The organism is Ruegeria sp. SCP10, from assembly GCF_040329495.1.
Classification (GTDB): domain Bacteria; phylum Pseudomonadota; class Alphaproteobacteria; order Rhodobacterales; family Rhodobacteraceae; genus Ruegeria.
Window position 1 is genome coordinate 1128620 of sequence record NZ_JBDZYF010000001.1, and the last position, 56963, is coordinate 1185582.

General features: G+C 57.9%; 55 protein-coding genes and 2 tRNA genes (1 of these 57 cut by a window edge). 18 read left to right on the forward strand and 39 right to left on the reverse strand.

The genetic code is table 11. The features are described 5' to 3' along the window. The first annotated feature begins 95 nt into the window (after positions 1-95). The 3 genes from ABLN87_RS05735 to ABLN87_RS05745 all read left to right on the forward strand — a co-directional run bounded on the left by ABLN87_RS05735 (position 96) and on the right by ABLN87_RS05745 (position 3533). Complete coding sequence (locus ABLN87_RS05735; RefSeq protein WP_353008210.1) at positions 96-1262, forward strand: winged helix-turn-helix domain-containing protein; 1167 nt, start codon at positions 96-98, stop codon at positions 1260-1262. A 74-nt stretch (positions 1263-1336) separates the two neighbouring features. Then, on the forward strand, positions 1337-3127 hold the full coding sequence (locus ABLN87_RS05740; protein ID WP_353008212.1) for an aminopeptidase P family protein: 1791 nt from the start codon (positions 1337-1339) through the stop codon (positions 3125-3127). 64 nt (positions 3128-3191) lie between these two features. Next, positions 3192-3533: a DUF427 domain-containing protein gene (locus tag ABLN87_RS05745; protein WP_353008214.1), complete on the forward strand. Its 342-nt coding sequence runs from the start codon at positions 3192-3194 to the stop codon at positions 3531-3533. Between the two features lie 48 nt (positions 3534-3581). On the opposite strand, the gene ABLN87_RS05750 is transcribed toward ABLN87_RS05745, so the two are convergent. After that, entirely contained in the window at positions 3582-4667 is a 1086-nt protein-coding gene (locus ABLN87_RS05750) for an MFS transporter (RefSeq protein WP_353008215.1), read from the reverse strand. Positions 4668-4923: 256 nt separating this feature from the next. Here ABLN87_RS05750 and ABLN87_RS05755 point away from each other — a divergent pair, with 256 nt between their 5' ends. Beyond that, a complete protein-coding gene (locus ABLN87_RS05755; protein WP_353008216.1) occupies positions 4924-6291 on the forward strand; it encodes a DUF3179 domain-containing protein in 1368 nt (455 codons plus the stop codon). Here ABLN87_RS05755 and ABLN87_RS05760 read toward each other — a convergent pair. The 17 genes from ABLN87_RS05760 to ABLN87_RS05840 form a co-directional block, all read right to left on the reverse strand. After that, positions 6288-7973 (reverse strand): chloride channel protein, encoded by a 1686-nt coding sequence (locus ABLN87_RS05760; protein WP_353008217.1) that lies wholly within the window; start codon positions 7971-7973, stop codon positions 6288-6290. The two genes, ABLN87_RS05755 and ABLN87_RS05760, sit on opposite strands and share 4 nt — an antisense overlap. A gap of 89 nt (positions 7974-8062) precedes the next feature. Further along, the gene (recN, locus tag ABLN87_RS05765; RefSeq protein ID WP_353008218.1) at positions 8063-9712 is read right to left on the reverse strand and encodes a DNA repair protein RecN; all 1650 of its coding nucleotides are present in this window, start codon (positions 9710-9712) and stop codon (positions 8063-8065) included. Between the two features lie 31 nt (positions 9713-9743). Continuing rightward, positions 9744-10586, reverse strand: coding sequence for an outer membrane protein assembly factor BamD (locus ABLN87_RS05770; RefSeq protein WP_353008220.1), 843 nt, complete (start codon positions 10584-10586; stop codon positions 9744-9746). Positions 10587-10712: 126 nt separating this feature from the next. Beyond that, entirely contained in the window at positions 10713-11633 is a 921-nt protein-coding gene (gene lpxC, locus ABLN87_RS05775; RefSeq protein ID WP_353008221.1) for a UDP-3-O-acyl-N-acetylglucosamine deacetylase, read from the reverse strand. A gap of 213 nt (positions 11634-11846) precedes the next feature. After that, positions 11847-13454: a cell division protein FtsZ gene (ftsZ, locus tag ABLN87_RS05780; RefSeq protein ID WP_353008222.1), complete on the reverse strand. Its 1608-nt coding sequence runs from the start codon at positions 13452-13454 to the stop codon at positions 11847-11849. Between the two features lie 349 nt (positions 13455-13803). After that, the gene (locus ABLN87_RS05785; protein WP_353008224.1) at positions 13804-14217 is read right to left on the reverse strand and encodes a hypothetical protein; all 414 of its coding nucleotides are present in this window, start codon (positions 14215-14217) and stop codon (positions 13804-13806) included. Continuing rightward, positions 14204-15538 carry a cell division protein FtsA gene (ftsA, locus tag ABLN87_RS05790; protein WP_170533075.1) on the reverse strand — a complete coding sequence of 445 codons (1335 nt, stop codon included), beginning with the start codon at positions 15536-15538 and terminating at the stop codon, positions 14204-14206. The genes ABLN87_RS05785 and ftsA overlap by 14 nt, the downstream gene beginning before the upstream one ends. An 8-nt stretch (positions 15539-15546) precedes the next feature. Then, positions 15547-16554 carry a cell division protein FtsQ/DivIB gene (locus tag ABLN87_RS05795; protein ID WP_353008225.1) on the reverse strand — a complete coding sequence of 336 codons (1008 nt, stop codon included), beginning with the start codon at positions 16552-16554 and terminating at the stop codon, positions 15547-15549. After that, positions 16542-17456 carry a D-alanine--D-alanine ligase gene (locus ABLN87_RS05800; protein ID WP_353008226.1) on the reverse strand — a complete coding sequence of 305 codons (915 nt, stop codon included), beginning with the start codon at positions 17454-17456 and terminating at the stop codon, positions 16542-16544. Before ABLN87_RS05800 ends, ABLN87_RS05795 begins: the two co-directional genes overlap by 13 nt. A gap of 108 nt (positions 17457-17564) precedes the next feature. After that, complete coding sequence (gene murB, locus ABLN87_RS05805; RefSeq protein WP_353008227.1) at positions 17565-18491, reverse strand: UDP-N-acetylmuramate dehydrogenase; 927 nt, start codon at positions 18489-18491, stop codon at positions 17565-17567. 56 nt (positions 18492-18547) lie between these two features. Continuing rightward, positions 18548-18790: a DUF2484 family protein gene (locus ABLN87_RS05810; RefSeq protein WP_353008228.1), complete on the reverse strand. Its 243-nt coding sequence runs from the start codon at positions 18788-18790 to the stop codon at positions 18548-18550. Then, complete coding sequence (locus ABLN87_RS05815) at positions 18787-19035, reverse strand: DUF2484 family protein (protein WP_353008230.1); 249 nt, start codon at positions 19033-19035, stop codon at positions 18787-18789. Before ABLN87_RS05815 ends, ABLN87_RS05810 begins: the two co-directional genes overlap by 4 nt. 111 nt (positions 19036-19146) lie before the next feature. Next, positions 19147-19383 (reverse strand): hypothetical protein, encoded by a 237-nt coding sequence (locus tag ABLN87_RS05820; RefSeq protein WP_353008231.1) that lies wholly within the window; start codon positions 19381-19383, stop codon positions 19147-19149. Beyond that, positions 19380-20786, reverse strand: a complete 1407-nt coding sequence (murC, locus tag ABLN87_RS05825) for a UDP-N-acetylmuramate--L-alanine ligase (protein ID WP_353008232.1) — start codon at positions 20784-20786, stop codon at positions 19380-19382. Before murC ends, ABLN87_RS05820 begins: the two co-directional genes overlap by 4 nt. Further along, the gene (locus ABLN87_RS05830; RefSeq protein WP_353008234.1) at positions 20783-21880 is read right to left on the reverse strand and encodes a UDP-N-acetylglucosamine--N-acetylmuramyl-(pentapeptide) pyrophosphoryl-undecaprenol N-acetylglucosamine transferase; all 1098 of its coding nucleotides are present in this window, start codon (positions 21878-21880) and stop codon (positions 20783-20785) included. The genes murC and ABLN87_RS05830 overlap by 4 nt, the downstream gene beginning before the upstream one ends. Continuing rightward, positions 21880-23043: a putative lipid II flippase FtsW gene (gene ftsW, locus ABLN87_RS05835; RefSeq protein ID WP_353008235.1), complete on the reverse strand. Its 1164-nt coding sequence runs from the start codon at positions 23041-23043 to the stop codon at positions 21880-21882. The genes ABLN87_RS05830 and ftsW overlap by 1 nt, the downstream gene beginning before the upstream one ends. A 137-nt stretch (positions 23044-23180) precedes the next feature. Then, positions 23181-23516 carry a cupin domain-containing protein gene (locus ABLN87_RS05840; protein WP_353008236.1) on the reverse strand — a complete coding sequence of 112 codons (336 nt, stop codon included), beginning with the start codon at positions 23514-23516 and terminating at the stop codon, positions 23181-23183. A 150-nt stretch (positions 23517-23666) separates the two neighbouring features. Here ABLN87_RS05840 and ABLN87_RS05845 point away from each other — a divergent pair, with 150 nt between their 5' ends. Continuing rightward, on the forward strand, positions 23667-24851 hold the full coding sequence (locus ABLN87_RS05845; RefSeq protein ID WP_353008390.1) for an NAD(P)/FAD-dependent oxidoreductase: 1185 nt from the start codon (positions 23667-23669) through the stop codon (positions 24849-24851). A 10-nt stretch (positions 24852-24861) separates the two neighbouring features. On the opposite strand, the gene ABLN87_RS05850 is transcribed toward ABLN87_RS05845, so the two are convergent. The 10 genes from ABLN87_RS05850 to mraZ all read right to left on the reverse strand — a co-directional run bounded on the left by ABLN87_RS05850 (position 24862) and on the right by mraZ (position 34947). Then, entirely contained in the window at positions 24862-25236 is a 375-nt protein-coding gene (locus ABLN87_RS05850) for a glycine zipper family protein (protein ID WP_170532131.1), read from the reverse strand. Between the two features lie 108 nt (positions 25237-25344). Then, entirely contained in the window at positions 25345-26745 is a 1401-nt protein-coding gene (gene murD / locus ABLN87_RS05855; protein ID WP_353008237.1) for a UDP-N-acetylmuramoyl-L-alanine--D-glutamate ligase, read from the reverse strand. Further along, a complete protein-coding gene (locus ABLN87_RS05860; RefSeq protein ID WP_353008238.1) occupies positions 26742-27287 on the reverse strand; it encodes an AAA family ATPase in 546 nt (181 codons plus the stop codon). The genes murD and ABLN87_RS05860 overlap by 4 nt, the downstream gene beginning before the upstream one ends. Further along, complete coding sequence (gene mraY / locus ABLN87_RS05865) at positions 27284-28366, reverse strand: phospho-N-acetylmuramoyl-pentapeptide-transferase (protein WP_353008239.1); 1083 nt, start codon at positions 28364-28366, stop codon at positions 27284-27286. The genes ABLN87_RS05860 and mraY overlap by 4 nt, the downstream gene beginning before the upstream one ends. 36 nt (positions 28367-28402) lie before the next feature. Further along, entirely contained in the window at positions 28403-29797 is a 1395-nt protein-coding gene (locus ABLN87_RS05870) for a UDP-N-acetylmuramoyl-tripeptide--D-alanyl-D-alanine ligase (protein ID WP_353008240.1), read from the reverse strand. Beyond that, positions 29794-31275 (reverse strand): UDP-N-acetylmuramoyl-L-alanyl-D-glutamate--2,6-diaminopimelate ligase, encoded by a 1482-nt coding sequence (locus ABLN87_RS05875; protein WP_353008241.1) that lies wholly within the window; start codon positions 31273-31275, stop codon positions 29794-29796. The genes ABLN87_RS05870 and ABLN87_RS05875 overlap by 4 nt, the downstream gene beginning before the upstream one ends. 22 nt (positions 31276-31297) lie before the next feature. Continuing rightward, a complete protein-coding gene (locus ABLN87_RS05880; protein ID WP_353008243.1) occupies positions 31298-33085 on the reverse strand; it encodes a peptidoglycan D,D-transpeptidase FtsI family protein in 1788 nt (595 codons plus the stop codon). Then, positions 33082-33450, reverse strand: a complete 369-nt coding sequence (gene ftsL, locus ABLN87_RS05885; RefSeq protein ID WP_353008245.1) for a cell division protein FtsL — start codon at positions 33448-33450, stop codon at positions 33082-33084. The genes ABLN87_RS05880 and ftsL overlap by 4 nt, the downstream gene beginning before the upstream one ends. Continuing rightward, positions 33447-34439: a 16S rRNA (cytosine(1402)-N(4))-methyltransferase RsmH gene (gene rsmH, locus ABLN87_RS05890; protein ID WP_353008246.1), complete on the reverse strand. Its 993-nt coding sequence runs from the start codon at positions 34437-34439 to the stop codon at positions 33447-33449. Before rsmH ends, ftsL begins: the two co-directional genes overlap by 4 nt. Before the next feature lie 4 nt (positions 34440-34443). Then, complete coding sequence (gene mraZ, locus ABLN87_RS05895; protein WP_170532118.1) at positions 34444-34947, reverse strand: division/cell wall cluster transcriptional repressor MraZ; 504 nt, start codon at positions 34945-34947, stop codon at positions 34444-34446. A 677-nt stretch (positions 34948-35624) separates the two neighbouring features. Here mraZ and ABLN87_RS22510 point away from each other — a divergent pair. After that, a complete protein-coding gene (locus ABLN87_RS22510; RefSeq protein WP_417750377.1) occupies positions 35625-36074 on the forward strand; it encodes a DUF1127 domain-containing protein in 450 nt (149 codons plus the stop codon). Positions 36075-36350: 276 nt separating this feature from the next. Here ABLN87_RS22510 and ABLN87_RS05905 read toward each other — a convergent pair whose 3' ends face one another. The 4 genes from ABLN87_RS05905 to ABLN87_RS05920 all read right to left on the reverse strand — a co-directional run bounded on the left by ABLN87_RS05905 (position 36351) and on the right by ABLN87_RS05920 (position 41327). After that, complete coding sequence (locus tag ABLN87_RS05905; protein WP_353008248.1) at positions 36351-36899, reverse strand: OmpA family protein; 549 nt, start codon at positions 36897-36899, stop codon at positions 36351-36353. A gap of 12 nt (positions 36900-36911) precedes the next feature. Beyond that, complete coding sequence (locus tag ABLN87_RS05910) at positions 36912-38093, reverse strand: GlxA family transcriptional regulator (protein ID WP_353008249.1); 1182 nt, start codon at positions 38091-38093, stop codon at positions 36912-36914. 297 nt (positions 38094-38390) lie between these two features. Further along, positions 38391-39848 (reverse strand): sodium:solute symporter family protein, encoded by a 1458-nt coding sequence (locus ABLN87_RS05915; protein ID WP_353008251.1) that lies wholly within the window; start codon positions 39846-39848, stop codon positions 38391-38393. 246 nt (positions 39849-40094) lie between these two features. Beyond that, positions 40095-41327: an aminopeptidase P family protein gene (locus ABLN87_RS05920; RefSeq protein ID WP_353008252.1), complete on the reverse strand. Its 1233-nt coding sequence runs from the start codon at positions 41325-41327 to the stop codon at positions 40095-40097. Between the two features lie 130 nt (positions 41328-41457). Between ABLN87_RS05920 and ABLN87_RS05925 the strand changes: the two genes are divergently transcribed. Then, a complete protein-coding gene (locus ABLN87_RS05925) occupies positions 41458-42345 on the forward strand; it encodes a LysR family transcriptional regulator (protein WP_353008253.1) in 888 nt (295 codons plus the stop codon). Positions 42346-42576: 231 nt separating this feature from the next. Here ABLN87_RS05925 and ABLN87_RS05930 read toward each other — a convergent pair whose 3' ends face one another. From ABLN87_RS05930 to ABLN87_RS05940, 3 genes are all read right to left on the reverse strand, one after another. Further along, complete coding sequence (locus ABLN87_RS05930; RefSeq protein ID WP_353008254.1) at positions 42577-43098, reverse strand: DNA polymerase beta superfamily protein; 522 nt, start codon at positions 43096-43098, stop codon at positions 42577-42579. 169 nt (positions 43099-43267) lie between these two features. Then, complete coding sequence (locus tag ABLN87_RS05935; RefSeq protein ID WP_353008255.1) at positions 43268-43531, reverse strand: hypothetical protein; 264 nt, start codon at positions 43529-43531, stop codon at positions 43268-43270. 270 nt (positions 43532-43801) lie between these two features. After that, positions 43802-46198 carry an ATP-dependent helicase gene (locus ABLN87_RS05940; protein ID WP_353008256.1) on the reverse strand — a complete coding sequence of 799 codons (2397 nt, stop codon included), beginning with the start codon at positions 46196-46198 and terminating at the stop codon, positions 43802-43804. 176 nt (positions 46199-46374) lie between these two features. On the opposite strand from ABLN87_RS05940, the gene ABLN87_RS05945 reads away from it, so the two are divergent. The 3 genes from ABLN87_RS05945 (at position 46375) to ABLN87_RS05955 (ending at position 51560) form a co-directional block, all read left to right on the forward strand. After that, positions 46375-47511: an alpha-hydroxy acid oxidase gene (locus ABLN87_RS05945; protein WP_353008257.1), complete on the forward strand. Its 1137-nt coding sequence runs from the start codon at positions 46375-46377 to the stop codon at positions 47509-47511. Positions 47512-47657: 146 nt separating this feature from the next. Then, the gene (locus ABLN87_RS05950) at positions 47658-51095 is read left to right on the forward strand and encodes a pyruvate carboxylase (RefSeq protein ID WP_353008258.1); all 3438 of its coding nucleotides are present in this window, start codon (positions 47658-47660) and stop codon (positions 51093-51095) included. 81 nt (positions 51096-51176) lie between these two features. Further along, positions 51177-51560, forward strand: a complete 384-nt coding sequence (locus tag ABLN87_RS05955) for an MAPEG family protein (protein WP_353008259.1) — start codon at positions 51177-51179, stop codon at positions 51558-51560. Between the two features lie 15 nt (positions 51561-51575). Here the strand turns inward: ABLN87_RS05955 and ABLN87_RS05960 are convergent, their stop codons facing one another. Further along, positions 51576-51728 (reverse strand): hypothetical protein, encoded by a 153-nt coding sequence (locus tag ABLN87_RS05960; RefSeq protein ID WP_353008260.1) that lies wholly within the window; start codon positions 51726-51728, stop codon positions 51576-51578. A 148-nt stretch (positions 51729-51876) separates the two neighbouring features. Here ABLN87_RS05960 and ABLN87_RS05965 point away from each other — a divergent pair. The 3 genes from ABLN87_RS05965 to ABLN87_RS05975 all read left to right on the forward strand — a co-directional run bounded on the left by ABLN87_RS05965 (position 51877) and on the right by ABLN87_RS05975 (position 53010). Next, positions 51877-51951 (forward strand) — tRNA-Gly (locus ABLN87_RS05965). Between the two features lie 33 nt (positions 51952-51984). After that, a tRNA-Gly gene (locus ABLN87_RS05970) sits at positions 51985-52059 on the forward strand. Positions 52060-52143: 84 nt separating this feature from the next. Next, positions 52144-53010, forward strand: a complete 867-nt coding sequence (locus tag ABLN87_RS05975) for a GNAT family N-acetyltransferase (protein ID WP_353008261.1) — start codon at positions 52144-52146, stop codon at positions 53008-53010. Here ABLN87_RS05975 and ABLN87_RS05980 read toward each other — a convergent pair. Next, positions 53007-53246: an Lrp/AsnC family transcriptional regulator gene (locus ABLN87_RS05980; protein ID WP_170532103.1), complete on the reverse strand. Its 240-nt coding sequence runs from the start codon at positions 53244-53246 to the stop codon at positions 53007-53009. The genes ABLN87_RS05975 and ABLN87_RS05980 overlap by 4 nt on opposite strands. 154 nt (positions 53247-53400) lie before the next feature. Between ABLN87_RS05980 and hisB the strand changes: the two genes are divergently transcribed. Continuing rightward, positions 53401-53988 (forward strand): imidazoleglycerol-phosphate dehydratase HisB, encoded by a 588-nt coding sequence (hisB, locus tag ABLN87_RS05985; protein WP_353008264.1) that lies wholly within the window; start codon positions 53401-53403, stop codon positions 53986-53988. Then, complete coding sequence (gene hisH / locus ABLN87_RS05990) at positions 53989-54627, forward strand: imidazole glycerol phosphate synthase subunit HisH (protein ID WP_353008266.1); 639 nt, start codon at positions 53989-53991, stop codon at positions 54625-54627. It abuts the gene before it with no gap. A gap of 4 nt (positions 54628-54631) precedes the next feature. Here the strand turns inward: hisH and ABLN87_RS05995 are convergent, their stop codons facing one another. Continuing rightward, positions 54632-55033, reverse strand: coding sequence for a DUF2147 domain-containing protein (locus tag ABLN87_RS05995; RefSeq protein WP_353008267.1), 402 nt, complete (start codon positions 55031-55033; stop codon positions 54632-54634). 134 nt (positions 55034-55167) lie between these two features. Here ABLN87_RS05995 and hisA point away from each other — a divergent pair, with 134 nt between their 5' ends. Then, the gene (gene hisA, locus ABLN87_RS06000; RefSeq protein ID WP_353008269.1) at positions 55168-55890 is read left to right on the forward strand and encodes a 1-(5-phosphoribosyl)-5-[(5-phosphoribosylamino)methylideneamino]imidazole-4-carboxamide isomerase; all 723 of its coding nucleotides are present in this window, start codon (positions 55168-55170) and stop codon (positions 55888-55890) included. Positions 55891-55894: 4 nt separating this feature from the next. Continuing rightward, the gene (locus ABLN87_RS06005; protein WP_353008271.1) at positions 55895-56359 is read left to right on the forward strand and encodes a DUF2867 domain-containing protein; all 465 of its coding nucleotides are present in this window, start codon (positions 55895-55897) and stop codon (positions 56357-56359) included. A 3-nt stretch (positions 56360-56362) separates the two neighbouring features. On the opposite strand, the gene ABLN87_RS06010 is transcribed toward ABLN87_RS06005, so the two are convergent. Next, positions 56363-56809: a DUF302 domain-containing protein gene (locus ABLN87_RS06010; RefSeq protein ID WP_353008272.1), complete on the reverse strand. Its 447-nt coding sequence runs from the start codon at positions 56807-56809 to the stop codon at positions 56363-56365. Positions 56810-56929: 120 nt separating this feature from the next. On the opposite strand from ABLN87_RS06010, the gene hisF reads away from it, so the two are divergent. Continuing rightward, on the forward strand, positions 56930-56963 hold the start of the coding sequence (gene hisF / locus ABLN87_RS06015) for an imidazole glycerol phosphate synthase subunit HisF (protein WP_353008273.1). 728 nt of this gene lie beyond the right edge of the window; only the first 34 of its 762 coding nucleotides appear in the window; it begins with the start codon at positions 56930-56932; its stop codon lies off the right edge, out of view.

A 56963-nucleotide genomic window follows, 5' to 3' on the forward strand; every position in this document is an offset into this window, starting at 1 on the left:
TGACCGCTTGAAGGCGGCATTGAGAAATCCCTAAGAAACCTTTGGGATTGCCATTGGTGCTTGTGAGACCGCCCAAAACCGGATGTATTAATCCCATGCGCTATGAATTTGCAGATTGTGTTCTGGACGTGGATCGTCACGTCCTGACCCGCCAGGGCGAGGCGGTGCCTGTTGAGCCGCAGGTCTTCGATCTGCTGAAACTTCTGGCTGAACATCCCGGCAAACTGGTGGCGCGTGATGAGATCATCGAGCGGGTCTGGAACGGGCGCTTCGTATCGGAATCCACCATCAGCGCCCGCGTGGCCGCCGCTCGGCGTGCCGTGGGTGATGACGGCAAGGCGCAACGGATCATCCGCACAATCGTGCGCCGCGGGCTGCAATTGGCCGCAGAGGTTACGTGCGACCAAATCGTTTCCCAAAGTGAGCCGGCGCAGACCCGCACTCTGCGCTATGTCAAGGGTAGCAACGGTCAGGCGATTGCTTTTTCAGTAGCAGGTTCCGGCCCTCCAGTGTTGCGTGTCGGATCGGTTGTCTACGACATCGAAGCAGAATGGCGGCTGCCGTCGGAAAGGGCCTATCTGAAGGCCATGGAGGCCAAGTTCACTCTGTTACGATACAACAAACATCATCAAAGCGGCTGGGACGATCCAGAAGACACAGACTACGATGGTGTCGTCGAGGATATTTTGGCGATCACCAAGGCAGCAGGCTTTGGAAGCTTCGCGATTGTCTCGGAATTTGGCGGTTTGTTTTCGGCATTAAGATTTGCGACCCGATATCCCCAACGTGTCAGCAAACTGGTCATCATCGGAGGCTGGGCCGAAGGGCGCGATCACCGAGAAGGCGTCGTCGGGCCAGATTCAATTCGCAATCTGATTATTGAAGGCTGGGATGAGCGCGGTAGCGGCTATGCGGTGGGCTCGTTGCTCAGCTATTTCCCGGACGGCCCCCTGGAAACCGTGCGCGAGATGGTGGGCGAGTTGCAGTCCCTCTACTCGGTCGAGCAGAAACTACATCAGCGCGATTGCGGCAATACCGCATCGGTACTCCACTTGTTGTCTGAGGTGAAATGCCCGACCTTGATCCTGCATGGCCGGAATTGTGCGGTGCATCCCCTGTCCGAAGCGCGCAAGCTGGCTGCTGGTATTCCCGACGCGTCGCTGGTCGTGCTGGAAACCGCAAACATTATTCCGCTGCCCGGCAATGATGTCTACGACACCTATCTGCGCACCTTGACAGATTTTCTGTCCGACAACGACTAACCCGCAATGACGCTGGACATTTCTCGCGACAGGTCTCAGGTTTCACCGAAATTCGACAGCTGCAAGAGGCCCTCATGTTCCAGAGTTTCAAAGTCACTGCGCGCCCGGAACAGGGACCTCCGAGATTGGCTGCACTTCGGGCAGAGATAAAGCGCGAAAGGCTCGATGGGTTTCTGATTCCCCGCGCGGATGCGCATCAGGGCGAATACGTAGCCCCTCGGGATGAACGTCTGGCCTGGTTGACCGGCTTTACCGGCTCGGCCGGATTTTGCGTCGCGCTCGGGGATGTGGCGGGCGTGTTCATTGATGGGCGATATCGCACACAGGTCAAGGCGCAGGTCGCTGATGTTTATACCCCGGTCCCATGGCCGGATGTTAGCCTGAGCGCCTGGCTGAAAGAGCAACTGCCGCAAGGTGGAAAGATCGGATTTGATCCCTGGCTGCACGCAGCGGGACAAATCTCTACCGCGGAAAAGGAGCTTGAAGGCAGCGGAATCGAACTGGTGCGCTCCGACAATCTGGTCGACCGAGTGTGGGAGAACCAGCCTGCCCCGCCGATGAACCCGGTCAAAGCACACCCGTTAGAGTTTGCGGGAGAAGCCGCGCGTGACAAGATCACGCGATTGGCGAGTGGGGTACAGGACGCAGGGTGTACGGCAGCGCTGATCACGTTGCCGGATTCGATCATGTGGCTGCTGAACATTCGCGGCTCTGATATCGCCTATAATCCGGTTGCTCATGGTTTCGCAATTTTGCACGCCGCAGGCCAGGTGGATTTGTTCATGGCCGCGCAGAAACTTGTCGAGGTGCGCGATCATCTTGGTGATGAGGTTTCGATCCATGACCCTGTTGATTTTCTGGATGCGGTTCAGAAGTTGGACGGGCGTGTTCAGGTCGACGCAGGCACGGTGCCGCAGATCGTGGCAGATGTGCTGGGCGACAAGATGGTAGATGGTGGCGATCCCTGCGCCCTACCTAAGGCCTGCAAAGACCCCGCCGAGATTGCAGGCAGCGCCGAGGCGCATCTGCGCGATGCGGTCGCAGTTGTCGAGACCCTGTGTTGGCTGGATGCGCAACAGCCCGGCAGTGTGACCGAAACGCAGGTCGTGACCCGGCTGGAACATAACCGGCGCAAGGACAATGCCTTGCAGGACATCTCGTTCGACACGATTTCAGGTACCGGCCCGAATGGGGCCATCATGCACTACCGAGTGACCGAGGAGACCGACAGTCAGTTGCAGAATGGCCACCTGCTGGTTCTGGACAGCGGCGGGCAATATCTGGATGGCACCACTGATATCACCCGAACCATCGCCATTGGTGAGGTGGGTGACGACGAAAAAGCCTGTTTCACCCGTGTTCTAAAAGGCATGATCGGCCTGTCGATGATGCGCTGGCCTGTCGGTTTGGCTGGGCGCGACATTGAGTGTATCGCACGGGCACCACTGTGGCTGGCGGGGCAGGATTTCAATCACGGCGTCGGCCATGGTGTGGGCGCATATCTCAGCGTGCACGAAGGCCCACAGCGCCTGTCACGCGTCAGCCATGTGCCGCTGAAACCCGGGATGATCCTGTCCAACGAACCGGGATACTATCGCGAAGGGGCCTTTGGCATACGCATCGAAAATCTGGTCGTCGTAGAAGATGCCCCAGCCCTGCCTGGTGGCGATGATGAACGCGCGATGCTGAATTGGCGCACTCTGACCTATGTGCCTATTGACCGCCGGCTGATCTTGGTGGACATGCTAACCGCCGCCGAACGCAGCTGGCTAAACGCTTATCACCACGACGTTGCGGAAAAAATCCGACCAAGGCTGGGCCCTGACGCTCAACTGTGGTTGGATGCCGCAACTGCGCCGGTCTGACACCGGACTGTTACATAGAACGGGCAGAGGAGAGCCCCACGCGACGCTGAGGGAAAGGCAAGAAATGACAGAGATCACAATCGAGAAAGCTGATGGCAAGTGGAGCGTCCGATCAGGCGGTGCCATTCTGGGCGAAACAAACAATGCTCTGATACTGCTGGAAGGCGATCTGGAACCAGTGATCTATTTCCCTCGGTCCGACATCGCGATGGCTTTTCTGGACCAAACGGACAAGGTCACACATTGCCCGCACAAAGGGGATGCGACCCATTTCTCGATCGTCAACAAGTCATCGGTCACCGAAAATGCCGCGTGGAGCTATGAGAGCCCGATCCCCGGCGTAGCAAAGATCAAAGACTACATCGCGTTCTATCCGGTGGAGTCGGTGAAGGTGGAGCAGATTTAAGGCAATGGATCGAATAACCCGGCTCCTGAGTGGTTGCTGATTTCCAGATCACCCGGCCTTGCTTGGTGCTCGGCTCGCAACCAATATGGCGGCAGCAACAAGCGCGACCCCTGAGGCGGTATGCACGACCGTCCGGAAATCATAGACCTGCGCGATAAGCCCTACGGCTGGCCCGGCCAGAAGACCTGTAATCATGAGGGTGTTCCAGTACATGGCCGTCGCCTGTGCGGGACGGTCGGTCGCGAATGACTGGACATAGCTGATGCCCAGGCTGGCGTAGAGACCGTAGTACAACCCTTCCAGTGCAGCGGCACCCAGCATTTGCGGAAAGGTCTGAACAGCCGCAAGGAGTTGTATGGTGATCACCGCCAGCAAAGTGGTGGCGATCAAAGCCGGACGCATTCCAAATCTGCTTATGATCAACGGTGTGCTGAAGATCGCAAACACTTCGACGAAGGTTTTAATGCTGAATGCCAGGCCCGGTGCGTAGCCAGGCAAACCGACCTCCTGCACATAGAAGACCGGCAGCGAGGTGAATGTCAGCGAATGCGCAAGCGACAGGCAGAACACAAAACCTGCCGCCAGCCATAATTGGCGCGACGCTGAAGCTTGCGAAATGTCGCTACCCGGAACTTCTTTGACTCCGGCGGCGATATCACGGGGCAGCGTCGTCCACCACAATGTCAGCCAGATCAAGGCGACGATGAAAGAGAGCATGAACACCGCACGCAAACCAATCTGATCGGCGATCAGAAAACTCACGGCAGGGCCGATCATCCAGGCAGTGGATGTTGTCGCGCGCATATATGCATTAAATCGGCTCCGCGCGATCTCATGCCGTTCAGCCATGCTGCCGCCAAGGCTGAACATGGTCGACACCGCGCTGGACCCGATGCCAAAGCCCACCGCACCAATGGTCATGACCATCCAGATGGTCGGTAAGGCAGACAGCGAAAGGGTGGCGGCCAGAAATCCTGCGATAGCGATCCCGACCAGCGGAAAAACGGGCGCGCCTCCGTCAATGCGTCGCGCAAACTGTCTGTTCGCGAACAGGGTCAGGCTGAGCGCCAGAACAGAATACACGCTGATCACCCATGGCTCGTACCCCAATCCGTCAACCAGAAAAAAGCCCATGAAAGGCACAATCATCGAACTGCAGATCGTGCCGCAAAACAGTAGCAACAGGAATAGCAGACGCGCAGAGGCTGGATTGGAAGGCATGACAGAAATGGATTGCAAACAGACGTACCATGTTTTTCAGGCCCGGCGAGGCATTGCAACTGCCGAGTTTAGATGCCTCTGACACAGGTTTCTGCAAGCTCACGCATCTGTTGCGTGAATGTGAGCGCGTCAGCGGTCAGAATATGGCCAAGCAGAAGTGGAGGATGCCATGTCAGTTTCACGCCGCAGCTTTGTTGGGGGGCTGAGTTTCAGCGCGCTGGCACCACGCGTGCTTTGGGCGCAGCAGGACCCGGTCCTGCAGGCACTGCGCAGCACGCTTTATTCCGGTCGAACCGAGTTTGAGGCACAGACGGCCTATCTGACGCAGCGCGGAAAGCCGGATGTGGTGCCTGCCCTGCTGACTGCGATGCGATACGGGGATCGGCGGCGGGATGAAATCTCGGAGGTGATGGAAACCCTCAGCGGGCAAAAGCTAGGTACAGACTGGTTTGATTGGATGCTCTGGCAAGAGCGGAATCCGCAGCTGATCCCGCACCCATCGCTTATTCCGTTCAAGCGCGAGGTTCTGCTGGGCCTCGACCAAAACTTTGATCTGTTCCTCCAGCCCGAATACCTGGCACGGGACCGGATGAAAATCAGGCTGGAAGAGATCGCCTGGGGTGGGGTTTACAAAGACGGTATCCCTTCGTTGGACAATCCAACCCTCATCTCGGCGGCTGATGCCAGCTACCTCAAGGGTGACGATCTGGTCTTTGGCGTCTCGATCAACGGGGATGTACGCGCCTATCCGCTGCGGATCATGGGATGGCATGAAATGTTCAACGAAGTGATCGGAGGAGTTCCGGTCGCACTTGCATACTGCACACTGTGCGGGTCGGGCATTTTGTTTGAAACGCAGGTTGCGGGTCGGCGCAAACCGTTTGTCTTTGGCTCCTCTGGCTTCCTCTACCGGTCAAACAAACTAATGTTTGACCGCGAGACACACTCGCTGTGGAACCAATACACCGGCAAACCCGTGGTCGGCCCATTGGTTGATAGCGGGATTGAGTTGAAGCAGCGACCGGTGGTGATCACGACCTGGGACAACTGGAAGACCTCGCATCCTGGTACCCGCGTACTATCGTTGGATACTGGGCATCGCCGAAATTACGGGTCTGGCGTGGTCTACCGCGAGTATTTCGCCTCGCCCGAGTTGATGTTCCCCGCGCAGGTCGATCAATCCCAGCACCGACAAAAGGACTACATCTTCACGATCCGTCAGTTCGGTGCTGCGCGGGCATGGCCTTTGGACGCGTTCAGCCGCACCCGTGTGATCAATGATGCAATTGCGAACCGCCCTCTGGTTCTGATCGGAAACCCGGATCGCCGGACCGTGCGGGCTTATGAGCGGGCGGGGCACAGATTCAAAGCCTCTGACGGTGGACTGGTGGATGAGACAGGACGCAAATGGACACTGTCCGAAGAGATGTTAACCGGACCAGATGGCGCGCAACTGCCGCGCGTCGCCGGGCATATCTCTTATTGGTTTGCCTGGGATAACTATCTGGGTGACGCTGCCAGCGTCTATGATGGCTAGGAATGTTCCTCGGCCGCTGTGGCCGCCAACGCCCTGTTGTAGGCCTTGAGCGCATCGACATGATAGAGCGCGCCGATCGGGGTTTCTGACCCGTCCTCTTCCAACAAGATCACCGGAATACAAGGAATGTCTTCCCGGTCGAAATAAGGCATCGCGGCTTCCAGTGTGGCGCTGGCTTTGACACAGAGGCCCCGCGCGATCAATTCCTGCGCCTCATCCGCCGTAATCGAGCGCGCGTCACCGATTGGCCGCATCACTGCCCCGGCGCGCAGCATGGCAAGCAGATAAGCTTGCGGGCCAGCGGCCAGATGCACATTTCGGCGCTCCAGCTGTGTCAGGAAGAAAGACCGGTCCACCAAACGAGATGCCAGCGCCGTCGACATCGAGACCGAAACCATCACCGCCAAACCGATCTGCCAGTCTCCGGTCAGTTCAAACACGATCAACGTGGTCGAAATCGGTGCGCCCAGCACCGCGGCTGCAACCGCTCCCATCCCCGCAAACGCATAGAGCGTGTGAGTCCCCGACACATCCGGCAGCAACCCCGTTGCAATCAAGCCGAAGGCCAAACCGGTCAACGCCCCGATCATCAGAGAGGGCGAAAACACCCCGCCGCCCATGCGACCACCCATGGTGATGGCCACTGCGATGGTTTTGATCACGGCCAGCAGGATAGCGGTCGTCAGAACCAGATCACCAGTCAATGCACGGATCGTGGTTTCATAGCCGACACCGATAATATGCGGAAACCAGATGGCCAAAACGCCCAGCATCGCCCCCGACACTGCCGGACGTAGCCATCCCGGCAAAGACAGGCGGTTCTGGACGTGGGTGCCGATGTCTTCAGCAAAAAAGATTGAGCGCATCAATACCAAAGCAACGAGACCGCAGATCAGGCCAAGGATCAGAAACGCAGGCAGTTCCACATAGAACTTCAGGGACCCCGGCGTATCCAGCGCGAATTGGGTCACATCCCCATAGGCCAGCCGGTTGATCACCGTTCCTGCGACCGACGCAATGACGATGGGCGCAAAGGCGTGAACCGCGAAGTGGCGCAGCACGACCTCGAGTGCGAACAAAGCCCCAGCAATGGGCGCGTTGAAACTTGCCGAAACAGCAGCAGCAACGGCGCATCCCAACAGGTCCCTGCCTGTGATCCCATCCGCATGAATACGGTTGCTGACCCATGTCGAAATAACCCCTGCCATATGCACAACCGGCCCTTCTCGACCGGTCGAACCGCCAGAGCTGAGCGTGATCAGTGAGGCAAAGAAGGACGCGATACCCGCCTTCGTCTCGACCCGGCCATCCGTGATTGCAGCACCTTCGATCACATCCGCAACCGACCGTACACGACCATCATCGGTGAACCGGTTCAGGATCACACCAACTAGCAAACCGCCCAGGATCGGGATGATCAGAACCATGTACCACGGCAGTTTCTCGGCATGACTGTGCAGCAGCAGGATATTATCTGTGTCGTACAAATAGGCCTGTAAAAACTGGATCGCCTTACGGAACCCCAAGGCCATGAACCCGGCGGCAATCCCGATCACCAAAGCGATAAACCAGAACTGAATCTGACTAGGCCCGCGTCGGCGCATCACCCAAAATGCATCTTTGATTGCGGCGATGGCCTGATTCAGCTGGTTGCGCAGTACGGTATAGGTTGATTGAGTCATCTGCCTTCGGGGCTCGTCACTTAACCCTTAGTAAGCCAAGGGGCGGTCATATAAAAGCATGGCAGGACAAAGAAGGCGGCGCCGATACATCACGCCTTCAACAGCGCACGTGCTGCGGCCCGCGCTTCGTCGGTGATCGTATCGCCCGAAACCATCCGGGCAATTTCGTCCACACGGTCACCTTCGGCCAGCGGTACAACGGTAGACAGCGTCTGCCCGTCGCTGACCTGTTTCTGCACCCGCCAGTGGTGTGCTGCCCGTGCGGCCACCTGAGGTGAGTGAGTCACGACCAGAACCTGCCCTCCTTGCGCCAACGCCGCCAACCGGCGGCCAACCGCATCGGCGGTGGCGCCCCCAACGCCCCGGTCAATCTCATCAAAGATCATGGTGCGCGCACTGTCATCGCCAGACAGACAGACCTTGAGCGCCAGCAAAAAGCGGCTGAGCTCGCCGCCAGAAGCGATCTTGTTCAATGGACCCGATGGCGCGCCGGGGTTCGTGGCCACGGTAAAGGCAACCGCGTCGATACCTTCGGGACCCGGGTCCGCTGTGGTGATTTCGGTCTGGAACACGGCGCGTTCCATTTTGAGGGGTGCAAGCTCGGCCATGACCGCTGCATCCAATTGACCGGCCGCCTTTTGACGGGCCGTACTGAGGGTCGCAGCCTCGGCGTTGTAAGCAGCCTGCGCGGCCTCGACTGATGCGCGTCGATCGGCCAGATCGGCATCGCCTGCATCCAACCGTCCCAGACGATCCCGCAAGGTATCGGCGAAGGTGCCAAGATCGTCCGGCGCGACATCATGCTTTCTGGCAAGCGCGCGGATCGCAAAGAGGCGTTCCTCGGCCGCTTCCAGCTCTGCCGGGTTGAAATCCAGCGCCTGAAGGCAGGCGTTCACGCCATCCTGCGCTTCGCCTAACTCGATCAGCGCGCGGCCTAATGCACCGATCGGGCCTTCCAACTGCCCGCCTGCATTGTCCGAAACACCCTCCAGCCAACGCATCGCATCCGACATCGCCCCTTCGGCCCCGTCGCCACCCAGCAGGTCAAAAGCCCGGGCGACATCATCGCGGATGCGTTCAGCCCCCTGCATCATGCGGCGGCGGGCGTCCAATTCAGCATCTTCACCAGGTTGCGGGTCCAGCTTGTCCAGTTCGGCAACGGAATGGCGTAGGAAATCTTCTTCGGCCCGCATCTCAGCCAGCGCCGCCTCGGTCTCGGCCAGCGCTTTACGGCTGCGCGACATTTCGGACCATGCGCGGCGCACTGCGGCTAGTTGCTCCGAGACCTGAGCGTAGTTGTCCAACAGCAGGCGATGCCCACGCGGGTTCAGCAATCCGCGATCATCGTGCTGGCCGTGAAGCTCGACCAGAGTCTCGGACAGGGCGCGCAGAACCTCGCCCGAACAACGCCTGTCATTGACCCAGGCGGTCTTACGGCCTTCGGCAGTGTTGACACGGCGCAGGATCAACTCTTCCCCACCCGGCAGTCCAGCCTCGGCCAAAACCTCGTGCGCGGGATGGCCTTCGGGCAGTTCGAATTCGGCCACGACCTCGCCTTGCGTAGCCCCCTGCCGTACCAGTTCGGCCCGACCGCGCCAGCCCAGAACAAATCCCAGCGAATCCAGAAGGATCGATTTGCCCGCCCCGGTCTCACCGGTCAGTGCGTTCAAACCCGGCTGGAAGGTCAATTCCAGCCGGTCGATGATCAACATGTCACGGATATCTAAGGCACGCAGCATCGGGTGTTAGCATCCCCAGACCGTCACCAGCTTACAACCACTGGCCCTTGATCGTCTGGCGATAAATCTGGCTGAGCCAGTTGTTGCCACGGCTCTTCAGATCCAGCCCGCGCGAGGTCAACAGCTTGTAGGCATCGTCATACCATTCCGAGGACTGGTAGTTGTACCCAAGGATCGCACCCGCGGTCTGCGCCTCATCAAACAGACCCAGAGACAAATAGGCCTCGACCAGACGATACAGGGCTTCGGCTGTATGAGAAGTTGTCTGGAAATCCTCAACCACAACGCGGAATCGGTTGATGGCCGCGACATAGTGATCCTGACGCAGGTAGTAGCGCCCGATCTCCATTTCCTTGCCCGCCAGATGGTCGAAGGCCAGATCGAATTTCAACACCGCCGAGGTCGCGTATTCGCTGTCAGGATAGACTTCGATCACGGTCCGAAGCGCTTGCAGCGCCTGAAAGGTCAGACCCTGATCGCGGCCCACTTCGTCGATCTGATCATAGTAGCTGAGTGCCAGTAGATACTGCGCATAGGCGGCATCTTCATCCGTGGGATAGAAATCGATGTAGCGCTGCGCAGCGGCACGGCTTTCTTCATAATTCTTGTCGGAATGGTACGAAAATGCCTGCATGATCAGCGCGCGTTTTGCCCAGTCAGAATAGGGGTAAAGACGCTCAACTTCCGAGAAATACCAAGCCGCATCATCCGAGCGATTCTGCGACAGTTCATACTCTCCACGGGTATAGATCTGCTCGGGCGTGAAGCCTTCGAGGTTTTGATCGCGGTCTGCGCCCCTGTTGCCGCATGCCGTCAAAACTGCTGCCAGAAGAATCGCACCTGCGAACCTGACTGCCGCTTTGCTGCCAACCATACCGCCCATCCTTGTCATCTTACTTACCGGGGTTCGCCCCGAATTGAGCCATGGTCTAGCATAGATATTTCCGGTGCAAAACGCCTTATGCACCCTCTGTCGCAAATGTCGTCAAAGGTGAGCGGCTCAGGCCACCGCCGGAATCTCTTCCTGAACCAGACCTTGCCCAGGCAGCCGTGCTGCCTGTTCAGGGGTGCACAAGATCGGACGCACAGCGCCCGGCGTTTCAAACAGCTTCCGCAACAGCGTGTTGGTCATAGAATGACCGGACTTGTCGCCGGTGAAATGGCCCAGAATCGGCCCGCCGGCCAGATACAGATCACCCAGAGCGTCCAGCATCTTGTGGCGCACGGCCTCATCCGCGTGGCGGAAACCGCCCGGTGTCAGCACCTCTTCGCCCTGCACCACCACTGCATTTTCCAGTGTGCCGCCCAAGGCCAATCCATTTTCGCGCATTGTCTCGACATCAATACGGCGACAGAAAGTGCGGCAATCGCTCAGCTCACGTACAAACGAGCCATTGCGCATGTCCAGTGTCTTGGTCTGATTTCCGATTGCGTCATCTTCAAAGTCGATGTGAAAATCGATGATCAGACCATCCGCAGGCGCAATCGTTGCACTTGCACCTTCGCGGGACGCAGTAACGGGTTTGAGCACTTCGTAAGCCAGAACCGGGCTGGCCTGACGGCGCACGCCCTTGGCCATGATGCCGCGCACGAAATCAATCGACGAGCCATCCATGATCGGAACCTCGGGGCCGTCAATCTCGATCAGCGCGTTGTGAACACCACAGCCCGCAAGTGCAGCCATGATATGTTCAACGGTAGAAACCGATACACCCGCATCGTTCACCAGACGGGTGCACAGCGGTGTCCGCTCGACCACGTCATAGATCGCGGGGATCAATGCATTGCCCAGCTCAATATCCGTCCGCTTGAACCAGATTCCATGACCTGCCGCAGCGGGTTTCAGAACCATAACGACAGGCTGCCCGCCATGCAGTCCGACGCCGTTAAAGGTAACCGGAGATTTGAGCGTATGTTGCAAATTGGGCCTCAGCGAGTGGTGTCCAGCCTGTTACAGCTGTGTTGGCCACTCAGTTAAGGAAGCACGGGTCTATGCTCAACTCACTCTTTGTAACTGAATGAAACATGGATGTGACAGATCGGCAAAACCCTGCTTATTCTCCTATATCCATCTGTTAACAAAGAAAAAAGGATCGCCGGAAGGCGATCCTTTGCATTCAATTTGTTACCGCGATCAGTTGGCCTGACGGCGCAGGAAAGCAGGAATTTCGATCCGATCCTGATCGGGGTCGGCCTCTTCATGCGCGGGTGCCGTGGCGTCAACCTGGCGCATCGCGGGCTGCTGACGGGCTGGCTGAGACGGTGTGTCTGCCGCATGTCCGGTCATCCGATCGATCAATCGGTTGAAGCCAAAGCGCGAGCGTTCCTCGGTTTCCGCGTGCGCCTGAGGCGCCGCTTCCTGTGGCCGGGTTGCCGTCAGACGCTGCGCCGAAGAAGGTACGTTCTGGACAGCGGCTTGCAACCGCTGCAGCGCTTCTGGCGAAGGTGTTCCTGCGGGTTCCGGCTGCGGCGCAACATAGCTTTCGGGGGTCTGTTCGAAATGCTCCGGCTGCGGTTCAAACTCAGCGACCCGAGGCTGATAGGCTGGCGGAGGCAGGCCGTCATCCTCCTGCTGATCCTGCGCCTGGAACCGGGTTGCCGGGTCTTCGGTAGTTTCGAACAATGTCGGCTCACGGTTCTCGACCATCTCAGGTGCAGGTTCAGCAACCTCAGCAGCAACAGGCGCTGCCTCCGGTGCTGGTTCTTCTGCAGATACGGTGCGGGTCAGCGGCTCTGACATCGAGCGGCGCGCCACCGGAACGTCCGAGGTTTTTTCGGTGGCGTCGATACCGGTCGCCACGACAGAAACGCGCATTCCGCCTTCCATCGCGGTATCCAGGGTTGAGCCGACGATAATGTTGGCCTCTGGGTCCACTTCCTCGCGAATGCGGTTGGCAGCCTCGTCCAGTTCGAACAGGGTCAGGTCGTGCGAACCAGTGATGTTGATCAGCACGCCCTTGGCACCCTTGAGGCTGATTTCGTCAAGCAGCGGGTTGGCAATGGCTTTCTCGGCCGCCTGAATGGCGCGGTCTTCGCCAGTTGCTTCTCCCGTACCCATCATCGCCTTGCCCATCTCGTCCATCACAGCGCGCACGTCCGCGAAGTCTAGGTTGATCAGGCCGGGGCGCACCATCAGGTCGGTCACACCTTTGACGCCCTGATACAGAACGTCATCAGCCATCGAGAAGGCTTCGGTGAAGGTGGTTTTTTCGTTGGCCAACCGGAACAGGTTCTGGTTCGGAATGATGATCAGTGTGTCGACGACTTGTTGCAGAGATTCTACACCATCTTCGGCCTGACGCATCCGCTTGGCGCCTTCGAACTGGAAGGGCTTGGTAACTACACCAACGGTCAGCACGCCCAGTTCCCGAGCAGCTTGCGCTATGATCGGCGCAGCACCCGTACCGGTGCCGCCGCCCATACCGGCAGTGATAAAGCACATATGCGCGCCGGCCAAATGATCGACGATCTGCTCAATGCTTTCTTCTGCGGCGGCTGCGCCTACGGCTGGGCGGGCCCCTGCCCCCAGACCTTCGGTGACTTTCACACCCAGCTGCACGCGTGCAGAGGAATGGCTTTGCTGCAGCGCCTGCGCGTCGGTGTTGGCAACTACGAAATCAACGCCGTCCAACTGCTTTTCAATCATGTTGTTGACTGCGTTGCCACCCGCACCGCCAACACCAAATACTGTAATCCGAGGCTTCAGTTCGTCGTGCCCGGGCATCGAAAGGTTCAATGTCATGCTCTGTCCGCCTGTATTTTTGTCCCGCCAAAGCGGTGTTTTTCTTACCTATCCTTGTTCGATTCTATCGTTGTGATGCGCAAAGGTCACGCTAAAAATCGCGAATTCCCACAAAATATGGAGGAAATAAGGCGCTATCCGGCGGTATTTCGCGCCACCTGCGAAATCTAGCGGATTGATTTAACGATGCTACAAGACAGCATAAATGTGCGTGACACCTTTCAGCTCACGTGCGGGTTGCATTCCCGGATTTCACAGGGCGGAAAACTGCTCATGGTCCTGCCGCCGGGCCTCTGACGGGCCTTGTGGATATCTTTATGGATAAATGCCTGCGCTGCAACCGGTTTCTTTAGCTGGTGGGCGCATTCGGACAGTTCAAACCTTTGTCAGAGATGTTTCGCGTTTCCTGTATTTCCCCATCCGACAATGAGGCCAGTCGCACCATCAGCCGGTCCTGATACAAAAACGGCCACCAACAGACCGGCACCCCGTCCGCGTCATTGTCATACAGAAAGCAAATCTGACCGTTCGGCGTGGTGATCTGACCATAGACGCAGCCACGGCCTTCTTCCCGCCAGACCGAGGTTCGGTGATTCAGAAACTCCTCGGTCCCGACCAGGTCCCCGCTGCGAATCTCGTAGAACATGACGGTTTTACCGACAACTGCGTCCAGAAAGGCTTCGGGCGTGATCCGGGTTTGCGCCAAGGCAGCGCCCGACCACAGCGTCAGAGTGGTAAGGCCGAGAACTCTACCAATTGTCACGGAACCACCGGACGGCGCGTTTGAACGGGCGCGCGGCATAGGTGTCTACCGGAATTTCGAAATCCCACCATTCGTCCTGCGGATGGGCCGCAAACAAGCTGAGCCCCACGGCAGACGAGAAGCCCGGCCCTGTTGCCGATTGCGGAAGACCATGTACGCGCAGCGGGCGGCCCAGGCGCACGCGCTGACCAAGGATGCGTGTGGCCAGCCCATCCAGCCCCATGATCTGACTGCCGCCACCAGTCAGAACGATCTGCTGGCTCGGCATATGCTCAAAGCCTGCTGCATCCAGACGCACCCGCACCTCTTCCAGGATTTCTTCGACACGGGGGCGCATAATGCCAATCAATTCGGCCCGGCTGACCGTGCGGCGATCATGCTCCCAATCGCCAGTATCTCCCCCGATATCGATCAGATCGCGGTCATCGGCACCGGTTGCGTGGACACCACCATTGAAGGTTTTGATCCGCTCAGCCACGGCCGCCGGTACGCCCAACCCCATTGAGATATCAGCGGTCACGTGATCCCCACCCATGCGCACGCAATCGGCATAGATCATGTGTTTCTTCATGAAGATCGACACGCTGGTCGTACCACCGCCCATATCGATACAGGCGGCACCCAGCTCCTGCTCGTCCTCGACCAGCGCCGAAACGCCCGACACATAGGCCGAGTTCGCAATACCGGCCAATTCCAGATCACAACGCTTGATACAGCGCACGATGTTCTGGATCGCAACCGCATCAACAGTCAGCATGTGCATGTCAACGGCTAGGCTTTGACCCAGTTGCCCACGCGGATCGATCAGGCCTGATCGGTTATCCAACGCAAAGTTCACAGGCTGTGCATGCAGCACCTCGCGCCCTGCCCCGTAATCCGGAACGTCACAAGCGTTAAGTACGCGGCCCACTTCGGCCTCGGTCACCAGCTGGCCTTCCAGATCAACCTGAGCGTCCAGCCCGTAAGAGCGCGGGTTTGCACCCGAGAAACAGGCAATCACATGATCGACGCGGATATCGGCCATTTTCTGCGCCGCTTGCAGGGCGGTCCGAATGGCGCGTTCGGTTTCCTGCATCGCGGTAACTTCGCCGAACTGCACACCCCGCGAACGCGTTGTGGCCGCACCGATGACGCGGAACCCGGTCTGACCAGCCATGGATCCGATCGTGTTATCCTCGTTCAGGCGACCGGTTCCGTCAAAGCGCAGCACCAAACAGGCAATCTTGGAACTGCCCACATCCAGAATGGCAATGACACCCCGCTGCATCGCTTGTCTGCGCATCTGCCGCATGGCGCGTTGGGACTGATAAAGATCGGTCATCATGGTCGTTACTGCCCGCTACTCACGTCTGTTTTTGTATTCCACCAGTCTTCGCTGGCGGCTTTGGTCATTCTGACCGTGGGACGCTGCCCGAGGCGCATGTCGACGATAGCGACATCGCGTTCCAAAAGATCTTGCACTTCATTGACGGCCAATACCCGTTCCAGCGCGCGCACCGGACGCTCGGTCGGCAACATGATGCGCTGCCCGCGATCCAGAACCAGATCCCAGCGCCGTTCGCCCATGCGCACTAGCCCACGCACCCGCGTGCCCAGGCTGCGCGCGGTCTGAAAAATCTCCAACGCTTCGGCAACGTGCAAATCCGCGCCCTCGCCCGCGATCAGTGGCAGATCAACGTGATCTTTGCGCGAGGCGATCTGGTCGACATGAACTCCGGTTTCATCCAGCAGTTCAATGCCGCTCCGGGTGCGCCAGACAATGACGGGCTGGCGTTCGATCACATCGACCTGCAATATACCGCCGGGCCGGATGCGCACGGTAGCCGTTTTCACCGGGTCCAACCCGATGATCGTGTCGCGCATCTGCTCGACATCCAGATCCCAGGAACTGATCGGGAAATCCAGCGGCACGACCTCGCGGATATCCTCAGCAAGGCTTGATCCCGCACCATCGATGGCCATTAGGTTGACCATAAATTCCGGACGTTCCTGAATCGAGGTGCGGATGTCGGCAATGTAGGTGCTGACCGCCTCACGCCGTTCGGCAGAAGCAAAGTAGAGCCCAACACCCGCAACGACCGCACAAATCGGCAAGCCTAGTTTGACACCCAATCGAATGCCAGGCGTCAGCATCCACCGCTGAAATCGGTAGCTCAACCGCGAAGGCGCCGGGTCCGAGCCGCGCGACGTACGCCCAAACAGCCGCGCCCCGCGCAGACGCAAGACGGGGTCCACCTCATGCGTATCTGTATCTGCAGATTCGAAATCCGCATCCGGCCCTGCAACGGGCTTGGTCCGGTGGATCACCGGCGCGCGGGTGGCACTTAGCGGTCGCATGAGGCGTCCTCCACCATCCAGGCGCACAGCTGGCCGAATGTCATGCCGCAATACTCACCCTGTTCGGGGACCAGCGAGGTACGAGTCATCCCCGGCTGAGTATTGGTTTCCAACAGCGCCAGACCATCAGCGCCTTTGGTATCATCCCAACGGAAATCGGTCCGACTGACGCCTTTGCAGCCCAGTATGTTATGGGCGCGCAGCGCGTAGTCCATGCACAGGTCAAAAATTTCTGCGGGAATCTCGGCTGGTAGAACGTGCCACGAACCGCCAGGCTTATACTTGGCGTCATAGTCGTACCAACCATCGGTCATGATCTCGGTCACGGTCAGGGCACGATCGCCCATCACAGTCACGGTCAGCTCTCGACCGGCCACATATTGCTCGACCATCACCTCATCCGGCATGTCGTCGGATAGCTGAGGCGGGCCGTTTGTATCCTCATGCACCAGATAAATACCGACGCTGGAGCCTTCATTGTTCGGCTTGACCACATAAGGTGGCGCCATCACGTGATCGGCCATCACGTCCTGCTTGGGCGCGATAATGCTGTCTGCGATGGGCAGGCCGTTTATGCGAAACGCCTCTTTGCTGCGCTGCTTGTCCATTGCCAGGGCCGAGGCCAAAACGCCGGAATGCGTGTATGGGATTTGCATCCACTCCAGCAGCCCCTGCACACAGCCATCTTCGCCCCAGCGGCCATGCAGGGCGTTGAAAACCACATCCGGCTTGATTTCCATCAGGCGCGCGTAGAGGTCGGGACCTGCGTCCAGCTCGACCACGTCAATGCCTTCTCCCACAAGGGCGGCTGCGCATTCGCGCCCAGAGCTGAGTGACACCTCACGTTCCGCCGAGGGGCCGCCCATCAGTACCGCCACTTTGGCGTTTGTCCTGCTCGACATACCCAATGTGCGCCTCAATGTCCCCGGACCTTATGTAATGGTCCGTACTGTGTTTATGCCTTTGATCCGTCGCCTGAATTTGCCTGTTTTGGTCTGACGGTTGGGGCTTTATTCTGTCAGCGGATCACCGACCCGCATGATTTCCCACTCTAGCGTGATGCCGCTTGTTTCGTAAACCTTTTTTCGCACCTCTTCACCCAGACCTTCCAGATCGGCTGCAGTGGCAGTGCCCGTGTTGATCAGGAAATTCGAATGCTTTGGGCTCATCTGCGCGCCACCTTTGGTCGCGCCGCGCATTCCGGCATCGTCGATCACCTTCCACGCCTTGAGGTCATGCACGTCATCCGCCCGCCCGGTCGAAGAGAACCCTGCCGGATTGCGAAAGGTCGATCCCGCGCTGCGGTCTTTGGTGGGTTGCGTTTCGTCCCGCTTTTTCCGCTGCGCCTCCATACGGGCGTGCAGCTCTGCCGGGTCGCCCGTGGGCCCTTCCAACGCGGCGGACACCAGAACGGCCCCTTCGGGTAGGTCGGATTGGCGATAGCGGAAATTCAAGTCGGCGGCAGAAAGATTAATCAATTCACCCTGCCGCGTGATGATCGTGGCTTCGCATAAGACGTCTGCCGTATAGCTGCCGTAGCACCCCGCATTCATCCGAACTGCCCCGCCGATCGATCCGGGGATCGTGCGAAGGAATGTCAGATCAACACCCGCATCTGCCGCCTTACGCGCCACATGAGCGTCCAGCGCAGCGGCACCAGCCGTGACGGTCGTGCCCTCGACCGAAATTCCGTTGAAGCCACGCCCCAACCGGATCACCGCCGCACGCAAGCCACCGTCGCGCACGATCAGGTTGGACCCAACACCCATGGGAAAGATCGGCACATCTTCGGGTAGCTCGCGCAGGAAGGCCTGCAAATCCTCAAGATCGGCAGGCTGGAACAGAAAGTCTGCAGGGCCACCAACACGGAGCCATGTCAGGTCGTTAAGGTTACGATTTTTAGACAGTTTGCCACGCGGCGCAGGAAGTGTTCTCATAAACGCTAGATCGCGGATTCAAAGGGATATGGCAACCTGTATCCGAAACTCAGCTATCAAATGCGTCGACGGATCCAGCGACCCAAATAGATCACCGGCCAGCGCAGCATGGACATGCCCGCAGCCAAAACCAACAACCCGATCCATGGGCCGTTCTCATAGGTAACATAGCCCAAAATCGGAATGCCCACGGCGATCAATACATAGGCGCGCGTCCAGTGGTTGTCCTTGCTGGGGATCATGGCCAATAGGTTGGCGGCCAGGCCCCAGAGGGCGGCCATAGCAAGCGACCAGCTCATTCCATTACCTCCCCGCGCACCCATTTGCGCCAGTAGTAGCGGATCGGGTTGCGGAACATTGAGACGAAACCTCCGAAGGCCAGAACCGACCAGAACCAGCCGTGATCATAGCCCAGCCAGACAATCAGAACTGGCGCGCAAATCAACAAGGTGAAACCCGGAGGGAATTGCAGCCGCATGGGCAACAACGCCACAATGGTGGCGCAGATCACCCAGATCGCGGCAAAGATCATCGAATAGTCCATGCGCCCCCTCCGAGGACTCGCGGTACCTGAGGTTATTGTATCACACTTTCAGGTTGTGCTGCAAATGAGGATTGGCACCAAACTGTTTGTTTTCTTTGCAACTCCTGACCATCACTTCGCCTTTGCAAGATACATCCGGCGCGCGAACCGACCTACACACCAACCAATCGCCGCAAACGGCCAAAGTGTCTTTATGACGAACACCATTGCTTCCGTACTGCCTGACGCTCCAAAAACGATGTAGCCGAAGGTAAAGCCAATCATCCCCAATGCAGCGCCACGAAAATGCTCGCTCGGAATGAGACCGAGAATGAGCCAATACACAAACGCCACGCTGTAGTAGGTCAAGCGAGTGTTCTCTGAAGTCTTTCCGGCAACCCGTTGGCCCAAGCGCTGATTGTACCCGCCCCCAGGCAGACGACCATATCCCCCGGACGCGCCTGTTCGCGCACGAGGCGTTCAAGATCGCCCTCGTCCAGCAACGCACGAGCATGCCGATGCCCATGGCGGATCAGCCCCTGCACCAGATCATCGCGCGAGGCCCCTTCGATCGGGTCTTCACCGGCCGCGAAGATATCGGCAATCGCAACCACATCCGCGTCGTTGAAACAGGTGCAGAAATCATCGAATAGATTGGACAGACGGGAATAGCGGTGCGGCTGGTGTACGGCAATCACGCGTCCCTCAGTCGCCTGACGCGCAGCTTTCAGCACCGCAGCGATTTCCACCGGATGATGGCCGTAGTCGTCGATGATGGTGACACCATCAATCTCTCCGACCTTGGTGAAACGCCGGTTCACGCCGCCGAAATTGGCCAGCGCCTCGCGGATTTCAGTGGTTTTCATGCCCAGATGGCGGGCGACAGCCACGGCAGACAACGCGTTTGAGACGTTGTGATCACCCGGCATCGGCAGCGTGCAGCCCTCAATCACCTTGTCTTCGTATTGCAGATGGATGTCGAAATGGGCGACGCCGCCTTTGTAGGTCAGGTTTTCGGCGCGCACATCGGCTTGCGCGTTGAACCCGTAAGTGCGCACGCGGCGGTCAGTGATACGCCCGACCAGAGCCTGCACTTCGGCATGATCCGTGCAGCAAACGGCTAGGCCGTAGAACGGCAGGTTCGAAACGAACTCATAAAACCCGTCGCGCAGCCTATCGAAATCGCCCCAATGCTCCATATGCTCGGGGTCGATATTGGTGACGATGGCGATGGTTGCGGGCAGACGGTTGAACGAGCCATCGGATTCGTCGGCCTCGACCACCATCCATTCGCCCTGCCCCATCCGCGCGTTCGAGCCATAGGCGTGGATGATCCCGCCATTGATGACCGTAGGGTCGAAATCACCCGCGACCATCAGTTCGGCCATCATCGTGGTCGTGGTGGTTTTGCCATGCGTTCCGGCAATGGCGATGTTCGACCGCAGGCGCATCAGCTCGGCCAGCATATCCGCACGACGGACAACAGGAAGACCTTGCGCGCGCGCCTCATCCAGTTCCGGGTTGCCCGGTTTGATCGCCGTCGATGTGACGACGACAGCAGCGTTTTGCAGGTTTTCGGCCTTTTGACCCACGAATATCTCGGCCCCCAGAGACGCCAACCGATCCGTGATCTTCGAAGCCTTCAGATCCGACCCCTGGACCCGGTAGCCGAGGTTTAACAGCACCTCGGCGATCCCCGACATCCCGATCCCACCGATCCCGACGAAATGGATCGGTCCTACGTCCTGCGGCAGTTTGGTTGCTGGGGTCATGTGGTCTCCTTCTGCGCCAGTTGCTCGACAAGGGCGACCAGACGCTCAGTAGCGTCGGGGGCACCTGTCGAGAGGGCGGCATGGGCCATTTTCTGTGCGGCTTCGGGGTTGGTCAAAACCGTGGTCATTTGCTCGGTCAGTGAGGGAACGTCAAGCGCCTTTTCAGGGATCATGATCGCCCCACCCGCCTGCACCAGTCCTCGGGCGTTGGCGGTTTGGTGATCCCCTGCAGCGGCGGCGAAAGGAATCAGGATCGACGGGCGACCGATGACCGAGATATCGGCCACGCTCGACGCGCCCGAACGGCTGATGACAAGTTGCGCATCCGACATCCGGCGCGGAACGTCATCAAAAAACGGCTGGACTTCGGCGCGAATGCCGTGATCGGCGTAGAAGGCCGTTACGCGGGCGCCATCCTCGTCCCGGGCCTGGTGCGAAACGCGGATGAACCCGCGCAGGAATTCAGGTAGAGCGGCAATTGCCTCGGGCACCACATCACTGAGAATACGGGCGCCCTGAGAGCCGCCCATCACCAGAACCGACATCGGATATTCGCCGGGTGGGATATAGGGCGCACCCGCCCGTTCCAACACTGCGGCCCGGACGGGGTTGCCGGTATGGATGCCCTGCGCGCCTTCGGGCAGGTCCGTCGGCCAGACACCGCAGGCCACTTGTGAAACGCGCGTGGCAAATAGCTGGTTCACCCGGCCCAGCACCCCGTTTTGCTCATGGATCATGCGCGGGAGTTTCAGCATCACCGCCGCACCCAGAGCTGGTATCGAGGGATATCCGCCGAAGCCCACGACCACATCCGGTTTGTCCCGCATCATCTGAAACGCCATGCTGGCGACGCCACCAGCGATCTTAGGACCGACCAGTGCCTTAGCCGCTAAACCGCCTCGCGCGAAAGTGGCCGAGGAGGCTTCGACAATCTCGGTCGTGTGCGGGAAGCCACCGGTATAGCGGGCCCCACGGGCATCGGTAGACAGACGCACGCGCCAACCTTTGTGCAACATCGCCTCAGCCAGGGCTTGCGCCGGGAACATGTGGCCCCCAGTGCCGCCCGCCGCAATCAGAAGGTAGGGTTTGCTCATCAGCTTCGTCCGCGCAGAATATCGCCAAGCTCGCCTTGCGGGCGGGTTCGGGTGAAGGCCAGCAACATACCGATGGCGATGCCGCCTGCGATCAGGGACGAGCCGCCGTAGCTGACAAAAGGCAGCGTCATACCCTTGGCAGGCAGCAGTCGCACCGCAACACCCATATTGATCATCGCCTGGACACCAAACATGCAGGCCAGGCCAGTTCCCGCCAAGCGGATGAACATATCCCGTTCACGCATCAACCTCAGCAGCGAGCGCACCACGATGATCGAATAGAGCGCGATGATGATCAGCACCAGGATAAGGCCATATTCCTCGGCCGCCACGGCGATGATGAAATCTGTATGCGCATCCGGCAGAGACCATTTGACCTGCCCCTCCCCCACGCCCACACCGAACAAGCCGCCCTCGCGGATAGCATTGGTGGCATAGCCAAGCTGAGTGGTCGGGTCGACCTCTTGATTCAAAAATCCGTCAATACGGCGTGCGAAATGGTCCGAGCTGGAATAGGCGAACATCCCCGCCAGAATGACTACACCCGCCATGCCAACCAACAGCAGCATGGGGGCGCCTGCCACGAAATACATCACGCCCCAACCAAACAGGATAAGGCAGGCCTGCCCGAAATCAGGCTGCATCACCAACATCCCAACAATCGCCATACACAGGGCAAAAGACCACAACCGCCCCGGAGGGCCGTTGATTTCCTGCGATGCCGCCAGTAGCCACGCCGCAACAACCACAAATCCGGGCTTGAGAAACTCGGACGGTTGCAGTGAGGCAAAGCCGAGCGAGTACCAACGTACTGCCCCTTTGCCGAAATCCGTGCCAAAAATCGGCAGAAAGGCAAGCGCAACAAACGCCCCCAGAAAGCCCAGCACCGCCAGACGGCGCACCAAAGTCGGCGACATCATCGAGGTCAGCAACATCGCAATCAGCGCCAGCCCACCGAACAGCACCTGACGTTCAACATAGTGAAACGGATCGAAGCCGTTGCGCCCAGCCAGTGGCGGCGAGGACGCCAACCCCAACAACAACCCGATGACAAACAGGATCAGAACGCAGGACATCGTCCAGCGATCAATCGTGCGCCACCACTTTGGTAGAATCGGTTCGCCGCGCTGGTCTTGGACCGCGCCATACACCATCTCAGTCATGAGATACCGCCACTTACTGCCTCGTTAACGCCCCGTTTTCGGGGTCTGTGTCGAAGTGTACAGGGATTTTGGGGATTGGGCTAGGGAAATGAGGGGCATAAGCGGAATTCGATCAGCCCCAGAGATATGAAAGTGCGTTACGCTTTGATCGGATACCGGTCCGGTTCCTCAAAGACATCAATCACGCGCGTACCTGCCTTGATCCGGCCTCCGTGTTCGACCCCGGCTGGGATCGAGTAGTTTTCACCAGGACGGTAGGTTTTCGTCTGATCTCCGATTGTCAGTTCAATCTCACCTTCAACAACTGTACCCCATTGCGCGCCATGAGAATGAAGCGGAAGCTCCATTTCCTTAAGAAAGGTAAAAAACGCCACCAGCCCCGCATCCGAGCGAATTACCGCCGTCTGCACCACATCTTCGGGGAAAGGAACGTCGAGTTTTGGAAAGGCCACCATAAAATCAGGGAATCGCATGAACTGTTCCTTCTATGCAGGTAAGTTATCACCGCAGGATGACAGTGCGTCCGGCAACTGGCAATGCGGATTTCCCGCGCGGGATTGCACCCTGAACGAGACGATGGCGCGCTCTTGCGTTCTGGCTCAATCCAAGCCATCCCCCCACCCATGACCTACGACACGATCATCCTTGGGGCCGGAGCGGCCGGCATGATGTGCGCCGCCCATTGCGGCGGACGCGTATTGGTGATCGATCACGCGAAAGCGCCGGGTGAGAAAATCCGCATTTCTGGCGGCGGGCGCTGCAATTTCACCAACATGTATGCGGGACCGGGAAACTTCCTGTCGCAGAACCCACATTTCTGTAAATCCGCTCTGGCGCGGTATACGCAATGGGATTTCGTCGATCTGGTCGTGCGCCACAAAATCGCATGGCATGAGAAAACACTGGGGCAACTGTTCTGCGATGGGTCCTCCAAACAGATCATCCAGATGCTGCTGGATGAGATGACGCGTACCGGAGCAGAGCTGTGGGTGCGGACCGAGCTGAAGGACCTGCGCAAGACTGAAAGGGGCTTCACACTGGAGGTCGAACGCGAAGGACAGCGCCAAAGCCTGACCTGCTCCAATCTGGTTCTGGCCACCGGCGGCAAGTCAATCCCCAAAATGGGCGCGACAGGGCTGGCCTATGATATCGCCCTGCAATTCGGGTTGCGAATGACTGAAACCCGCGCCGCGCTGGTCCCGTTCACGTTCTCAGATGGGAAGTTCAAAGACCTCTCAGGCGTGTCGCTGCCAACACGATTGTCAAACGAGCGTACCAGTTTTGACGAAGCGCTTCTGTTCACTCATCGCGGCCTTAGCGGGCCGTCGGTTCTGCAACTCTCATCCTACTGGCGCGAGGGTGAGGCGATCCGCGTGAACCTGATCCCCGATCTGCCTTTGTTCGACCTGCTGCGGGATCAACGCCAAAGCGCTGGGCGCAAGGATTTGACCACGGAACTGGCGCGCCACTTGCCCGCGCGGCTGGTCGATTACCTCAGCCAGCAGATGCCAATGCATGGCAATCTGGCCGACCAGTCTGATGCGGCGCTCAGCGATCTGAGCTCTGCCCTATCCAACTGGCAACTGACCCCATCGGGCACCGAAGGCTACCGCACGGCCGAGGTCACGCTGGGCGGGATCGACACAGATGGGCTGTCCTCAAAAACGATGGAGGCCAGGGAGATCCCCGGCCTCTATGCGATTGGTGAAGCGGTGGATGTCACCGGCTGGCTGGGCGGTTATAACTTTCAATGGGCGTGGTCCTCGGGCCACGCCGCCGGAACCGCCATTGCAAGCCGCTCGTTTTGACGATCAAACCTTAGCCGACGACGTTGTAGCCACGCCCGCGCATGCAGTTGCGCACGATAACCTCTTGATTTTGGGTGTTCTGTAGCGCGCTTGCACCCGCACCGATCAGAGCACCCGCAACAGCGGTACGGCCCAGATCGCTGGCACTGTCATCGATGATCGCTTTTGTACCAGCGGCACCTGCAGCACCAATCGCCGCTGCACCCGCAGTTCTGCCATCAACGGTTGGCTGTGTTCGGGCCAGAGCCTGACACTGCGCCAGGTCTGCGTTGTAATTGGGACCGATGTTGCCATCGATGATCGGCGTGTAGTTCGCGCCAGAGCTGGCACAGGCTCCGACCAGCAGCACCGCTGGCAACACCATAAATTTCTTTCGGTTGGACATATCCGTAACCTCGTTTTCTAAAGTCCTGCCAAGGCAAGACCAAATCCGCTAGGGCGTCAAGACGATAGCCCATTTGCCCTTGTGAACAAGTGGCAAACTGTAATCGCTCTATTCAGCCAGTCTTTGCAGAACACTGTCAGCAAAATCCTCGCCACGTCGTTCAAAACTATCATACTGGTCAAAACTTGCAGCAGCAGGCGCAAGCAAAATGGTATCACCTGCTTCGGCATCTGCCATCGCCTGTTCGACCGCCGCAGCCATTGTTGTGCAAACCTGTGTTTCGACGTTCAATTGCATTGCAAAATTCGCAGCCTCACGCCCAATGACGTAAGCCTTCAGCACGTCGGTGGTTGCCTCGTTAAGAGCAGCCAGCCCACCCTCTTTCTCCAACCCGCCACAGATCCAGCGTATCCGCTTGAACGCCCCCAGCGCCTTGACCGCACTGTCGACATTTGTGGCTTTAGAGTCGTTCACATAAGTCACGCCCTGCGCTTCGGCGATAATCTGGCTGCGATGCGGCAGGCCCGGATAGCTGTGCAACGCGTCTTCGATCACCCGAGGGGCCAAGCCCAGCGAACGGCAAGCGGCATAGGCGGCACAGGCGTTTTGGTGGTTATGGGTCCCCGGCAAGCCCTTGATGGCGCGCAGGTCAATCGAGCCCGCCTGCCGCCCCTTGCGGTATTCTGAAAGGAACCCTTTACGGGCAAAGACCTGCCAGCCCGGACCGGTCAGCTTACGATCGATCGAAACACGGATAACTCGGTCATCCGCTGGCCCCTCGGCCATCTGCCCGGCCAGAAACGCGCCCTCGGCCTCATCCACTCCAATGACAGCACGATCGGGCCCACCTTCGGCAAACAGGCGTCTTTTTGCAGCGAAGTAACCACCCATGCCGCCATGGCGGTCCAGATGATCTGGCGAAAGATTGGTGAACACCGCCACATCCGGTGTCAGCGACCGGGCCAGTTCAGTTTGATAGCTGCTGAGTTCCAGCACCACGACCGAACCATCGGTGCCGGGATCAATATCCAGCACGCCCCGCCCGATGTTTCCTGCCAATTCGGCTGATCGTCCGGCCTCAGTCAGAATGTGGTGGATCAACGCTGCGGTGGTTGACTTCCCATTCGACCCGGTGACAGCAATCACACGCGGCAGAGTATCAAAGTTGTTCCATTCCGGCCCTGCGAAGGAGCGGAAGAACAGGCCGATATCATTGTCTACCGGAACGCCCGCCTCCAAGGCCGCCGCAACGATGGGGTTCGGAGTGGGATAGAGATGCGGGATGCCCGGCGACACGATCAGTGATGCGATACCCTCCAACGCCCCGGTTCGGCGCAGATCGGTACAGTCGAACCCTTCGGCCTGCACCTTCTCCCGCGCGTCCGGATTGTCATCCCAACACACCGGCTGTGCCCCGCCTGCACGCAACGCTCGTGCGGTGGTCAGCCCAGATCGCCCCAGCCCCAGAACCGCAACTTTCTGTCCTGAAAACCCTTTGACCGGGATCATGTCGTTTGCCCTTTGTTTAGCTGCGCCTCAAACCAATCTGCCCGGTCTGCAACTGGCTTTTTCGGAACAAGCACAGTTTGAAACCCGAGCGTTGGTAAGCGGTCGCACAAAGCCTCATACTCTTCAAGTGCGTCGGACAAGTCATGCCTTCGCTGTTCGTCTTTTACATAGATTTCGGGCCACGGAGGGAACAGATAAACGCAGTGATCGTATCCTAGGCTTAGTATCTTATCCCGAATTGAACTTTCCAGATTGGCACCGGTTCGATCAAACCAAATCAAGGCGTCCAGCGCGGAACGGTCGAATAAGACCAAACCATCTGGAGCCTTGGTCACATCATTGAAAGATGTTTGGATCACCTTACGGCAAAACGACTCGGGATTGATCCAGGGCAAGCCATCTCCGCTGTGCTCTTGCTCGGCTGCGATCACCCGACGACCCGGTTCCGCGACCGTGGCATAGCCGCGTCGCGCCATTTCCTCTAGTAGGGTGGACTTGCCACCGCCCGAACATCCGGACAGTACAACCCGACGGTTCTTCAACGCACCTTCAGCGTCGCCAACCCAATCATCGCCAGGATCAGCGAGATGATCCAGAAGCGGATCACAATGGTCGGCTCGGCCCAGCCCTTTTTCTCATAATGATGATGGATCGGGGCCATCAGGAAGACGCGCTTGCCGGTGCGTTTGAAATAGAGGACCTGAATGATCACGCTCAGCGCTTCGACCACGAACAACCCGCCGACGACGGCCAGCACCAGCTCGTGTTTGGTGGCGACGGCAATGGCCCCCAGCGCGCCGCCCAGTGCCAGTGATCCGGTATCGCCCATGAACACAGCAGCGGGCGGGGCGTTGTACCACAGGAACCCAAGCCCCGCGCCAAAGAGGGCCGAGGTGAAGATGAAGATTTCACCTGTCCCGGGCACATAATGCACGTCCAAGTACTCGGTAAAGTCGACCCGCCCGACGGCATAGGCGATGATTCCAAGCGTCGAGGCAGCAATCATCGCAGGCATGATCGCCAAGCCGTCCAAACCATCGGTCAGGTTCACCGCATTCGCCGCCCCCACGATGACGACAATAGCGAACGGGATGTAGAAGATGCCCAGATTAACGAGCGTATCTTTGAAAACAGGCACAGCAAGTTGGTTTTGCAGCGCCTCAGGATGATGCAGAACTGCCCATAGCGACGCCAGTACAGCGATGATGACACCCAAAGCCATCCGCATCTTGCCGGAAACGCCCTTCGTGTTTTGCTTTGATACCTTTGCGTAGTCATCCGCAAAACCAATGGCCGCATAGGCCAAAGTCACGAACAGAACCATCCAGACATAAGGGTTGTCCCACCGCGCCCAAACGAGGGTCGAAGTGACCAGAGCGCCGACGATCAGTAATCCCCCCATAGTTGGGGTACCAGCTTTGGAAAAATGCCCCTCTGGCCCGTCGTCACGAATCGGCTGGCCTTTGCCCTGCTTCCTGCGCAGCACATTGATAAGCGGTTTTCCAAAGATGAAGCCAAAGATCAGCGCCGTTAGAAAGGCCCCGCCCGCGCGGAATGTAATGTAGCGGAAGAGGTTCCAGAAATCCCCTCCGTCCGACAAGGCGGTCAACCAATAAAGCATTACAAAACCTTTCTTACACGAGGCCTATGGGTAAGTTCACCCGTCAAGCGCGCCCCCTTGCCCCATTTTGCGCAGACCGTCAACAATCCGCGCCAGAGCCATGCTCAAGGAGCCCTTGGCCAGCACGGTATCGCCGGTTTTGATCAGATCAGGCATGTGCTCAGCCATCTCGACGCTGGTTTTAAACCACAGCCCGCGCTTGTCATCTGGCAGAGCCTGATGCAGCGCCTGCATTAGCGGGCCGATACAATGCACCTGATCCACACGGGCCATCGCATTGACCTGCGCCATCGCCGCGTGCATGGCCTGTTCCTGCGGCCCCAGCTCTTTCATGTCCCCCAGAAAGGCGATCCGGCGCGCACCTTGGGATGCCGCCAGCACGTCCAAAGCAGCCTCCATCGAAGTCGGGTTGGCATTGTAGCTGTCGTCCAGCAGTTCGATTTGTCCGCCATTTGCCAATGGCAAAGTCTCGCGCACCCCGCGACCTTTGACCGGAGACCAGTGCTGTAACCCTTCGATGGCCTGTTCCAGATCGACGCCCAGTTCGACACAGGCCGCCAAAGCGCCCAACGCATTCATTGCAAAATGCGTACCGGCGGATTGGACGTCGAAGGTGAACTGCGTATCACCAACCGAGGCTTGGGCCTGAACCGAATCCGGTCCGGCGGTCACATCCGTCAGTTTGTAGTCTGCGGCCTGTCGGCCAAATTCGACTATACCTGCGCCGTGGTCTTGCGCCGTCTGGCGCAGAATTTCGGCATGCTCGATATCGGCATTGACGATGGCTGCGCCGCCGGGTTCCAGCCCCTCGAAAATTGCCGCCTTTTCATGGGCGATTCCTGCAACCGACTCAAACGCCTCAAGATGCACCGCGGCTACCGTTGTCACCAAAGCCACATGCGGGCGGGCCTGACACGCGAGCGGAGCAATCTCGCCGGGGTGGTTCATCCCGATCTCGATCACTGCAAATTCAGTGTCTTGCGGCATCCGCGCCAAAGTCAGGGGCACGCCCCAATGGTTGTTATAGCTGGCAACGCTGGCATGGGTCCTACCCTGTCTTTCGAGGATGGTCGCCAGCATTTCCTTGGTCGAGGTTTTGCCGACACTGCCGGTCACACCGACGATACGTGCCTTAGTGCGCGCACGCGCGGCTTGGCCCAGTGCTTCCAAACCGGCCTGAACATCCTCGACGATCAACAGCGGTGCGTCTTCGGGCACGCCCTCGGGGACATGCGAGACCAAGGCAGCCCCCGCGCCTTTCTCAAGCGCCTGAGCCACAAAGTCGTGCCCGTCTCGCGCAGCTTTCAAAGCAACAAATAGGTCGCCAGGCTGCAAGGTGCGCGTGTCAATTGACACGCCATTCGCCGTCCAATCAGTAGTCGCGCGACCACCGGTCCCTTCGGCAGCCTCGGCCGCTGTCCAGAGCGTCATGCGACCCTCCCATCCAGAGCGGCCACGGAGATGCTGGCTTGTTCGACATCATCAAAGGGCAAAACCTGATCACCAACGATCTGGCCGGTTTCATGGCCCTTACCAGCGATCAGCAGCGCGTCACCCGGTTGCAAAGCGTCGATGCCGCGCAGGATCGCTTCGGCGCGGTCACCTACCTCCGTCGCGCCCGGCGCGCCTTCAATCACAGCGGCGCGGATGGCGGCGGGGTCTTCGCTGCGCGGGTTGTCATCGGTGACAAAAACGATATCGGCGTGATTGGTTGCGGCCGCGCCCATCAGCGGGCGTTTGGTGGCATCGCGATCTCCGCCCGCGCCGACGATAGCGATCAGACGGCCCATGACATGCGGGCGCAGCGCTTTCAAAGCTGTCGCAACAGCGTCGGGCGTGTGAGCATAGTCCACAAACACCGCCGCGCCATTGTCGCGGGTGGCAGCCAGTTGCATGCGGCCTCGGACCGTTGTCAGGTGTGGCAGGGTCTCGAACACTCTCTCAGGGTCGTCGCCTGCTGCGATGGCCAGCCCACAGGCTAGCAGGATGTTTTCAGCCTGAAACCCACCGATCAGGTTCAGGCGCGTCTGGAAGGTCTTGCCCTGCCACGAGAACCGCAAATCCTGCCCGGTCGTGTCAAACCTTTGGTTCATCAGGCACAGATCGGCCTCACCCAGCCCGACGGTCAGCACCGACTGCCCCCGCGCTTCGGCGATCTTGCGGACTTGCGCGCCCTTGGGGTCGCTGAGGTTGACGACCGCTGATGCGTCCTGTGGCAGAACCCGGTCGAAAAGCCCCATCTTGGCGGCGAAATACGCCTCGAAGGTTTCGTGATAGTCCAGATGATCCTGCGTGAAGTTCGAGAACCCGGCAGCGGTCAGATGCACGCCATCCAACCGGCGTTGCTCCAAACCGTGAGAGGAAGCCTCCATCGCCGCATGGGTCACGCCATTCTCCGCCGCCTCGGACAGGCAGCGATGCAGGGTGATCGGTTCGGGCGTTGTGTGAGCCAGCGATGCGGTCCAAGCGCCTTCGACCCCGGTGGTGCCAAGATTGACGGCGGCATGGCCAAGCTCGGTCCAGATCTGGCGCACGAAACTGGCAACCGAGGTTTTACCATTGGTCCCGGTAACGGCAACGATGGTTTGTGGCTGCTGGCCAAACCACAGCGCCGCCGATCCGGCCAGCGCCTGACGCGGGTCTTCGACGACGATTAATGCTGCGTCCGAGGCGGCCAGTTCCGTTGCAGCGATCTGCGCGCCCTCAGCGTCGGTCAAAACGGCAGCGACCCCCATGCGCAAGGCGTATTGAATGAATTCACCGCCGTGGACGCGCGTGCCGGGAAGGGCCGCAAACAGGAAACCCTCTTTGACCTCTCGGCTGTCAACCGCCAGCCCGGTAATATCCGGGTTCGCGCCGCCGCGCGCGGTCAGGGCCAGTTGGCTGAGTTTCTTTATCCTTGCGCCCATGACCTACCTGTTCTCTGGCACTCTAATTCGAGGTCAGGGTTATAGCAGCGCCCGCCTCAGGCTCAAGCCGGGGACGCAGGCCCAGCAAAGGGGCAACCCGCCCGATCAATTCAGCCGCCACGGGCACCGCCGTCCATCCTGCGGTGCGACGCTTTTCGCCGTAGGCGACGATCGACGGTTCATCCAGCGTAACAATCAGCACATATTTTGGATCGTAGGCTGGGAAAATAGTGGCAAAGGTCGCGATCACCTTATCATCGTAGTACCCGCCGCGCGGCTTTGGCTTGTCTGCCGTTCCGGTCTTACCTGCCACATCATAGCCTTTGACATCACCAAAGCTTGCTGTGCCGTCGGTCACCACCTTGCGCAGCATCTTCTGCGCCTGCGACGCAGCACTGTCCGTCAGAACACGCGGGCCGTATTGCGGGCCGTTTTTCTTCAGGATCGTCGGGCTGACATAATGCCCACCATTGGCAATCGCCGCATACCCTGCCGCCAGATGCATCGGGCTGGTCGACAGGCCGTGGCCATAGGAAATGGTCACCGTGCTCAGTTCACCCCATTTTTTGGGTTTGAGTGGCGCACCCCCGGAGGCCTCGACAATCTCGAACGGTGTTGGTTCGAACATGCCCAGCGTTTCCAGGAACTCCTGCTGTCGTTTGGCCCCGATCTGCAAGGCCAGTCGGCCGGTTCCTCGATTCGAACTGTGGACGATCACATCAGCGACGCTGATCTTGCCATAGTTCTTGCCGTTGAACTCACCAATCGGAAAACGACCGATCTTCATCGGGCCGGAGGTATCGATGATAGTCTCAGAATTCACCAATCCAAGCTGCACCGCCTGTGCTGCGGTGAAAATCTTGAAAACCGAACCCAGCTCGTACACGCCCTGCACATAGCGGTTGAACAACGGGCTGTCGGAGGGATCAAAGCCCGAGGTCGGAGGGCGCGGGCGATCATTGGGATCGAACGAAGGCAGAGACGCAGCCGAGACAACCTCACCCGTATGGGCATTCATCAAAACCGCCGAGGCCCCTTTGGCATTCATAATCTTCATGCCGCCATACAAGACCTGCTCAACTGCGGCCTGAATGGTCAGATCCAGTGATAGTTGCAGTGGCTTGTTGCCATTGGCCGGGTCGCGCAGGTAGTCGTCGAATTTCTTTTCGACCCCGGCAACGCCGATCACTTCGGCCGCACTTACGCCCTCGCGCCCAAAACCTGAGCCACCCAGAATATGCGCGGCCAGTTTGCCATTGGGGTACAGGCGCATTTCGCGCGGGCCAAACAGAATGCCCGGATCGCCGATATCGTGAACGGCCTGTTTCTGCTCGGGTGAGATACGTTTCTTGATCCACAGGAACTTGCGGTTGCCGGTGAAGTCTTTGACCAAACGCTCTTTTTCCAGATCGGGGAAGATCGCCACCAGCTGATCCGCCGCCGCAATCGGGTCGATCATCAGAGGCGGCTGGGCGTAGACCGAATAGGTATCCAGATTGGTCGCAAGAATACGGCCTTCACGATCCACAATATTGGCACGTTGCATAGCAATCGAAGCCCCAGGCGCGCTCGCTAGCGGCTCCTGCGCCTCAGAGGTCGCCAGCATGCCCATGCGGACCCCAACAACCGAAAACGCGCAGAAGAAGAACAGGCCCAGCACCAGCAAACGCCCCTCAGCACGGGCACGTGCGCGATCTTTCATCTGTTCGTGGCGTTGACGAATATTCTCGCGCTCGATGACCTTGGGGTTTTCCCCTTTCGCGCGCGCCTCAAGAACACGGGCCAGAGGACGAAGTGGGGTACGTGTCATGGCAGCTGAACCTCGCCCAGGGCCTGCAGATCCGTAATGGCCTGCAATTCAATCGGATCAACAATTGGCAGATCAGGATCCTCGGCATACGCGATCTGATCCGCGCGCCCGAACTGTTCAGACCGCAAGGGCAGCAGGCCCAGACGTTCGAAGTTCAGGTCCGCAAGTTCACGCAACCGATCCGGTCGGTTGAGATAAGCCCATTCGGCGTTTAGAACCGCCAGCCTCACCTGCGCCGTGCCAATCTGACGCTGCAACGACTGGGTTTCTTTCAATACCTGCTGAGTGCGGTAGTTCTCTTGATACGCCCAAAGCGCCAAACCAAACACGGACATGGCAGTTAACACATACAGAATACTCTTCATCTTGCACTCTCCCCCAGCTGCGGCATGCCAATGGCGCGCGCTTCGATTTCCCCTGCCGGAGCCTCTGTCCGAACCGCAACGCGCAGCTTGGCAGAACGCGCGCGTGGATTTTCCTGCAATTCCTGCTCATCCGGCCCGACGGCCTTGCGGGTTTTAAGAGTAAATTGCGGCAGTTCCTGTTCGATTTCGGGCGCATAGCGATTGGCCCGACCGGTCTTGCCCGCGCGCGATTGGAAGAACCGCTTAACCATTCGATCCTCGATGGAATGAAAGGTCACAACGGCCAGTTGCCCACCGGGCTTCAAAGCCCGTTCAGCGGCCATAAGGCCCTGAAACAGCTCCTCATATTCAGCATTCACAGCAATCCGCAGCCCCTGAAAGCTGCGCGTCGCGGGATGCGATTGGCCCGGTTTCGGGCGCGGCAGACAGGATTCAATGATCTCGACCAATCGCAACGTCGTTGTGATCGGTGCCTCAGTCCGTGCTTTGATGATCGCTTTGGCGATACGCCGACTGGCCCGTTCTTCGCCAAAGTGGAACAAAATATCCGCCAATTGAGCTTCGGTTGCGCCGTTCACCAGATCAGCGGCGCTTTCACCCTCTTGGCTCATGCGCATATCAAGCGGCCCGTCTTTCATGAACGAAAACCCGCGCTCGGCCTGATCCAATTGCATCGACGACACGCCAAGGTCCAGAACCACTCCGTCCAAATCCTGCGCATATTCATCCAACCGCGAAAACACACCCGGCTGCATCACCAGCCGGTCACCATAGTCACCCGCCCAATCTGCTGCCATCTCAAACGCAAGCGGATCGCGATCCACGCCGATCACCTTGTCGGCGCCGGCCTGCAGCAGACCCCGCGTATAGCCGCCTGCGCCGAAGGTTCCGTCCAACCATACTCCCGATACCGGAGACACCGCCGCCAGCAAAGGGCGCAGCAAGACAGGGATATGTGAGTTCGAAGATGAGGAGACAGCGCCGGGCATGCCGTTACGCGTCCCCAACGCCATCGAGATAGACCATCGGGTCGAAATCATCTGGCAGATCGTCCATCCACTCTTCGGTCTTGGCCAGTTCTTCGACCTCATAGGTTTCGGGCTTCCAGATCTGGAAGGTGTCACCAGCAGCAATAAAGAATGCCTCATTTCCAAGGTCGATCTTGTTGCGCAGCTTGGCAGGCAGGACCAAACGTCCGGTCTCATCTACGGTCGTAGGGAAGGACTGACCGTGGAACATACGTTGCAGCATCCGCCGCTCCATCGAGCCGCGCGGCAAGGCATCGATCTTGTCATCGACCTCATCAATTGCCTGCATCGTATAGCATTCAAGGTATTTGCGACGGTGGTCGCCATAGACAATCACAAGCTCAGGAGTATCACCGGGCTGCCAGTTGGGATCAGACGCTTCAAGCACACGGCGAAACGAGGCCGGGATCGACACCCTGCCCTTCGTGTCCACCTTATGGTGGCTTTCACCTCTAAACCTGCGCGCCAAGACGACTGTCCCTTTCGCTTGCGCCCCACCTCAAATTTCACGCCCCCGGATGAAAAACGGCGGGTTGATCTGCTGCCACTGATCAACCCGCCGCATTGACCCGCTGTGCGGGATGTCCAGCTGCGCGCGCCACCTGGGGGGATGTCTGCTCGCTCGCGCGCCGGATCTTCAGAGTGATGAAAGCGAAGTGCCTGTATGAAACCTGTTTGTTATTTGGTTTGGGGTCGTTTTGTGCCCCTGCTGCCTCGTCCTCATCGGATGCATATAGGGATGCCATGGGAATTCATGGAAATCAACAGGAAATTTAGGCCCGATAAGAGTTCGGCGACCAAATAGCAGCCCTCAAATCTTTCTGCAGAACGCCTCAGATACCCCCTGTAGTGGCCTCTATCAAGCGAGGCACTATATATACGCAAATCTCGCCGCTCTATTCGACCCCATGATTTCCCATACATTCTCAGATTTTTTCAGAGAACCGGGTGTTTTCGTCGATTTTCTTGCTCGTGAAGTCGAATCACCTCTCGAAAAAACTCAGAGATATCGCTCGAGTTCACCGCATCCCACGAATTCCCAGCAAGGTCACAGGATGCCTCCAAAGGACCCCAACACCGTTCGATACCCGGTCTGTGAACGCCTAAATTTTGTGATTTGTCGCTCAAACATCGCGCACTCAGATCGTGCATCAATTTTTTTTCAATGTAACGATTTTGCGAATGATCTGCCCAGAACTCATGTTTTTAGGGGCGATCAAGGTGCAGAGCATCAAGTTTTTGATATCTATGCATTTGCTGCATAGCAGCATTGTTATCGCAGCCTATTGTGCAATTGCAGCATTGGCTTATCTTCAGTCTCAAGCAAACGCTGGAAATGACCAGCACAGAGAGATGAAAGCGAGTGAGCAAATGGCGGTCGCAACCAACACTTCCGCGCTGAAAGGCGCACACAGCAACGGGCTGAACGCATGGATCGAAGCCGCAAAAACCCGCTTCGCCAGCTACCGTATGTACCGTCAGACAGTCAATGAGCTGTCCAACCTCTCGGATCGGGAACTGGCCGATCTCGGCCTGCACCGGTCGATGATCCGACGTCTGGCCAAGCAAGCCGCCGATGAGCACACAGCGCGTTAAGCGCCCAGAACAACCGAGATCAGGCCCTTCCTCCTCCCTTTAGGGTCTGTAATCAGCGGCAGCATCTACCTCCTCCCTGATGCTGCCGCACCTTATACCGGCCCAAATAGCCGGAAACTGATACATCGGGGCTCTCCTCCTCCCTGCTCTGATGTTGAAAGCGCGCGGTGACGTCTACCTCCTCCCTGACGTCGCCGCGTCTTCCCCATACCGGAATCAAATGTCAGGCGAAAAATAGTTTTGCCATTTTCCTAAAACTAGGCCTTTGATCTTTAATCATTCCATTACTCGCGGACGCACAGATATTGCCATTTGCGACTCAAAGACCTTCCATCGACATCGACCGCTATTTTTCGCCAATTGGGCGGAATCAGTGTTGGAGGGAACCATTGCCGGTATGAGGCAATGCTCAACCTCGACCCGTCTGGCAGATTCGAATTTCTGTGACTCCACCGGATCCATAGCCTCGCCTTGCTCATAGGTCAGGACGGTAATCTTGGCGTCTTCTAGTCGGCCATGCCCTTCGGCGCTGGCTTTAGACGATGAGAGGTCGAACGTGTGCTCGATCAACATCTGTTTAACTCGATCTGCACGCCTATCAGCAAGTTTCCTGTTTTCTTCAGGCAGGCCAGATGTACTGGCCCGCCCTTTCAATAGTACAATCAACCGACTGCCACTATCGCGACGTTTCTTCATCTTATTCGCAAAATCCTTAACCAGATGAGCCAGGCCCTCCTTTAGCTCAAGCCGCCAACTGGCCCAAAACCTCTGACGACGGACAGCTGTACGCTTTGCGCGCCTGATGCGCCCGAATGCAAAGCTCACTGAGAAGTCAGATCACCTTGGGCACATTGATGCCGTCGGGGGCGGCGGCCACATCATCAAAGCCGCTATCACGTCAAGCCCAGCTACCATGCTGGTTTCACAGGGTGAAACCTTCACGCGACTTTTTTTTGCAACGAAGCTCCTATCGGGGTTAGGCTCACTATCTCTAACCTGATCTGATTTTGTACCTAACGTCCAGGTTTTGCGGTAGCTGTGAGGGGAAATGGCGAACATGCGTTTGAATTGCCTAGCGAAATGTTGCGCATTACCAAAACCCGACGCGATCGCGATTTCGCGCACACTCATGTCGGTTTCGTTGAGCAACGAGTAAGCCCGCTCTAACCGAAGCTGGAAATAAAATTGCCATGGAGAACGTCCTACGTGCTTCTGATACAGTCGCTCCAACTGCCGTCGTGACGCTGCTACCCGTCGGGCGATCTCTTCCATTTCCAATGGCTCCTCCAGATTTTCCTGCATAATGCGGATGGCGGAGGTTAGCTTCTTGTTTCGACTGCCTAGCACCGCCGAGACCGCGGATACCTGGCGAGTCATCCCCACTGTAGCCCGCTTGTGCAGGCACATGTCAGCGACGCTAGTCGCCAAGAGCGAACCATACGTCTCCTCGATGATCTCTAACATCATATCCGTGGCCGCATGGCCACCGCCGCAAGTGCGCAGGCCTCGATCGGTTTCATAGAGGTTCCGGGTTGGCTCCAGTTCTGGAAAGAGTTCGCGGAAAGATGGGACATTTTCCCAATGCACTGTAAAGCGGCGGCCGTCCAAGGCACCGGCTTCCGCGAGCGCGAAGGCACCAGTGCAAATCCCCCCGACGCTAATACCATGTAATCTCTGTCGTCGAATCCAACCTAGCACCCTGTTATCGCAGGCCAAAGCAGGCTCTGTTCCGGAACAGACGAAGGCGGTACTGCCGCGCTCCAGCACCTGCAAACCGCTGTCCGCGCCTATACTGATGCCGTTGGAGCAAACTACAGGATCCCCGTCTGTACTCATTACGTACCATTCAAACAACCGTTTGCGAGTTAGTTGATTGGCCATGCGTAACGGTTCTATTGCAGCGCTGAAGGCCAGCAAGGTTGTATTTGGAAGTAGTAAGAAAGAGAACTTTTTTGGTGGTCCGTCATAATCCAGACTAAAGGATGCTGCTCCTTTTGGAAGGAAACGTTGATATTGCATTTCGCGCTCCTGTTCAGGGAAACCGTGATCATTTCGAATGCAACGCCGAGCCTGGATTGGGCCACATCTCTGCGGCCGGCTTTGCCAAGTTGATCGCATATGCGACGATCTCGCGAGGAAAACGGGACCGCTTCAGGCGCGGCAGTGAGGATGGCATTTTCAGGCCGGTCGCTTAACCCGATCGCACACCCAAACAGCTTGGCAATCCCGCTGCGAGAGAAGCCCGTATTAGGCCACCAAATTCCCACAGAGGAAGGCAGGCCCGATGGCCTGCCTTCTTCATTTCATCCGTCCAGCTCAGGCCGTGTCAACCCGTCTGTCAAGGCCGAAGGTCAAAGCGCTGACACCTATGTAAAGGGCTGTCGAAACTACGCAGCCGACCAACGGTCCAACGACCCAGCCTGCGTCGCTCCAGATCAAAAGGTAGCCCGAGGTGCAGAATCCACCGACCATCGCGGCCAATGCGCCATAAGCGTTGCCCCGCCAGAACGCTGACACAAAAATCGGCCCTACCAGGGCGGCCAGCAATGTGCCCGTGCCGAGGATGCCCAGCCAAGACAGAAAAAACGGCGGTGCGTAGATCATCATGGCCAGCCCGACCAGACCGAAGACCACGACTGCTGCGCGGTTGATGAACAGCACGGTCGTGGGATTCTCGTGGCCCGGAAACAGCGCGCGGCGTAGGTCATGCGATGCCGCAGATGCCACGGTGTGCAGCAGCGAGTTGGCGGTGGATTGCATGGCAAACAGGATGCACAGCGTGATGAAGCCGCCCAGGATCGGGTGCAGGAAGGTCTCAAGGTAAACGGGCATGGCCTGATCTGCCTCTGCCAGATCGGGCATCTTTATACGCATGTAGAGACCGACAATCGGGATCAGCGACAGGATGCAGGCGAAAGGCGCGACGAAAATAGCGACGGTCGAAAACTTCACGTCTTCGCGGAACGCTAGAAACCGCACCGCCATGTAGGGCAGAACCGCCGAGAACATGAACGCGTAGGGCAGGACCAGATAAACCGCGCCCTTGGCTTGGCCGTAGGGATCCGACGTCGTCGGGTTGACCAACTCCGGGTTGATTTCGTTCAGCTGCGCGATCATTTGCCCCAAGGGAATGTCGCTGAACATCTGTATGCAGACGATCACCGCCGCAACCAGCATCCCCATCAGCATCAGCGTGTCGGTCCAGGCAACCGCTGTTAGCCCGCCAAGGACGGTGTATAGGATGATGATAGAGATCATCACCGTAGCACCCCAGACCTGTGGAAGCTCGAGCCAGCCCGCTGCGAGGATGCCAACGGCTTTGATCTGGCTGGTCAGGAAGACCAGCAGAAGCACGATCGTGACAACCGCCGCCACACCCTGGACCAAACGCGCCAAATCGCCGGATCCATGCAGGTTTGCAGCATATTCAGGGATCGTGTTGCTGCCCATGGACGCCGCGCGACCCGACAGGAACTTGGCAAAGAACAATACGGCAATCACCATTGCCGGGGCAAACATGAAGTTGCCGAGGATCTCAATGGCTCCGAATTCGTAGGCGACACCCGGAGAGCCCATAAAGCCCCAACCGGAATACCCAGTGGCAACGATTGTAGACGCCCCGATAAACGGGCCGAGCGAGCGTCCGGCCACCAGAAAGCCGCTTTCGTCATCATTGTTGGAATGTACGATTTTGCTAGATTTCCAGCCCAGCCATATCAAGACAACAAATGATGCGGTCATGATGAACCAGTTGATCCACGGAATGCTCTCCATGATCTACTCCTCCCTATAAGTTCGATGGAATGTGCCGGTTTCTCACGCGGCACAGGTGTTTCAGGTCAATCGTCTTGACGGGTGCGATCCAGCAGCCATGCCACAACAGCGACAGAAATGGTGGCGATACTCAGGATGATGAACCAATCAAGAACCCAGGAATTTAGAAACATATGTTTCTCCCTTGTTTCAGTTTCTGGATGCAGAACACCCCGACTCAGGTAGGGCCGGGGCGTTCCAATTAGATCAGGCTGCCTTGACGTTTGATTTGATGATCAAATGCTCGGGGCCGTAGGGGAAGCCGGTGATGTTCTTGTTACCCGCCTCCTCGATCACGAGGATGTCGTGCTCGCGGTAGCCGCCTGCACCGGGCATACCTTCGGGGATCGTGATCATCGGCTCCATCGAGACGATCATGCCTTTTTCAAGAACTGTCTCGCAGTCTTCGCGCAGCTCAAGGCCCGCTTCGCGGCCATAGTAATGGCTGAGCACGCCGAAGGAGTGACCATAGCCAAAGCTGCGGTATTGCAGCAGATCGGCCTCGGCGTAGATTTCGTTCAGCTCCTTGGCGATGTCGGAACATTTGTTGCCCGGAACCAGCAGCTCCTTACCGCGGTCATGGACTTTGCAGTTCAGCTCCCACATCTTGATGTGATCGTCGCTTGCGTGCTCGGCAAACATGGTGCGCTCCAGCGCAACGTAATAGCCCGCTACCATCGGGAAACAGTTGAGCGACAGGATATCGCCCGCTTCGATCTTGCGGCTGGTGACTGGATTGTGCGCACCATCCGTGTTCACACCGGACTGGAACCAGGTCCAGGTGTCGAGCAACTCACCATTGGGCCAGACTTTCGCGATTTCGCGGATCATCGTCGCGGTGGAATGCAGGGCAACTTCATGCTCGGGAACACCCACGGCGGTCGCTTCGACACAGGCCGCGCCGCCGATATCCGCAATGCGGGTCATTTTTTCGGTGTGCGCGATTTCCTCGGCGGACTTGATCATCCGCAGGCGCATAGAGGCCGCCGCGATGTCGACAAACTCGATCTGCGGGAACTCGGCCTTGAGCAGGGCCAGCGTATCGATGGTGATGTGATCGAATTCAATGCCGATGCGCTTTGCGCCACCAGGCAGCAGCGTGCGGATGGCATGAAAATAATTGTCTTTCTGCCAATCGGTATAGGTCACGTTCTTCCCACCGAAAGTTCGGCGCCAGGGCTGGCCGCCGTCGATGCCAGCGCTGATCGAGGTGGCGATGTCGTGATCGATGAGGAAGCCGTAGCGGCGACCGAACTGGCAATAGATGAAGTCGGAATAATAGTTCACACAATGATAGCTGGTGAACAGCGCGGCACTGATGCTTTCCTTGGTCATATGTGCGCGGATCGCGTCAACTCGGCGCTGCATTTCGGCCTCGGAAAAGGTGCCGGTGGCCTTGTCGCCGTTGCCGACGTAGTTCTGTAGACGTTCGCGTTCCATTTTTGTCCTCTAGTTGACTTGGTCTGACCCAACTCGGGTTCTCCTGCCTACAGACAGCGCCTATTGCACGATTTCGTCAAACGATGTTATCTCAAGGGAGTATTAGATTTCCTCATGCTATAGGAATATCATGGCTTTACCTCCTCTCAATGCACTGCGGGCCTTCGAAGCCGTAGTACGGTTTGGGTCGTTCAAAGCTGCGGCCGAGGCAATTTTCGTCACGCAATCGGCAATCAGCCATCAGGTGAAGAATTTAGAATCTTGGCTCGGGGCACCGTTGTTTCTTCGGGAAGGCAACCGTGCGACCCTGTTACCTCACGCTCAAGACCTGGCGAATTCCTTGTCCCTGTCGCTGGCCGAGATTGATGCAGCATGTCACCGTGCCAAATCGGGCAATCATGGAAATGAACTGGTCGTTGCCGCAATCCCGTCTGTTTCAATGTGCTGGCTTATCCCCCGGCTTACCAAATTCAAGCAAATCCATCCGGAGATCGAGACCCGCATCGTCTATGCGATCCACGGATATGAAATCGACTTTTCTGATGTGCATGTCGCATTTACATTTCAGCCGGAACCACCGCATAGCCCTGATATCGCGTCTGAATTCTTCCTGAGTGGCGACAGCCTGCCCGTGTGCAGCCCGGCTCTGCTCACCCAGCACAACACCACGTCGGACGAACCGGTAGACTTGCGTCAGCTTGGCCTGTTGCATGATGGCGATACCACTGGATGGCGGCGCTGGTTTGATCAAGACAACAACACGGACCCCGGACCTTTGCACGGACCGACATATGAGGACTTCAACCTGTTAAGGGCCGCGGCTTTATCTGCCCAAGGTGTTGCACTTTGCCCGTTTGCCATGGTGCAGCCGGACCTTGAGATTGGAGCGCTGGTTCAACTGTCTGACCGCCGTATGAGCTACGGATCGGACTATTTCTTGGTCAAATCGAAACGCGTTGCTTCGGAGGTTCAGGCGCAGATCAACATGTTCACCGAATGGGCACTCTCCGAACGCTGAGGCTCGGGGCTGACCCCCTGACCGTGACGCAGGTGGGGATGGGCTCCGGAAACTCGCTGGTCGTCCTGAATGATGATAACTTTGATCTTGCCAAGAGCAGTGAAATTTTTATTTCTGAACGGATGTTATGCGCTGTGGTCTCTCGTTGAATGCTTAATCTGCCGTCATGACTACGAGCCATGTACCTTCGACAATGGTATCTAGCACCGGCATTTTCTTTCACGATGTGCCTCAGCAATTATTATCCTCGGCCATGAGGTCGTGGCCATCTTCGTTCTTTTTCACCACAGTTGCCCACGCCATTTGATCGTGTATGAAATCGTCAATTATCGCTATGCGCTGCCCACGGCCCATTTCCTTGGTTTTGCTTTTTGACACCAAAAGCCTGTCAATATGCCCCACTAGGTTGGGTGACAGGTCCTGATCTTTGACAAGATCATACAGGTTCATCGGCGGTGGGGTGTCGGGTATCTGCCTGATCCACGAGATCGCCAAGGCGGGTCGCAGTATGTAGAAATACGTTTTGAAGCTCACCTCTTGGCTCTCACCAACATGCTTGTCCCACTGTTTCTGCGCCAAGTTTCGATAGTGGTGCAGACAGGGTTCGCCGTAGGTCGTCTTGACGGCGGATGATCTGGTCGCGCTCAGAGAAGCGTTTGACAACCGGGTGATTTCCACCGAACAGCGCCTTGGGACATTGGAAGAACGTGCTGGTGCGTCCAGGCGGGCAATAACGGCCTCGACGCGATCCATTGCGTTTATCCAAGGGGCCTACGGATTGCGACAAACCGAAAGCGGCAAATTGCTGCGGCATGTGCTTGGCCCGGACGGGGAGAAATTGAAAACTCCATTCGGAAAACCATGGATTGAGCCAGATGCGGCAGGCGCGCCGGCAGAATTTCAGTTCACAGGAACCGGGTTTCTATTGCAGGACACCTCTCTTTTGGTGACCAAACCGACGACGTTCATTTGCCAGTTCGCGCAGCCGCTTGGGCAAGGCATCACCGCCCCGATCCTGCTTCTGATACTGAATGACTGACCTGTGCAGCTCGGCCAATTCACACGCCCGACGCTCGGACAAGCCGGGCCGATCCGTCACATCGCGCACGGCAGGTCGCTTCACATCATCCGCGTTCGCCACGTGGCAGATCAGCAGGAACAGGCGCCTTCGGCGTCTGATCCGCAAATCAGCCCTGATTTTCCCAAAAGGGAAGTCAGGATCATTGAAATCGGTCTAGGTGCTGGATGAAGGAAGTGAGGCGAAAATGGCAAAGTTCTGTCACTGGTGGCAGAACTATGTGTCGCCCTACATCAAACCCGGGTGCTGATACATTAGGGCTCTCCTCCTCCCTGGGAACCGCCGCATTTCCTTTGCAAACAGCAAAAAGGGGCGCGAACGCCCCAACTTCTTCTGTTTAAAAATACCTCGGAGCGCGAGGCAGAGCCTCGCAAAAGATCAAAACGGCACGTCGTCCTTGGCAGACAGGAACCGAGAGACAACTTTCTTCGTCCCGGCCTTGTCAAACTCGACCTCGACCTTGTCGCCTTCAATGCCGACCACACCGCCATAGCCGAATTTCTGGTGAAACACCCGCTCACCCAATGTGAAACTGGCCACTGCCGTTGCATCGATCACCGTATTCCGGCTTTCCTTGGGTTGCGACATCCCGTACTGCCCCTGCCGCGCCTGCATCCGTTTCCAGCCCGGCGAGTTATAGACATTCGCCTCGGCTGCGCGAGTTTCAATACCAGCCGACACCTGCCCGCCGCCATACAACCCCGGAGGGGTCAGCACCTCCACATGATCCTCGGGCAATTCGTCAATGAATCGCGAGGGCATGGAGTTCTGCCACTGCCCGAACACCCGCCGATTGGCCGCAAAAGATATCGTGCAGACCTCTTCCGCACGGGTGATGCCCACGTAAGCCAAGCGCCGTTCTTCTTCGAGCCCCTTGAGGCCCGATTCGTCCATCGACCGTTGCGAAGGGAACAGACCATCCTCCCACCCCGGCAGGAACACCGCGGGAAACTCTAGCCCCTTGGCCGCGTGCAGGGTCATGATCGAGACCTTGGCGCCATCCGAATCCTGCTCATTGTCCATGACCAGACTGACATGCTCCAAAAACCCTTGCAGGTTCTCGAAATTGTCCAGTTGGTTTACCAGTTCTTTAAGGTTTTCCAACCGCCCGGGCGCTTCAGGGGTTTTGTCGTTTTGCCAGTGACCGGTATAGCCAGACTCGTCCAAAACGATCTGCGCCAGCTCGATATGCGTATGCTCGGGCGCACCATAGCGTATGGGCGAAACACCATCATCAATGACCGAGTCGTCATCGACTTCGATCCGAGGCCCTCGCGTCATCGAATTCCAGCGCGCCAGACCGTCGATCAATTCGCGCAGCGCCTTACCGCCCTTGCCTTTGATCAGGCCATTTTCGACCGCAAGCCGCGCGCCTTCGACCAGAGACACCCCATTTTCACGGGCCACTACCTGAATCGTCTGCTGCGCCTTATCGCCCAAACCGCGTTTGGGTGTGTTTACGATCCGCTCGAATGCCAGATCATCCTCAGGGCTGACCACCAGCCGGAAATAGGCCATGGCATCACGGATCTCCATCCGCTCATAGAACCGGGGGCCGCCGATCACCTTGTAAGGCAGACCGATGGTCAGGAACCGATCCTCGAACGCCCGCATCTGGTGCGAGGCGCGGACCAGAATGGCGATCTCATCGAGGTTCATCGGCCGCACACCCCGCGTACCACCCTGCATCGCGTCAATTTCCTCGCCGATCCAACGCGCCTCTTCTTCGCCATCCCAATGTCCAATCAGGCGAACCTTTTCTCCGTCTTCGCGATCAGTCCACAGTTCCTTGCCCAACCGGTCTTCATTGCCGCGAATGACATTCGAGGCAGCCGCCAGAATATGTGGGGTCGAGCGGTAGTTCTGTTCCAGCCGCACCACAAACGCGCCGGGGAAGTCCTTTTCGAACCGCAGGATGTTGCCCACCTCGGCGCCACGCCAGCCATAGATCGACTGGTCATCGTCCCCCACACAACAAATGTTCTTGTGCCCCCCAGCCAGTAGACGCAACCAGAGGTATTGGGCCACGTTGGTATCCTGATACTCATCCACGAGGATGTAGCGGAACCAGCGTTGGTATTGCTCCAACACGTCCGAATGAGTCTGAAAAATCGTGACCATGTGCAAAAGCAGGTCGCCGAAATCCACTGCGTTCAGCTCACGCAATCGGGTCTGGTATTGGGCGTAAAGTTCAACACCTTTGTTGTTATACGCGCCAGCATCCGCAGCGGGCACCTTGTCAGGTGTCAGTGCACGGTTTTTCCAATCGTCGATAATGCCAGCCAGCATTCGGGCAGGCCAGCGTTTGTCGTCTATGTTGGCCGCCTGCACCAATTGTTTGAGCAAACGTAGCTGATCATCGCTATCCAGAATGGTGAAGTTCGACTTTAGATCGACAAGCTCGGCGTGACGCCGCAGCAATTTCACGCAAATCGCGTGGAAGGTTCCCATCCATTGCAACCCGCGACTGACGTTAACCGGGTACTTTTGCACCCTATCTTTCATCTCTTTCGCAGCTTTGTTGGTGAACGTGACTGCAAGAATCTCATCCGATCTTGCACGCTTTTCATCCAAGATTTCTGCGATGCGAGAAATCAAACATCTCGTCTTGCCAGTTCCAGCTCCCGCCAAAACCAGCAGAGGTCCGTCCAGCCTGGTTGCCGCTTCAAGTTGTGGCGAGTTAAGCCACTCCAAATGATCTTTCGACCGCGTTGGCATCGCCCGCGCCGAAAGCGATGCACCCTCGAAGGCGTCCATTTCGTCGTAACTGCTCATCCCCCTAAACTACGCGGGTTGCGTGCCGAGGGGAAGAGTTTGTTCACGGCTTGTTCACTCATTTTTTGGGGCCGAATACCCACAAATCACGCACGAACCCTACCCCGACGTAGGCGCAGACCCGTAAAACAACCTCAGATGCTTGCCGAATCGCAGCACAGGGCGGATCAATCCGCATGGATTTGCACAGCACTTACCCTGGTATTTCGGACCTGAAGCACCGCGCGCGACGGCGGTTGCCACGCTTTGTCTGGGATTATGTGGAAAGTGGCACGGGCATGGAAACTGCCCTGCAGCGCAACCGGGATGCCCTGGACCGTGTACAGCTTTATCCCGCAATCCTGCGAGGTGAGAGTGATTTTGACACCCGCACGCAGTTTTTGGGCCAGAACTACCCGATGCCTTTTGGTATTGCCCCGATCGGTATGTCCGGACTGGTCTGGCCGGATGCCGAAGGTCTGCTGGCCCGGACCGCCGCCAAGGCCCGGCTGCCTTACACACTCTCTACTGTCGCGGCACAAAACCCCGAAGATTTGGCACCCAGTATTGGCGAGAATGCATGGTTCCAACTCTATCCGCCCAAAGACCCTGAAATACGCGCCGATTTGCTGTCTCGCGCACGCAACGCGGGTTTTAGGACTCTGGTGCTGACGGTTGATGTTCCTGTGGCCTCTCGGCGCGAGCGTCAGACGCGCTCTGGCCTCACGCAACCCCCAAGGCTGACGCCACGATTGTTGGCGCAGATCGCGATGCGACCAGCCTGGGCGTTGGGGATGTTGCGGCAAGGGTCGCCCAGAATGCGCACACTGGACAAGTACATAGACAGCGGACAAAACCTGCCGCCAACTGCCCATGTGGGGTATCTGCTGCGCACTTCGCCAGACATGGACTACGTTAATTGGCTGCGCGATCACTGGAACGGGCCATTGATCATCAAAGGTGTAATGCGCGCCGAAGACGCCGAGCCGTTGGAGCGCGCGGGCGTTGATGCGCTGTGGGTGTCAAACCACGGGGGGCGGCAGTTCGATGCAGCCCCGGCCAGTATCGAGGTTTTGCCAGAGCTGCGTTCAGCAACCAAGCTGCCCCTGATCTTTGACAGTGGCATCGAAGGTGGTCTGGACATCCTGCGGGCGCTGGCTTGCGGTGCGAATTTTGTGATGTTGGGGCGGGCGTTTTTGTACGGGATGGCAGCCTTGGGTCCGCGAGGTCCGGCGCATGTGATCGATATTCTCAAGCAGGATTTGCTGTCCAATATGGGACAGATGGGCACCTTTTCCTTGGATCAACTGACCCGAAGTAAATTAAAGAATTGATGCTGCAACGCAGCGACGTTAAGAAAAGCGCACAAATAAAAGGCGTTTGCGAGCGTTAACATGCCGGTTCTACCCAGAAAGACTGATGTATCTGCGCGTAGTGTCCGGCTAAGAACACGCCCAAACCATCAACACCGGGACCTGCCATGACTGACTTCAAAAAGATCCTTATCGCCAATCGCGGCGAGATTGCCATTCGCGTGATGCGCGCAGCCAATGAGATGGGCAAACGCACGGTCGCAGTCTATGCAGAAGAGGACAAGCTGGGTCTGCATCGCTTTAAGGCGGATGAAGCCTATCGCATTGGCGAAGGGATGGGCCCGGTTGCCGCTTATCTGTCGATTGATGAGATCATTCGCGTCGCCAAGGAATGCGGCGCCGATGCGATCCACCCCGGATATGGCTTGTTGTCGGAAAACCCCAGCTTTGTGGATGCGTGTGTGAAGAACGGGATCACGTTCATCGGGCCCAAAGCGGAAACCATGCGCGCCTTGGGGGACAAGGCCAGCGCGCGGCGAGTCGCCATCGAAGCAGGTGTGCCCGTGATCCCGGCAACCGAGGTTCTGGGCGACGACATGGATGCGATCCGGGCCGAAGCCAAGGAAATCGGCTATCCCCTGATGCTCAAGGCCTCCTGGGGTGGTGGCGGGCGCGGCATGCGCCCGATCGAATCCGAGGACGAGTTGGAAGAGAAGGTACTGGAGGGTCGCCGTGAAGCCGAAGCCGCCTTTGGCAATGGCGAGGGCTATCTGGAAAAGATGATCACCCGCGCCCGCCACGTCGAAGTGCAGATACTGGGCGACAAGCATGGTGAGATTTATCACCTGTACGAACGCGACTGCTCGGTCCAGCGGCGGAACCAGAAGGTCGTCGAACGCGCCCCTGCCCCGTATTTGTCGGAAGACCAGCGTGCAGAGATTTGTGAACTTGGCCGCAAGATCTGCGCCCATGTGAACTATGAGTGTGCAGGTACAGTCGAGTTCCTGATGGATATGGAAACCGGCAAGTTCTACTTCATCGAAGTGAACCCGCGTGTTCAGGTCGAACACACCGTTACTGAAGAGGTCACCGGTATCGACATCGTTCAGGCCCAGATCCTGATCGCCGAAGGTAAAACGCTGGCCGAAGCGACCGGTGCAGCCAGCCAGTCCGACGTGCATCTGACGGGCCACGCACTGCAGACCCGGATCACCACCGAAGACCCACAGAACAACTTCATCCCCGATTATGGCCGCATCACCGCCTATCGCTCGGCCACGGGCATGGGCATTCGTCTGGATGGCGGCACGGCTTATGCAGGCGGGGTGATCACGCGGTATTATGACTCACTGCTGACCAAAGTGACCGCGAAGGCACCGACTCCTGAGGCTGCGATTGCGCGCATGGATCGTGCACTGCGTGAATTCCGAATTCGCGGTGTCAGCACCAATATCGACTTTGTCATCAACCTGCTGAAACACCCAACCTTCCTGTCAAACGAATACACCACCAAGTTCATCGACACGACGCCAGACCTGTTTACCTTTAAACGTCGCCGCGACCGGGGCACCAAAGTGCTGACCTATATCGCGGACATCACCGTGAACGGGCACCCCGAAACCAAGGACCGTCCCGAGCCACGCGCTGACCTGAAAGAGGCCAAACCTCCGGCACTGCGAGGCGAGCCGCAGATGGGCACCCGTAACCTGCTGGAACAAAAAGGACCGCAGGCGGTTGCCGACTGGATGAAAGCCCAGCGTCAGCTGCTGATCACCGACACCACCATGCGCGACGGGCATCAGTCGCTGCTGGCCACACGGATGCGGTCGATCGATATGATCAAGGTCGCACCCAGCTATGCGGCCAACCTGCCGCAACTGTTCTCGGTCGAATGCTGGGGCGGTGCGACATTCGATGTGGCTTACCGCTTTTTGCAAGAATGCCCGTGGCAGCGTCTGCGTGATCTGCGCGAGGCAATGCCGAACCTGATGACCCAGATGCTGCTGCGTGGTGCGAACGGTGTTGGCTATACCAACTACCCCGACAACGTGGTGCAGGAATTCGTCCGCCAGGCCTCGCAGAATATCGACGTGTTCCGTGTGTTCGACTCGCTCAACTGGGTCGAAAACATGCGCGTCGCCATGGATGCGGTGGTCGAGAATGGCAAGATCTGCGAGGGCACCGTCTGTTACACCGGCGATATCCTCGACCCGGACCGCGCCAAATATGACCTGAAATACTACGTCGGCATGGCGAAAGAGCTGCGCGATGCTGGCGCTCATATTCTAGGTCTGAAAGATATGGCCGGCCTGCTAAAACCCGCCTCGGCCAAGATCCTGATCCGTGCTTTGAAGGAAGAGGTTGGATTGCCAATCCACTTCCACACGCACGACACCGCCGGTATCGCCAGCGCCACCATTCTGGCTGCCTCCGAGGCGGGCGTGGATGCTGTCGATTGCGCGATGGACAGCTTCTCTGGCAACACCAGTCAGGCAACGCTGGGCACCGTGGTCGAGGCCCTGCGCCACACTGACCGCGACACTAGTCTGGACATCAAGGCCATCCGCGAGATCAGCGACTATTTTGAAGCGGTGCGCGGCCAGTATGCGGCGTTTGAATCCAGCCTTCAGGCGCCCGCATCCGAAGTCTATCTGCATGAGATGCCTGGCGGTCAGTTCACCAACCTCAAGGCACAAGCCAGGTCCTTGGGATTGGAAGAGCGTTGGCATGAAGTTGCGCAGATGTATGCGGACGTGAACCAGATGTTCGGCGATATCGTCAAGGTGACACCGTCATCGAAAGTGGTAGGCGACATGGCGCTGATGATGGTCAGCCAGGGCCTGACACGGGATGAGGTGGAAAGCCCGGACACAGATGTGGCCTTCCCCGACTCGGTCATCGACATGATGCGCGGCAATCTGGGTCAGCCTCCGGGTGGATTCCCGAACACCATCATCCAGAAAGTGTTGAAAGATGAAACGCCGAACACGCAACGCCCCGGAAAGGACGTGCCTCCGGTCGATCTGGAAGCCACCCGCGCCGAACTGTCGAAGCAATTGGAAGGTAAGGAGGTTGATGACGAAGACCTCAATGGTTACCTGATGTATCCCAAGGTTTTCCTGGATTATATGGGCCGTCACCGCACCTATGGCCCCGTCCGCACCTTGCCAACCCGCACCTTCTTTTATGGCATGGAGCCCGGAGACGAGATCACAGCCGAGATCGACCCGGGCAAGACGCTGGAAATCCGCTGTCAGGCCATCGGAGAGACCGATGAAAAGGGTGAGGTCAAAGTCTTCTTTGAACTCAACGGGCAGCCTCGGGTGATCCGGGTGCCGAACCGTATGGTCACATCATCCACGCAGGCGCGACCCAAAGCCGAAGCGGGCAATCCCAACCATATCGGCGCCCCAATGCCCGGCGTTGTGGCGACGGTTGCGGCCAGTGTTGGACAACAGGTCAAAGAAGGTGATCTGCTGCTGACCATCGAAGCCATGAAGATGGAAACCGGCATTCACGCCGAACGCGATGCGGTGGTCAAAGCGGTTCATGTTCAGCCTGGCGGCCAGATTGACGCCAAGGACCTGCTGGTGGAACTGGAATAAGCTGTAAAATCAGCTAAGCTTTGAATGGCCGCGCGGGCAACTGCGCGGCCATTTTGCATGACCCTGACGGAGGCCCCAAGAATGCTGACCATTACCCCGATCTATGCCGCATTGATCGCAATTCTTTACGTCTGGCTCAGTGCAAAGGTCATCTCGGCGCGCCGCAGCGGGAAGGTCTCGGTTGGAGATGGGGATGACAAGGCGCTGATCAAAGCGATGCGAACACACTCAAATTGCGCGGAATATGCGCCTTTTGCGCTGCTCTTGATTGCAATGGTCGAGTTGCAGGGCGCACCAAGTCTGTTGGTGAATCTGTTGGGTTTGTTGATCCTGGCCGGACGGCTGATGCATGCCTATGGCTTCGGCCGCAACCCTCAGGTCGTTGTTCTGCGGCAGATTGGAATGGTTTTGACGTTTGCCGCCATTCTGGTCAGCGCCGCCGCCAATCTTGTCCTGGCTCTTTAGGCCTCTGTGCTGGACTTATCCTGGCAGCGTGCTGACTTCTACAACCGGTGCAGCGGCGATAGTGGGATATGTAAGCCCAACGTGCGGCGGCTCGGCCTTGATGATCCAAAACCCCATCACAATCATCACCGCAAGCGCCACCATTTTCAGGTCTGCAATTTGCATCATCTGTCCACCTCCGCCAATTTCGTTCTCAATTGCTCTGGTTCTTCAACGCACCAAACACAGGTTTCCGTCGAAAGATTTTTGCAGAATTTTGTGTTTTTCCGCTTGCAGCCTCGCGTGGGACTTTATACATCCCTCCTCACTCAACGGCGCGGGCGTAGCTCAGGGGTAGAGCATAACCTTGCCAAGGTTAGGGTCGGGCGTTCGAATCGCCTCGCCCGCTCCATTGAGAGGTCTTTGGACCATACAAGTATCTGATGCGGGCGTAGCTCAGGGGTAGAGCATAACCTTGCCAAGGTTAGGGTCGGGCGTTCGAATCGCCTCGCCCGCTCCAGATACTAACCTTTCCCGAACATGCTGGTCCTTTGCAAAGCGTTGCGCCATTCTGGCGACACTGCGAATTACAGGATCATGTGACATGTCAGACTACGTCATCCGCCCCCTTACAGCAGCCGAGCTGCAGCACGCCGTTGACTGGGCCGGGCGCGAAGGGTGGAACCCCGGTCAGCACGACGCTGCGTGCTTCCGCCCAACCGACCCGGATGGCTTTCTGGGCGGGTTTCTTGATGGTGAAATGATCGCGTCAGTATCTGCGGTGAACTATGACGATGCGTTTTCTTTTCTGGGCTTTTATATCGTCCGTCCCGAATTTCGCGGATCGGGCCATGGGCTGGAGATCGCCCAGCACGCGCTGGCCCATTGCAAAGGGCGTAATATGGGTCTGGATGGTGTGGTCGAGCAACAGGACAACTATCGCAAATCCGGCTTTACCTTTGCCTATAACAACTACCGCTTTACCGGAACAAAGACCGGGATATTGGCCGCGCTTGGGTCGCAAGCGACTGCGAACATATCCGTTCTGACCGACATCTCCGAGGACCTGTTGGCCTATGACCGAGCCCTGTTCCCTGCCCCACGCGGCGTTTTCCTGCGTGAATGGCTGCGCGCGCCTAGCCATGCCTCACGTGCCTGTATCGAAAACGGGATGATCAAGGGCTATGTGACCCTGCGCCCCTGCCAAACCGGATATAAGATCGGGCCTTTGTTTGCGGACAGCCCTGACATCGCACAGGCGCTGCTGGTCTCAGTCCTCAACACCATCCCCGAGGATCACGCGACGCATGAGGTGTTTATCGACATGCCCCAACCCAACGCCGCCGCCTTTGCGCTGGCCGATGCGTTGGGGCTAGAGAAGGTATTTGAGACCGCACGGATGTATTCGGACCATGAGCCCGATATCGACCTGAACCGGATTTTCGGCGTGACGACGTTTGAGCTCGGCTAGAACGCCTTGAACGTCATTGTCGTCAATGAGCGTTCGATACCGGGAATCACCAGCAGGTTTTCATTGATGAAATGGCCCACATCTTCGGATTCTGGAATATAGAGCTTGAGCATCAGGTCATATTCACCGCTGGTAGAATAGAGCTCGGAGTGGATTTCGCGCAGCGCGATCTCTTCCGCCACTTTATAAGTGGTGCCGGGTTTACAGCGGATCTGGATGAAAACGCAGGTGGACATGGGCCGGGCCTTGTTGGTTCGTGTTGCACGCAGGCTGGCACGGGCCGCGCCTGTGTGCAATCCCCTGCAACAGTTTGCAGCGAAGGCCTCAAGCGGTCTGGATAGGCAGCCCGTCCGCGTCTATAAGCGCCCCTGTAGCAAAAGGAATTCGCCCATGCGCAGCGCCAAGATCAGTCGTCAGACCGCCGAGACCGAGATCTCGGTCGAGGTCAATCTGGATGGGACCGGTCAATATGACAACCAGACCGGTGTTGGTTTCTTTGACCACATGCTGGATCAGCTGGCGCGTCATTCGCTGATCGACATGACGATCCGGGCTAAGGGTGATTATCACATCGACGACCACCACACGGTCGAGGATACGGGGATCGCGCTGGGTCAGGCGCTGACTCAGGCTTTGGGCGATAAAAAGGGGATTCGCCGCTATGGTGAATGCCACTTACCAATGGATGACGCTCAAGTGCGTTGTGCGCTGGACCTGTCTGGCCGCCCGTTCCTAATTTGGAACGTGGACCTACCGACCCAGAAGATCGGCACGTTCGACACCGAGTTGGTACGCGAGTTCTTTCAGGCGCTCAGCACCCATGGGGGCATTACCCTGCATATCGACCAGCTGCACGGCTTTAACAGCCACCACATTGCCGAAGCCGCTTTCAAAGCGGTTGCGCGTGCGCTGCGCGATGCGGTCGAAACCGACCCCCGCAAGGCAGATGCGATTCCGTCGACCAAAGGTGCCTTGTAGATGCTGACTGCCATTATCGACTACGAGAGCGGTAATCTGCACTCGGCCGAGAAGGCGTTTCAACGCATGGCACAGGAACAGAACGCGGGCGAGGTCGTGGTGACCTCGGACGCGGATGTTGTTGCACGCGCCGATCGGCTGGTGCTGCCCGGAGACGGCGCGTTTCCAGCATGCGCGGCAGAGCTGCGGGGGCATAAGGGCATCTACGACGCTATGGTCGAAGCGGTCGAACAGAAAGGCCGCCCGTTTCTGGGCATCTGCGTCGGCATGCAGCTGATGGCAACAAAGGGCCATGAATACAGCGAAACCGATGGTTTGGGCTGGGTGGCTGGCGATGTGGTGCGGATTGAACCGTCAGATGCTGCGCTGAAGGTGCCACATATGGGTTGGAACAATCTGGTTCTGGAAAGCGATCACCCAGTGTTCAACGGGGTCGCATCCGGTGATCACACCTATTTCGTCCACTCCTACCATTTCCGTGTCACAGACCCGGCGCAGCGTTTGGCGTATGTGGAGTATGGGCAAGAGGTCACGGCCGTGATCGGCCGCGACACGATGGTAGGCATGCAATTCCACCCGGAAAAAAGCCAGGATGTGGGCCTGCGCATGATCGGGAACTTCCTGACTTGGGCCCCGTAAAAGCTTATTGAACGCGCGTCCAGGTCTGTCCGCGGCAGACTAGGCCACCAGCGACACATCCTTTGACCGTCAGCTGGTTCTGGCTGTCCAGGGTCATCTTCGAATTGTAGGTTTTGTTCCGATCCGGGGCCCAGATCTTGCCGCTGTCATAGCTGCCACCACCTTCAGCCACCATGTCCCAGATGATCTGCTTGCCCAGATTCTCATAATCCAGTTGCTGATCACCGTTGCCATCAAAAGCGCTGTCGATGGTGCCGCAGATCGCGCTGCCACACTCACCGATGGAGACGTGCAGATACCCCCCGGTGTCACCCGGTTGTGTTTTCCAAAGCCCATCAACCGGGTCCGCCGCCATTGCGCCGGTCGCCAAGGTTGCAAAGACAACGGATGTTGCAAGTTTCTTCATAGTAACCTCCCTGATTTGGCGTCAGTCTGACGTGCCATCGGGCATCGGACAAGATTGACTTTGCGTCGCGTTGCATCCCCGGCCCGGCTTGTGCGATATGCCGCCCATGTAACATTTAGATAAGGTCGCCCGACATGATCCTCTACCCCGCCATCGACCTCAAAGACGGCAACGCCGTGCGCCTGCTGCGCGGAGAGATGGATAAAGCCACCGTTTTCAATGAGGACCCGACCGCTCAGGCCCGTGCCTTCGTCAATGCGGGGTGCGAGTGGTTGCATCTTGTCGACCTGAACGGCGCTTTCGCGGGTGAGCCGGTGAACGCCGCCCCGGTCGAAGCGATCCTGAAAGCCTGCGATGTGCCCGCGCAGCTGGGTGGTGGTATCCGGGACATGGCAACCATCGAGACCTGGATAGACAAAGGGCTGGCCCGCGTCATTCTGGGAACAGTCGCTGTCGAAAATCCCGATCTGGTGCGCGAAGCGGCCAAAGCCTTCCCCGGCAAGGTCGCGGTTGGGATTGATGCACGCAATGGCATGGTCGCAACCAAAGGCTGGGCTGAAGAAACGGACGTTCAGGTCACCGATTTGGCGCGCAGTTTTGAGGACGCAGGCGTTGCGGCGATCATTTACACCGACATCAACCGGGACGGGGCGATGCAAGGCCCGAATATCGACGCAACCGCCGCGCTGGCGAAAGCCGTTTCAATCCCTGTGATCGCTTCGGGCGGCGTCTCTTCGATTGAAGACCTGCTTGCCCTGCGCGATTGTGGCGCAGCCTTGAATGGTGCCATTTCCGGCCGCGCCCTTTATGATGGGGCGATCGATTTGAAAGAGGCTCTGACAACTCTCAGAGAATAGCGCGATGTTCCATTCCGCTGTCAAACGCACGGCGCTATCGGCCCGAAGCTTGCTTCACAAACGAATCAAACAGGGCGATTTCCTGGACTGTTTCAGTGTCGCGTCGGATTTATCTCCACGTCAGGCAGCGGAAATTATCACCAGCTTTCCGGCATGGGCCATGGCACTGGTTCGGCTACGCGGAGTATTGGTGGCGCCATTCGGGCTCAGCACCAGCGGGCCCAATGCGACCGACAAGGTCGGGATATTTCCGGTTGAGCATGACGATGAGACCGAGGTGATCGCAGGCTTCAACGACCGTCATCTGGATTTTCGTGTGTCGGTCTTGTCTGAAAATGGCCGTATCTCGCTGGCGACCTGGGTTCACCGGCACAATCTGGGCGGACGCTTGTACCTAGCAGCGATCCTGCCTTTCCACATCCTGATCGCCAGAAATGCGCTTGCACGCGTCAGTCGCGCAAGCGCCTAGGGCTTAACCAGCCGCCGCCGCTGTCAGCTTGGCCAGCGCACCGCGCATTTTCTCGACAACGGGCGAGTTTTCAACATCGTCCAGTTCATCCATCGTTTCTTTGGGGTCTTCGTAGACTAACCAAACCTGACCATCGGCGTCCTGGTACGCCTGCACCTTCAATGGCAGGAATAGCCCAGCGCGGGGATCGATCTGCATGGCTGGCGTGCCCAATGCGGGGTTTCCGAAAATCAGCACCTGGTTGGGTGGAATCGGCGTACCGACCTTTTCGGCCCCTGCCGCATGATCGATCCGTGCAAAAACGGTTGCCCCGGCATTGCCCACAGCGGCTTCCAACGCATCCAGCGCCTCGGTCACGGATTTTTCGGTTTGTATCTTGATAATATCGTCAGCCATGGCGGTCAAAGCGCCTCCGATTGTGAAAACTGATGCCAGAAGAAGATGTTTCATCGCAGAAGTCCTTTTGCTGAATTTCACACCTAATTTCCATGGCTTCGCCGCAGATCACAATCACAAGTCTGGCATCGGCGGGGCTTTGCCGGTAGAGGTGCGCCAAGCAAAGGATGGTTCATGCTCAAGACCCGCATAATACCCTGTCTGGATG

What these genes read in the sequence shown, in the direction of transcription:
- ABLN87_RS05735 (WP_353008210.1), top strand. Translation starts at nt 96, where the DNA reads ATGCGCTATGAATTTGCAGATTGTGTTCTGGACGTGGATCGTCACGTC.
- ABLN87_RS05740 (WP_353008212.1), top strand. Translation starts at nt 1,337, where the DNA reads ATGTTCCAGAGTTTCAAAGTCACTGCGCGCCCGGAACAGGGACCTCCG.
- ABLN87_RS05745 (WP_353008214.1), top strand. Translation starts at nt 3,192, where the DNA reads ATGACAGAGATCACAATCGAGAAAGCTGATGGCAAGTGGAGCGTCCGA.
- ABLN87_RS05750 (WP_353008215.1), bottom strand. Translation starts at nt 4,667, where the DNA reads ATGGGCTTTTTTCTGGTTGACGGATTGGGGTACGAGCCATGGGTGATC.
- ABLN87_RS05755 (WP_353008216.1), top strand. Translation starts at nt 4,924, where the DNA reads ATGTCAGTTTCACGCCGCAGCTTTGTTGGGGGGCTGAGTTTCAGCGCG.
- ABLN87_RS05760 (WP_353008217.1), bottom strand. Translation starts at nt 7,973, where the DNA reads ATGACTCAATCAACCTATACCGTACTGCGCAACCAGCTGAATCAGGCC.
- recN (WP_353008218.1), bottom strand. Translation starts at nt 9,712, where the DNA reads ATGCTGCGTGCCTTAGATATCCGTGACATGTTGATCATCGACCGGCTG.
- ABLN87_RS05770 (WP_353008220.1), bottom strand. Translation starts at nt 10,586, where the DNA reads ATGGTTGGCAGCAAAGCGGCAGTCAGGTTCGCAGGTGCGATTCTTCTG.
- ftsZ (WP_353008222.1), bottom strand. Translation starts at nt 13,454, where the DNA reads ATGACATTGAACCTTTCGATGCCCGGGCACGACGAACTGAAGCCTCGG.
- ftsA (WP_170533075.1), bottom strand. Translation starts at nt 15,538, where the DNA reads ATGACCGATCTTTATCAGTCCCAACGCGCCATGCGGCAGATGCGCAGA.
- ABLN87_RS05795 (WP_353008225.1), bottom strand. Translation starts at nt 16,554, where the DNA reads ATGCGACCGCTAAGTGCCACCCGCGCGCCGGTGATCCACCGGACCAAG.
- ABLN87_RS05800 (WP_353008226.1), bottom strand. Translation starts at nt 17,456, where the DNA reads ATGTCGAGCAGGACAAACGCCAAAGTGGCGGTACTGATGGGCGGCCCC.
- murB (WP_353008227.1), bottom strand. Translation starts at nt 18,491, where the DNA reads ATGAGAACACTTCCTGCGCCGCGTGGCAAACTGTCTAAAAATCGTAAC.
- ABLN87_RS05810 (WP_353008228.1), bottom strand. Translation starts at nt 18,790, where the DNA reads ATGAGCTGGTCGCTTGCTATGGCCGCCCTCTGGGGCCTGGCCGCCAAC.
- ABLN87_RS05815 (WP_353008230.1), bottom strand. Translation starts at nt 19,035, where the DNA reads ATGGACTATTCGATGATCTTTGCCGCGATCTGGGTGATCTGCGCCACC.
- murC (WP_353008232.1), bottom strand. Translation starts at nt 20,786, where the DNA reads ATGACCCCAGCAACCAAACTGCCGCAGGACGTAGGACCGATCCATTTC.
- ABLN87_RS05830 (WP_353008234.1), bottom strand. Translation starts at nt 21,880, where the DNA reads ATGAGCAAACCCTACCTTCTGATTGCGGCGGGCGGCACTGGGGGCCAC.
- ftsW (WP_353008235.1), bottom strand. Translation starts at nt 23,043, where the DNA reads ATGACTGAGATGGTGTATGGCGCGGTCCAAGACCAGCGCGGCGAACCG.
- ABLN87_RS05840 (WP_353008236.1), bottom strand. Translation starts at nt 23,516, where the DNA reads ATGCGATTCCCTGATTTTATGGTGGCCTTTCCAAAACTCGACGTTCCT.
- ABLN87_RS05845 (WP_353008390.1), top strand. Translation starts at nt 23,667, where the DNA reads ATGACCTACGACACGATCATCCTTGGGGCCGGAGCGGCCGGCATGATG.
- ABLN87_RS05850 (WP_170532131.1), bottom strand. Translation starts at nt 25,236, where the DNA reads ATGTCCAACCGAAAGAAATTTATGGTGTTGCCAGCGGTGCTGCTGGTC.
- murD (WP_353008237.1), bottom strand. Translation starts at nt 26,745, where the DNA reads ATGATCCCGGTCAAAGGGTTTTCAGGACAGAAAGTTGCGGTTCTGGGG.
- mraY (WP_353008239.1), bottom strand. Translation starts at nt 28,366, where the DNA reads ATGCTTTATTGGTTGACCGCCTTGTCGGACGGAGGGGATTTCTGGAAC.
- ABLN87_RS05870 (WP_353008240.1), bottom strand. Translation starts at nt 29,797, where the DNA reads ATGACGCTCTGGACAGCGGCCGAGGCTGCCGAAGGGACCGGTGGTCGC.
- ABLN87_RS05875 (WP_353008241.1), bottom strand. Translation starts at nt 31,275, where the DNA reads ATGGGCGCAAGGATAAAGAAACTCAGCCAACTGGCCCTGACCGCGCGC.
- ABLN87_RS05880 (WP_353008243.1), bottom strand. Translation starts at nt 33,085, where the DNA reads ATGACACGTACCCCACTTCGTCCTCTGGCCCGTGTTCTTGAGGCGCGC.
- ftsL (WP_353008245.1), bottom strand. Translation starts at nt 33,450, where the DNA reads ATGAAGAGTATTCTGTATGTGTTAACTGCCATGTCCGTGTTTGGTTTG.
- rsmH (WP_353008246.1), bottom strand. Translation starts at nt 34,439, where the DNA reads ATGCCCGGCGCTGTCTCCTCATCTTCGAACTCACATATCCCTGTCTTG.
- ABLN87_RS05910 (WP_353008249.1), bottom strand. Translation starts at nt 38,093, where the DNA reads ATGCAATATCAACGTTTCCTTCCAAAAGGAGCAGCATCCTTTAGTCTG.
- ABLN87_RS05915 (WP_353008251.1), bottom strand. Translation starts at nt 39,848, where the DNA reads ATGGAGAGCATTCCGTGGATCAACTGGTTCATCATGACCGCATCATTT.
- ABLN87_RS05920 (WP_353008252.1), bottom strand. Translation starts at nt 41,327, where the DNA reads ATGGAACGCGAACGTCTACAGAACTACGTCGGCAACGGCGACAAGGCC.
- ABLN87_RS05925 (WP_353008253.1), top strand. Translation starts at nt 41,458, where the DNA reads ATGGCTTTACCTCCTCTCAATGCACTGCGGGCCTTCGAAGCCGTAGTA.
- ABLN87_RS05930 (WP_353008254.1), bottom strand. Translation starts at nt 43,098, where the DNA reads ATGGATCGCGTCGAGGCCGTTATTGCCCGCCTGGACGCACCAGCACGT.
- ABLN87_RS05940 (WP_353008256.1), bottom strand. Translation starts at nt 46,198, where the DNA reads ATGAGCAGTTACGACGAAATGGACGCCTTCGAGGGTGCATCGCTTTCG.
- ABLN87_RS05945 (WP_353008257.1), top strand. Translation starts at nt 46,375, where the DNA reads ATGGATTTGCACAGCACTTACCCTGGTATTTCGGACCTGAAGCACCGC.
- ABLN87_RS05950 (WP_353008258.1), top strand. Translation starts at nt 47,658, where the DNA reads ATGACTGACTTCAAAAAGATCCTTATCGCCAATCGCGGCGAGATTGCC.
- ABLN87_RS05955 (WP_353008259.1), top strand. Translation starts at nt 51,177, where the DNA reads ATGCTGACCATTACCCCGATCTATGCCGCATTGATCGCAATTCTTTAC.
- ABLN87_RS05960 (WP_353008260.1), bottom strand. Translation starts at nt 51,728, where the DNA reads ATGATGCAAATTGCAGACCTGAAAATGGTGGCGCTTGCGGTGATGATT.
- ABLN87_RS05975 (WP_353008261.1), top strand. Translation starts at nt 52,144, where the DNA reads ATGTCAGACTACGTCATCCGCCCCCTTACAGCAGCCGAGCTGCAGCAC.
- ABLN87_RS05980 (WP_170532103.1), bottom strand. Translation starts at nt 53,246, where the DNA reads ATGTCCACCTGCGTTTTCATCCAGATCCGCTGTAAACCCGGCACCACT.
- hisB (WP_353008264.1), top strand. Translation starts at nt 53,401, where the DNA reads ATGCGCAGCGCCAAGATCAGTCGTCAGACCGCCGAGACCGAGATCTCG.
- hisH (WP_353008266.1), top strand. Translation starts at nt 53,989, where the DNA reads ATGCTGACTGCCATTATCGACTACGAGAGCGGTAATCTGCACTCGGCC.
- ABLN87_RS05995 (WP_353008267.1), bottom strand. Translation starts at nt 55,033, where the DNA reads ATGAAGAAACTTGCAACATCCGTTGTCTTTGCAACCTTGGCGACCGGC.
- hisA (WP_353008269.1), top strand. Translation starts at nt 55,168, where the DNA reads ATGATCCTCTACCCCGCCATCGACCTCAAAGACGGCAACGCCGTGCGC.
- ABLN87_RS06005 (WP_353008271.1), top strand. Translation starts at nt 55,895, where the DNA reads ATGTTCCATTCCGCTGTCAAACGCACGGCGCTATCGGCCCGAAGCTTG.
- ABLN87_RS06010 (WP_353008272.1), bottom strand. Translation starts at nt 56,809, where the DNA reads ATGAAACATCTTCTTCTGGCATCAGTTTTCACAATCGGAGGCGCTTTG.